The organism is Chelativorans intermedius (assembly GCF_025398255.1).
GTDB lineage: Bacteria > Pseudomonadota > Alphaproteobacteria > Rhizobiales > Rhizobiaceae > Chelativorans > Chelativorans intermedius.
Genome location: NZ_JAODNW010000014.1, coordinates 1 through 55,866, shown reverse-complemented (window position 1 = coordinate 55,866; position 55,866 = coordinate 1). Strand labels below are relative to the sequence as shown.

Annotated in this window: 55 protein-coding genes and 1 tRNA gene (1 of these 56 only partly in view); 24 read left to right on the top strand and 32 right to left on the bottom strand. The window is 65.2% G+C overall.

All coding sequences use genetic code 11. The annotated features are described in order from the left end of the window. The 7 genes from rplI to purF form a co-directional block, all read left to right on the top strand. A protein-coding gene (rplI, locus tag NYR58_RS11235) for a 50S ribosomal protein L9 (protein ID WP_261520788.1) crosses the window boundary here: on the top strand, positions 1-177 show its final stretch. It extends 447 nt beyond the left edge of the window; the window shows 177 of its 624 coding nt (coding positions 448-624); the start codon falls outside the window, past its left edge; it ends in the stop codon at positions 175-177. Positions 178-430: 253 nt separating this feature from the next. After that, the gene (locus tag NYR58_RS11230; RefSeq protein WP_261520787.1) at positions 431-1,684 is read left to right on the top strand and encodes an SAM-dependent methyltransferase; all 1,254 of its coding nucleotides are present in this window, start codon (positions 431-433) and stop codon (positions 1,682-1,684) included. 211 nt (positions 1,685-1,895) lie between these two features. Continuing rightward, the gene (locus tag NYR58_RS11225) at positions 1,896-3,386 is read left to right on the top strand and encodes a replicative DNA helicase (RefSeq protein ID WP_261520784.1); all 1,491 of its coding nucleotides are present in this window, start codon (positions 1,896-1,898) and stop codon (positions 3,384-3,386) included. A gap of 20 nt (positions 3,387-3,406) precedes the next feature. Then, positions 3,407-4,558: an alanine racemase gene (gene alr, locus NYR58_RS11220; RefSeq protein ID WP_261520954.1), complete on the top strand. Its 1,152-nt coding sequence runs from the start codon at positions 3,407-3,409 to the stop codon at positions 4,556-4,558. Positions 4,559-4,611: 53 nt separating this feature from the next. After that, complete coding sequence (radA, locus tag NYR58_RS11215) at positions 4,612-6,003, top strand: DNA repair protein RadA (protein WP_261520783.1); 1,392 nt, start codon at positions 4,612-4,614, stop codon at positions 6,001-6,003. Between the two features lie 90 nt (positions 6,004-6,093). Beyond that, positions 6,094-6,639 carry a CvpA family protein gene (locus NYR58_RS11210; protein WP_261520781.1) on the top strand — a complete coding sequence of 182 codons (546 nt, stop codon included), beginning with the start codon at positions 6,094-6,096 and terminating at the stop codon, positions 6,637-6,639. 52 nt (positions 6,640-6,691) lie between these two features. After that, positions 6,692-8,164 (top strand): amidophosphoribosyltransferase, encoded by a 1,473-nt coding sequence (gene purF, locus NYR58_RS11205; protein WP_261520780.1) that lies wholly within the window; start codon positions 6,692-6,694, stop codon positions 8,162-8,164. Between the two features lie 8 nt (positions 8,165-8,172). Here purF and NYR58_RS11200 read toward each other — a convergent pair whose 3' ends face one another. Further along, on the bottom strand, positions 8,173-8,490 hold the full coding sequence (locus tag NYR58_RS11200) for a DMT family transporter (RefSeq protein ID WP_261520779.1): 318 nt from the start codon (positions 8,488-8,490) through the stop codon (positions 8,173-8,175). Positions 8,491-8,670: 180 nt separating this feature from the next. On the opposite strand from NYR58_RS11200, the gene NYR58_RS11195 reads away from it, so the two are divergent. Then, positions 8,671-9,417 (top strand): SDR family NAD(P)-dependent oxidoreductase, encoded by a 747-nt coding sequence (locus tag NYR58_RS11195; RefSeq protein ID WP_261520777.1) that lies wholly within the window; start codon positions 8,671-8,673, stop codon positions 9,415-9,417. 206 nt (positions 9,418-9,623) lie between these two features. Beyond that, positions 9,624-10,346: a 2-acyl-glycerophospho-ethanolamine acyltransferase gene (locus tag NYR58_RS11190; protein WP_261520776.1), complete on the top strand. Its 723-nt coding sequence runs from the start codon at positions 9,624-9,626 to the stop codon at positions 10,344-10,346. A gap of 11 nt (positions 10,347-10,357) precedes the next feature. Here NYR58_RS11190 and pssA read toward each other — a convergent pair whose 3' ends face one another. From pssA to cysS, 8 genes are all read right to left on the bottom strand, one after another. After that, complete coding sequence (gene pssA / locus NYR58_RS11185) at positions 10,358-11,167, bottom strand: CDP-diacylglycerol--serine O-phosphatidyltransferase (protein WP_261520775.1); 810 nt, start codon at positions 11,165-11,167, stop codon at positions 10,358-10,360. After that, entirely contained in the window at positions 11,167-11,886 is a 720-nt protein-coding gene (locus tag NYR58_RS11180) for a phosphatidylserine decarboxylase (RefSeq protein ID WP_261520953.1), read from the bottom strand. The genes pssA and NYR58_RS11180 overlap by 1 nt, the downstream gene beginning before the upstream one ends. 102 nt (positions 11,887-11,988) lie before the next feature. Continuing rightward, positions 11,989-13,869 carry an ABCB family ABC transporter ATP-binding protein/permease gene (locus NYR58_RS11175; protein ID WP_261520773.1) on the bottom strand — a complete coding sequence of 627 codons (1,881 nt, stop codon included), beginning with the start codon at positions 13,867-13,869 and terminating at the stop codon, positions 11,989-11,991. Next, on the bottom strand, positions 13,866-14,243 hold the full coding sequence (locus NYR58_RS11170; protein WP_261520772.1) for an ArsR/SmtB family transcription factor: 378 nt from the start codon (positions 14,241-14,243) through the stop codon (positions 13,866-13,868). The genes NYR58_RS11175 and NYR58_RS11170 overlap by 4 nt, the downstream gene beginning before the upstream one ends. Positions 14,244-14,346: 103 nt before the next feature. Beyond that, positions 14,347-16,128 (bottom strand): LysM peptidoglycan-binding domain-containing protein, encoded by a 1,782-nt coding sequence (locus NYR58_RS11165; RefSeq protein ID WP_261520767.1) that lies wholly within the window; start codon positions 16,126-16,128, stop codon positions 14,347-14,349. A 163-nt stretch (positions 16,129-16,291) separates the two neighbouring features. Further along, complete coding sequence (rarD, locus tag NYR58_RS11160) at positions 16,292-17,239, bottom strand: EamA family transporter RarD (RefSeq protein WP_261520766.1); 948 nt, start codon at positions 17,237-17,239, stop codon at positions 16,292-16,294. Between the two features lie 9 nt (positions 17,240-17,248). Continuing rightward, the gene (cimA, locus tag NYR58_RS11155) at positions 17,249-18,862 is read right to left on the bottom strand and encodes a citramalate synthase (RefSeq protein ID WP_261520765.1); all 1,614 of its coding nucleotides are present in this window, start codon (positions 18,860-18,862) and stop codon (positions 17,249-17,251) included. Between the two features lie 34 nt (positions 18,863-18,896). Continuing rightward, positions 18,897-20,390: a cysteine--tRNA ligase gene (gene cysS, locus NYR58_RS11150; protein WP_261520764.1), complete on the bottom strand. Its 1,494-nt coding sequence runs from the start codon at positions 20,388-20,390 to the stop codon at positions 18,897-18,899. A 380-nt stretch (positions 20,391-20,770) separates the two neighbouring features. Here cysS and NYR58_RS11145 point away from each other — a divergent pair, with 380 nt between their 5' ends. After that, positions 20,771-20,956 (top strand): hypothetical protein, encoded by a 186-nt coding sequence (locus NYR58_RS11145; RefSeq protein ID WP_261520763.1) that lies wholly within the window; start codon positions 20,771-20,773, stop codon positions 20,954-20,956. Positions 20,957-21,056: 100 nt separating this feature from the next. Here NYR58_RS11145 and NYR58_RS11140 read toward each other — a convergent pair whose 3' ends face one another. After that, the gene (locus NYR58_RS11140; protein WP_261520762.1) at positions 21,057-21,791 is read right to left on the bottom strand and encodes an SOS response-associated peptidase; all 735 of its coding nucleotides are present in this window, start codon (positions 21,789-21,791) and stop codon (positions 21,057-21,059) included. 83 nt (positions 21,792-21,874) lie between these two features. Here NYR58_RS11140 and NYR58_RS11135 point away from each other — a divergent pair, with 83 nt between their 5' ends. Further along, on the top strand, positions 21,875-22,279 hold the full coding sequence (locus NYR58_RS11135) for an NUDIX hydrolase (protein ID WP_261520761.1): 405 nt from the start codon (positions 21,875-21,877) through the stop codon (positions 22,277-22,279). 46 nt (positions 22,280-22,325) lie between these two features. After that, positions 22,326-22,697: a TIGR02301 family protein gene (locus NYR58_RS11130; protein ID WP_261520760.1), complete on the top strand. Its 372-nt coding sequence runs from the start codon at positions 22,326-22,328 to the stop codon at positions 22,695-22,697. A 129-nt stretch (positions 22,698-22,826) separates the two neighbouring features. Here the strand turns inward: NYR58_RS11130 and NYR58_RS11125 are convergent, their stop codons facing one another. Beyond that, a complete protein-coding gene (locus tag NYR58_RS11125; protein ID WP_261520756.1) occupies positions 22,827-23,255 on the bottom strand; it encodes a YybH family protein in 429 nt (142 codons plus the stop codon). Between the two features lie 188 nt (positions 23,256-23,443). On the opposite strand from NYR58_RS11125, the gene NYR58_RS11120 reads away from it, so the two are divergent. The 5 genes from NYR58_RS11120 to NYR58_RS11100 all read left to right on the top strand — a co-directional run bounded on the left by NYR58_RS11120 (position 23,444) and on the right by NYR58_RS11100 (position 26,461). Continuing rightward, a complete protein-coding gene (locus NYR58_RS11120) occupies positions 23,444-23,701 on the top strand; it encodes a hypothetical protein (RefSeq protein ID WP_261520754.1) in 258 nt (85 codons plus the stop codon). Between the two features lie 121 nt (positions 23,702-23,822). Continuing rightward, on the top strand, positions 23,823-24,473 hold the full coding sequence (locus NYR58_RS11115) for a hypothetical protein (protein WP_261520751.1): 651 nt from the start codon (positions 23,823-23,825) through the stop codon (positions 24,471-24,473). 14 nt (positions 24,474-24,487) lie between these two features. Beyond that, positions 24,488-24,925: a hypothetical protein gene (locus tag NYR58_RS11110; protein WP_261520749.1), complete on the top strand. Its 438-nt coding sequence runs from the start codon at positions 24,488-24,490 to the stop codon at positions 24,923-24,925. 61 nt (positions 24,926-24,986) lie between these two features. Further along, on the top strand, positions 24,987-25,850 hold the full coding sequence (gene ygfZ / locus NYR58_RS11105; protein ID WP_261520748.1) for a CAF17-like 4Fe-4S cluster assembly/insertion protein YgfZ: 864 nt from the start codon (positions 24,987-24,989) through the stop codon (positions 25,848-25,850). Beyond that, positions 25,850-26,461, top strand: a complete 612-nt coding sequence (locus tag NYR58_RS11100; RefSeq protein ID WP_261520747.1) for an HD family hydrolase — start codon at positions 25,850-25,852, stop codon at positions 26,459-26,461. Before ygfZ ends, NYR58_RS11100 begins: the two co-directional genes overlap by 1 nt. 9 nt (positions 26,462-26,470) lie before the next feature. Here NYR58_RS11100 and NYR58_RS11095 read toward each other — a convergent pair whose 3' ends face one another. After that, complete coding sequence (locus NYR58_RS11095; protein ID WP_261520746.1) at positions 26,471-27,931, bottom strand: RimK family protein; 1,461 nt, start codon at positions 27,929-27,931, stop codon at positions 26,471-26,473. After that, positions 27,928-28,395 (bottom strand): GNAT family N-acetyltransferase, encoded by a 468-nt coding sequence (locus NYR58_RS11090; protein WP_261520744.1) that lies wholly within the window; start codon positions 28,393-28,395, stop codon positions 27,928-27,930. Before NYR58_RS11090 ends, NYR58_RS11095 begins: the two co-directional genes overlap by 4 nt. A 283-nt stretch (positions 28,396-28,678) precedes the next feature. Here NYR58_RS11090 and NYR58_RS11085 point away from each other — a divergent pair, with 283 nt between their 5' ends. Both NYR58_RS11085 and NYR58_RS11080 read left to right on the top strand, forming a co-directional pair. Next, positions 28,679-29,539: a mechanosensitive ion channel family protein gene (locus NYR58_RS11085; protein ID WP_261520742.1), complete on the top strand. Its 861-nt coding sequence runs from the start codon at positions 28,679-28,681 to the stop codon at positions 29,537-29,539. 196 nt (positions 29,540-29,735) lie between these two features. Further along, positions 29,736-30,974 (top strand): MFS transporter, encoded by a 1,239-nt coding sequence (locus NYR58_RS11080; RefSeq protein WP_261520739.1) that lies wholly within the window; start codon positions 29,736-29,738, stop codon positions 30,972-30,974. Between the two features lie 5 nt (positions 30,975-30,979). Here NYR58_RS11080 and recO read toward each other — a convergent pair whose 3' ends face one another. From recO to rpoZ, 8 genes are all read right to left on the bottom strand, one after another. Then, entirely contained in the window at positions 30,980-31,720 is a 741-nt protein-coding gene (gene recO, locus NYR58_RS11075) for a DNA repair protein RecO (RefSeq protein ID WP_261520738.1), read from the bottom strand. A 116-nt stretch (positions 31,721-31,836) separates the two neighbouring features. Further along, on the bottom strand, positions 31,837-32,757 hold the full coding sequence (gene era / locus NYR58_RS11070) for a GTPase Era (protein WP_261520737.1): 921 nt from the start codon (positions 32,755-32,757) through the stop codon (positions 31,837-31,839). Continuing rightward, the gene (gene rnc / locus NYR58_RS11065; protein WP_261520735.1) at positions 32,754-33,467 is read right to left on the bottom strand and encodes a ribonuclease III; all 714 of its coding nucleotides are present in this window, start codon (positions 33,465-33,467) and stop codon (positions 32,754-32,756) included. Before rnc ends, era begins: the two co-directional genes overlap by 4 nt. 9 nt (positions 33,468-33,476) lie before the next feature. Next, positions 33,477-34,226 carry a signal peptidase I gene (lepB, locus tag NYR58_RS11060; protein WP_261520733.1) on the bottom strand — a complete coding sequence of 250 codons (750 nt, stop codon included), beginning with the start codon at positions 34,224-34,226 and terminating at the stop codon, positions 33,477-33,479. Between the two features lie 117 nt (positions 34,227-34,343). Continuing rightward, positions 34,344-34,745 carry a holo-ACP synthase gene (gene acpS / locus NYR58_RS11055; protein WP_261520732.1) on the bottom strand — a complete coding sequence of 134 codons (402 nt, stop codon included), beginning with the start codon at positions 34,743-34,745 and terminating at the stop codon, positions 34,344-34,346. A gap of 6 nt (positions 34,746-34,751) precedes the next feature. Further along, positions 34,752-35,342 carry a DUF2062 domain-containing protein gene (locus NYR58_RS11050; protein ID WP_261520730.1) on the bottom strand — a complete coding sequence of 197 codons (591 nt, stop codon included), beginning with the start codon at positions 35,340-35,342 and terminating at the stop codon, positions 34,752-34,754. A gap of 157 nt (positions 35,343-35,499) precedes the next feature. Beyond that, positions 35,500-37,743: a RelA/SpoT family protein gene (locus NYR58_RS11045; protein ID WP_261520728.1), complete on the bottom strand. Its 2,244-nt coding sequence runs from the start codon at positions 37,741-37,743 to the stop codon at positions 35,500-35,502. Positions 37,744-37,864: 121 nt separating this feature from the next. After that, positions 37,865-38,260, bottom strand: coding sequence for a DNA-directed RNA polymerase subunit omega (gene rpoZ, locus NYR58_RS11040; protein WP_261520726.1), 396 nt, complete (start codon positions 38,258-38,260; stop codon positions 37,865-37,867). Positions 38,261-38,563: 303 nt separating this feature from the next. On the opposite strand from rpoZ, the gene NYR58_RS11035 reads away from it, so the two are divergent. Beyond that, positions 38,564-39,148, top strand: a complete 585-nt coding sequence (locus tag NYR58_RS11035; protein WP_261520725.1) for a LabA-like NYN domain-containing protein — start codon at positions 38,564-38,566, stop codon at positions 39,146-39,148. Continuing rightward, entirely contained in the window at positions 39,145-39,801 is a 657-nt protein-coding gene (locus NYR58_RS11030) for a uracil-DNA glycosylase (protein WP_261520724.1), read from the top strand. The genes NYR58_RS11035 and NYR58_RS11030 overlap by 4 nt, the downstream gene beginning before the upstream one ends. Positions 39,802-39,864: 63 nt before the next feature. Here NYR58_RS11030 and smpB read toward each other — a convergent pair whose 3' ends face one another. Then, the gene (gene smpB, locus NYR58_RS11025) at positions 39,865-40,338 is read right to left on the bottom strand and encodes an SsrA-binding protein SmpB (protein ID WP_261520723.1); all 474 of its coding nucleotides are present in this window, start codon (positions 40,336-40,338) and stop codon (positions 39,865-39,867) included. 20 nt (positions 40,339-40,358) lie between these two features. Beyond that, on the bottom strand, positions 40,359-41,240 hold the full coding sequence (gene dapA / locus NYR58_RS11020; protein WP_261520722.1) for a 4-hydroxy-tetrahydrodipicolinate synthase: 882 nt from the start codon (positions 41,238-41,240) through the stop codon (positions 40,359-40,361). Positions 41,241-41,393: 153 nt separating this feature from the next. Between dapA and NYR58_RS11015 the strand changes: the two genes are divergently transcribed. Further along, complete coding sequence (locus tag NYR58_RS11015; RefSeq protein ID WP_261520721.1) at positions 41,394-43,460, top strand: lytic transglycosylase domain-containing protein; 2,067 nt, start codon at positions 41,394-41,396, stop codon at positions 43,458-43,460. Positions 43,461-43,486: 26 nt separating this feature from the next. Then, a complete protein-coding gene (locus NYR58_RS11010; protein ID WP_261520719.1) occupies positions 43,487-44,374 on the top strand; it encodes an alpha/beta fold hydrolase in 888 nt (295 codons plus the stop codon). Between the two features lie 112 nt (positions 44,375-44,486). Here NYR58_RS11010 and NYR58_RS11005 read toward each other — a convergent pair whose 3' ends face one another. Then, a complete protein-coding gene (locus NYR58_RS11005) occupies positions 44,487-45,635 on the bottom strand; it encodes a porin (RefSeq protein WP_261520718.1) in 1,149 nt (382 codons plus the stop codon). A 483-nt stretch (positions 45,636-46,118) separates the two neighbouring features. On the opposite strand from NYR58_RS11005, the gene NYR58_RS11000 reads away from it, so the two are divergent. Next, positions 46,119-46,209 (top strand) — tRNA-Ser (locus NYR58_RS11000). Between the two features lie 359 nt (positions 46,210-46,568). On the opposite strand, the gene NYR58_RS10995 is transcribed toward NYR58_RS11000, so the two are convergent. From NYR58_RS10995 to NYR58_RS10960, 8 genes are all read right to left on the bottom strand, one after another. Next, complete coding sequence (locus NYR58_RS10995) at positions 46,569-49,688, bottom strand: type I restriction endonuclease subunit R (RefSeq protein WP_261520717.1); 3,120 nt, start codon at positions 49,686-49,688, stop codon at positions 46,569-46,571. Between the two features lie 64 nt (positions 49,689-49,752). Next, positions 49,753-50,379: an NYN domain-containing protein gene (locus NYR58_RS10990; RefSeq protein WP_092501331.1), complete on the bottom strand. Its 627-nt coding sequence runs from the start codon at positions 50,377-50,379 to the stop codon at positions 49,753-49,755. 157 nt (positions 50,380-50,536) lie between these two features. After that, a complete protein-coding gene (locus NYR58_RS10985) occupies positions 50,537-51,742 on the bottom strand; it encodes a restriction endonuclease subunit S (RefSeq protein ID WP_261520716.1) in 1,206 nt (401 codons plus the stop codon). Then, entirely contained in the window at positions 51,735-53,276 is a 1,542-nt protein-coding gene (locus NYR58_RS10980; protein WP_261520715.1) for a class I SAM-dependent DNA methyltransferase, read from the bottom strand. The genes NYR58_RS10985 and NYR58_RS10980 overlap by 8 nt, the downstream gene beginning before the upstream one ends. Continuing rightward, positions 53,276-53,458 carry a type II toxin-antitoxin system Phd/YefM family antitoxin gene (locus NYR58_RS10975; RefSeq protein WP_072746518.1) on the bottom strand — a complete coding sequence of 61 codons (183 nt, stop codon included), beginning with the start codon at positions 53,456-53,458 and terminating at the stop codon, positions 53,276-53,278. The genes NYR58_RS10980 and NYR58_RS10975 overlap by 1 nt, the downstream gene beginning before the upstream one ends. 150 nt (positions 53,459-53,608) lie before the next feature. After that, a complete protein-coding gene (locus NYR58_RS10970; protein WP_261520714.1) occupies positions 53,609-53,992 on the bottom strand; it encodes a hypothetical protein in 384 nt (127 codons plus the stop codon). After that, positions 53,989-55,299, bottom strand: coding sequence for a recombinase family protein (locus NYR58_RS10965; RefSeq protein WP_261520713.1), 1,311 nt, complete (start codon positions 55,297-55,299; stop codon positions 53,989-53,991). Before NYR58_RS10965 ends, NYR58_RS10970 begins: the two co-directional genes overlap by 4 nt. Beyond that, positions 55,296-55,748, bottom strand: coding sequence for a DUF2924 domain-containing protein (locus tag NYR58_RS10960; protein WP_050473148.1), 453 nt, complete (start codon positions 55,746-55,748; stop codon positions 55,296-55,298). The genes NYR58_RS10965 and NYR58_RS10960 overlap by 4 nt, the downstream gene beginning before the upstream one ends. Positions 55,749-55,866: the final 118 nt, after the last annotated feature.

Below are 55,866 nucleotides of genomic sequence, written 5' to 3'. Positions count from 1 at the left end.
GAGGCCGAGCGCCAGGCGCGCGGCGAAACCCTCGACTCCGCCGAGGCCATCTACGGCGAGGACGTCCACGAGAGCGCCCGCCCGGAGGACTTCTTCGACCCGGAGGCCGAGTACGAGACCGCCGAGGAGAGCGAGGAAAGCCCTGCCGAGGCCGCGGAGGGCGAGGAGAAGGCCTGAAGTCTTCCGCCAACCTGACATCTGCAACCTTCATGGCGAAGGCCGGGCAGCGATGCCCGGCCTTCACTTGTTCTGTGCGCTAATATTTCGCCGCAGGTGTCCCAATGCGCGGCCCGAGCGCCCTTCCCTCCGCGACGGCTGGAATACGGCGATTTTCCGCAACGCCGCGGCTGGCAGCAGCCAGACGGGGCGCCCCTTTTCAAGTGCGAGGCATTTGATACATAATCCCGTTTCAAGGCCAGCGGGGTGAGCGATGAATCGTTTGCTTGCAAAACTTGCTTCCCGTCTCGTGCGGACCGGCTCTCTGACGATCACGGACGCAGACGGCAGGGAGCACCGCTTCGGCGACGGTTCCGGCGAGCCGGTGCACGTGGTCATTCACTCACGGCGCGCCGAGCGGGCCATCGCACTCGACCCCATGCTGGCGGTGCCGGAAGCCTATATGGACGGCGAGCTCGACTTCAGGCAGGGAGACGTGCTCGCGCTTCTGAAGTTGACCTACCAGAATCTGGAGGATGCGGGCGCCGAGGCACTGGTCATCAAGCTGGGAGAAGGGCTGCGCTATCTCTTCCGCCGGCTGCACCAGTTCAATCCCGCCGGCCGATCAAGGCGCAACGTGCAGCGCCACTACGACCTGTCGGGAGATCTCTACCGGCTCTTCCTCGACGAGGATATGCAATATTCCTGCGCCTATTTCCCGCAGCCCGACATCTCCCTTGAGGAGGCGCAGCGCGCCAAGAAACGCCACATCGCCGCCAAGCTGGCCCTGGCGCCAGGCCACAAGGTGCTCGACATCGGTTCGGGTTGGGGTGGGCTCGGGCTTTATATCGCCCGCCAGTTCGGCGCCGAGGTTCTGGGCGTCACCCTTTCGCAGGAGCAGCACGCGGTGTCGTGCCAGCGCGCGCAGAAGGAGAAACTGGCGGACAAGGCGCGCTTCGAGATTGCCGACTACAGGGCGCTTTCGGGACCGTTCGACCGTATCGTCTCGGTCGGCATGTTCGAGCATGTAGGCGTCAATCATTACCGCACCTTCTTCGACAAGTGCGCGCAGCTTCTCAAGGATGACGGGGTGATGCTGCTGCACACCATCGGCCGCACCTCCGGGCCGACGGTGACCAATGCCTTCATCCGCAAGTACATCTTCCCGGGCGGATACATCCCCTCGCTGTCGGAGGTGATGCCGGCGATCGAGAGGTCTGGCCTTCTCGTCACGGATATCGAGATCCTGCGGCTTCACTATGCGGAGACGCTGAGGAACTGGCGCGAACGCTTCATGGCCAACCGCGACAAGGTGCTCGAAATCTACGACGAGCGCTTTGCGCGCATGTGGGAGTTCTATCTCGCCGGCTCGGAAGCCTCCTTCCGCTGGCAGGATCTGGTGGTTTTCCAGATCCAGCTTGCCAAGAAGCGCGAAACATTACCCTTGACCCGCGACTATATCGCCGAGACGGAGAAGCGGCTTGCCGCCGCGGAGGGGCAGAAGGCGTTTACCGACGCGGCGGAATAGGAATATAATCCAAAAACCTTGCTGATTCGCTGTCAAGCGCGGAACGCGCCGAAAGGCGTTTTTCGTTGCGCCCGGTGTTTTGGCGTGTGGATAGCGGGCTCTTCGGCCGGGGCCGGCTTACATGACGGCGCGCAAAGGTCTAGGAGGAAAACAATTCTGAGGCGCCGGATATGCCCGCTGTTTCCGGCAGCCATAGCGACAACGGAACATCATGGCCGACGCAGCCCGCAAGCTTGAAACGGCGCAAACGCCTCTTTATCGCGAGGCGCCCAACAACATCGAGGCCGAGCAGGCCCTGCTGGGCGCCATTCTCGTCAACAACGACGCCTTCTACCGGGTTTCCGATTTCCTCAAGCCCAGCCATTTCTTCGACCCGCTGCATCGCAAGATCTACGAGGTGGCGGGCGAGCTTATCCGCATGGGCAAGACCGCCAATCCGGTGACCATCAAGACCTTCCTGCCCGCCGAAGAGAAGGTGGGCGAGATGACGGTTCAGCAATATACCGCCAGGCTGGCGGCAGAAGCAGTCACCATCATCAACGCGGCCGACTATGGCCGCGCCATCTACGATCTGGCGATCCGGCGCGCGCTGATCACGGTCGGCGAGGACATGGTCAATCTCGCCTATGATGCGCCTGTGGACATGTCGCCCGCCGCGCAGATCGAGGATGCGGAGCGGCGGCTGTTCGAGCTGGCGGAAACCGGGCGCTACGACGGCGGTTTCGAGAGCTTCGGCGATGCCACCAAGACCGCCATCGACATGGCGAATGCCGCCTTCATGCGCGATGGCCACCTGTCGGGCATCGCCACGGGACTGCGCGACCTCGACAGGCGCATGGGCGGGCTTCAGCCTTCCGACCTCATCATCCTGGCCGGCCGCCCCGGCATGGGCAAGACCTCGCTTGCCACCAACATCGCCTTCAACATCGCCGCGGCCTACGAGCCTGTGCAGCAGGCCGACGGGACGTTTTCCGCGGCCAATGGCGGTGTCGTCGGCTTCTTCTCGCTGGAAATGTCGTCGGAGCAGCTTGCCACCCGCATCATCTCCGAACAGACGGAGATTCCCTCCTCCAAGATCCGGCGCGGCGAGATCACCGAGGCCGACTTCGAGAAGCTGGTGGGCTGCGCGCAGATGATGCAGAAGATTCCGCTCTTCATCGACCAGACGGGCGGCATTTCCATCGCTCAGCTTGCGGCGCGCGCGCGCCGGCTCAAGCGACAGCGCGGCCTCGACGTTCTGGTCATCGACTATGTGCAGCTCATGCAGGGCACCACGGCGCGCGCCCAGCAGAACCGTGTGCAGGAGATCACGGAGATCACGACGGGGCTGAAGGCGCTGGCCAAGGAGCTCGGCATTCCCATCATCGCCCTCTCCCAGCTCTCGCGTCAGGTGGAAAACCGCGACGACAAGCGTCCGCAGCTTGCCGACCTGCGCGAGTCGGGCTCCATCGAGCAGGATGCCGACGTGGTTCTCTTCGTCTATCGCGAGGAGTACTATCTGGCCAATCGCGAGCCGAAGCCCGGCACGGAAGAACACATCAAATGGGAGGCGGAGATGAACGAAGCGCGCGGCAAGGCGGAAGTCATCATCGCCAAGCAAAGGCACGGCCCCACCGGAACCGTCAGTCTCGGCTTTCAGGGCGAGTTCACGCGCTTCTTCGATCTGGCCGATGAATCCCACCTGCCGGAGCGGTTCGACTAGCCGTGACCGCGACGCCCGACATGGCCGCCGGCGGGCCCGGGCCGCACCTGGCCGGGGGACGATTGACCATCGACCTCGCCGCGCTGGCCTGGAACTATCGCTTTCTCGCGCAGCGCTCGGCCCCCGCGCAGGCCGCCGCCGTGGTGAAGGCCGACGCCTATGGGCTGGGGCTTGCGCCGGCGGCGCGCACGCTGTGGCAGGCGGGATGCCGACGCTTCTTCGTGGCGCTTCCGCATGAGGGGCTGGCGCTGCGGGCAGTGCTGCCGGAGGCGGAAATCTTCGTGTTCAACGGGCTTTTCGGCGCGGAAGCGGCGGCGGCCTATCGCCGGGGGCGCCTGATCCCGGTGCTCAACGGGCAAAGCGATCTCTCCGTCTGGGAAGCCCACGGCTGGGATGCCCCGGACAGGCCACGCCCATGCGCGCTGCATGTGGAAACGGGAATGAACCGGCTGGGGATGACAGGAGAGGAGCTGCGCGCGCTCGCCACGGAAAATGCCCTGACGCAGGCGCTGAGCCCCCTGCTGATCCTCAGCCATCTTGCCTGTGCCGACACGCCGGACCACCCGATGAACCGCCGGCAATGTGAATCCTTTCAAGCGCTTCGGGCGGTTTTCCCGGAAATTGAATCAAGTCTTGCCAACTCCGCCGGGATTTTCCTGGGCGGCGACTTCCTGTGCGATCTGACGCGGCCGGGCATTGCGCTTTTCGGCGCAATGCCGGTCGGCGGCATGGAAAACCCGCTGCGCCCGGTGGTGACGGCGGAAGCCCGCATTTCCCAGATCAAGCGGCTGCGCGCCGGCGAGACGGCGAGCTATGGCGCCGCACCGCTTGCCCGCGACACGATCGTCGCCGTCGCTGCCGTTGGCTATGCCGACGGCTATCTGCGCGCTGCCTCGGGAAGCGGCGTGCCGCTGCGCAAGGTGGTGCCGGGCGCTGCCGGCTTCATTCACGGGAAGGAGGCTCCGGTGATCGGCCGGGTGACGATGGACCTTACCCTGTTCGACGTGACGGCCCTGGGCCCCGATGCGGTGGCGGTGGGCGACCACATCGAGCTGTTCGGCCCCAACATGCCCATCGAGCGCGTGGCCGAGGCCACCGGCACCATCGCCTACGAGCTGCTCACCGCAATCGGCCATCGGTATCACCGGGAATATCTGGGAGACGGGCTGTGAGCGTAGACCGGCATCGGCGCCGAGATGCTGTCCATGCGGCGGGGTGATCGCTGATGGCCAGGTCGCGCGTCCAGTTTGTCTGCCAGAACTGCGGCACCGTGCATGCCCGCTGGGCGGGCAAGTGCGACGGCTGCGGCGCCTGGAACACGCTCGTCGAGGAAGGCACGGTCGGCGGCATCGGCAGCGGGCCGCAATCGGCGCGCAAGGCACGGCCGGGGCGCGCCGTGGCACTGACGACGCTTGCCGGCGACATCGAGGATGCGCCGCGCATCGCGTCCGGCATCGGCGAGCTCGATCGCGCGACGGGCGGCGGATTCGTGCGCGGCTCGGCGCTGCTCATCGGCGGCGATCCGGGCATCGGCAAATCGACGCTGCTCACCCAGGCAGCGGCCGCCCTGGCCGCCCAGGGGCACCGCATCGTCTATGTCTCCGGCGAGGAAGCCGTGGCGCAGATACGCCTGCGCGCACAGCGGCTGGGCGTGGCCGATACGACGGTGGAGCTTGCCGCAGAGACCAATGTCGAGGACATTCTGGCGACCATCGGCGATGGCCGGCGGCCCGACCTTGTGATTCTGGATTCCATCCAGACCCTTTGGACGGACCTTGCCGAATCGGCTCCCGGCACGGTGACACAGGTGCGCGCCGCCGCGCAGGCGATGATCCGCTATGCCAAGTCGACGGGAGCGGCGGTGGTGCTGGTGGGCCACGTTACCAAGGAGGGCCAGATCGCCGGCCCGCGCGTCGTCGAGCACATGGTGGACGGGGTGCTCTATTTCGAGGGCGAAGGCGGCCATCACTATCGCATTCTGCGCACGGTGAAGAACCGTTTCGGCCCGACCGACGAGATCGGCGTCTTCGAGATGGGAGACAAGGGCCTGCGCGAAGTACCCAACCCCTCGGAGCTATTCCTCGGGGAGCGCAGCGCCAAGGCGCCCGGGGCCGCGGTCTTTGCCGGCATGGAGGGCACGCGGCCGGTTCTGGTGGAGATTCAGGCGCTCGTCGCCCCCTCCCCCCTCGGCACGCCGCGGCGCGCCGTGGTGGGGTGGGATTCGGCCAGGCTGTCCATGGTGCTGGCCGTGCTGGAGGCGCATTGCGGCGTGCGCCTTTCCACGCACGACGTCTATCTGAATGTCGCAGGCGGTTACCGGATCTCGGAACCGGCGGCAGATCTTGCGGTGGCGGCTGCCCTGGTCTCCTCGCTCACCGGGCTTGCCCTGCCCGCCGATTGCGTCTATTTCGGCGAAATCAGCCTTTCGGGCGCCATCCGCCCCGTCGCGCATGCGGCAAGCCGGCTCAAGGAAGCCGAAAAGCTCGGCTTCTCGCGTGCCGTCATGCCACCAGGCAATGAGGAGCTGACGGGCACAGCCGCGGCACAGACGTGGCGGCCCGAAGGGCTGGCGGATCTCGTTGCCCGCATCGCCGGGTCGCGAGGTATGGAAACGTGACATTCGCGGGTTGGCTGACGGGAACGTTGGACGGAACAACGTCGGAAATGACGGTGCGGGGCGTGCCGCCCGAAACGGAGTTGAGTAACGATGCCAATCACGCTGCTTGACGGCATTCTCGTCGGCTTTACGCTGGTCTCGGCGATGCTGGCCATGGTGCGCGGCTTTTCGCGGGAGATTCTCTCCATCGCCTCCTGGGCGATTGCTGCCGTTGCGGCCTATCTTCTGTATCCCTTGGTCCTGCCCTATGTGACGCCCTATATCAGCAGTGCGATGGTGGCGCTGGCGGTGGCAGCGGCCGCGGTGTTTTTCGTCACGCTGATCATCGTGACGATCATCACCATGAAGATCGCCGACTTCATCATCGATTCGAGGATCGGCGCGCTCGACCGCACGCTGGGCTTCCTGTACGGTGCGGTTCGCGGCATATTGGTGGTGGCGGTGGCGCTTCTGTTCCTCAACTGGCTGTTGGGGGCAAATCCGCCGCGATGGGTCGCGGAGGCCAAGTCGCGGCCACTTCTGGAAGGGGTGGGCACGTGGCTGCAGGATCTCTTGCCGGAGGATCCGGAGACGTCGATACTCGACCGTCTCTCGCCCGGCGCGGACACGGCCGAGGAAGCGGAGATCAACAACTGACGGCCGCAGGGGCCGCCAGAAACGCAAGCAACAGGGCACGAGGCGGCCAGCAATGGCGGGAGACAGCAATTTGCCTTTGATGGGCGAAGCCGACGATCATTTCCACGATGAATGCGGCGTGTTCGGCATTTTCGGGCGGCAGGATGCCGCTGCCATCGTCACGCTGGGCCTGCATGCGCTGCAGCACCGCGGCCAAGAGGCGGCCGGAATCGTCTCCTTCGACGGCAGCCAGTTCCATGTCGAACGCCATATCGGCCTGATCGGCGACACCTTCACCAAGCCTGCCGTGATCGAGCGCTTGAAGGGCGCGCGCGCCATCGGCCACACGCGCTACTCGACCACCGGCGGCTCGGGCCTGCGCAACGTGCAGCCCTTCTTCGCCGAGCTTGCCGAGGGTGGCCTGGCGGTCGCGCATAACGGCAACATCACCAATGCGATGACGGTGCAACGGCGGCTGCAGAAGCAGGGCGCCATCTTCTCCTCCACCTCCGACACCGAAACCATCATGCACCTGGTGGCCATCAGCAAGGAGCACAACACCAACGCGCGTTTCATCGACGCGGTGCGTCAGCTCGAAGGCGCCTTCTCGGTGGTGGCGCTGACCTCGAAGAAGATGATCGGCTGCCGCGATCCGCTGGGCATCCGCCCGCTGGTGCTCGGGGAGCTCGACGGCGCCACGATCCTGGCCTCGGAGACCTGCGCTCTCGACATCATCGGCGCGCGCTTCGTGCGGGACGTGGAAGCTGGCGAAATGATCGTCGTCACCGAGGAGGGAGTCGAGAGCTTTTTCCCCTTCGCGCGGCAGCCGCAGCGCTTCTGCATCTTCGAATATGTCTATTTTGCCCGGCCCGATTCCTCTGTCGAGGGGCGCAACGTCTACGACGTGCGCAAGCAGATCGGTGCACAGCTTGCGCGCGAGAACCCGGTGGAGGCCGACATCGTGGTGCCGGTTCCCGATTCGGGCACACCGGCGGCCATCGGTTTCGCCCAGGAAGCCGGGCTGCCTTTCGAGCTCGGCATCATCCGCAATCACTATGTGGGACGCACCTTCATCCAGCCAACCGATGCCATCCGCCACATGGGCGTGAAGCTGAAGCACAATGCCAACCGCCGGCTGATCGAGGGCAAGCGGGTCGTGCTGGTGGATGATTCCATCGTGCGCGGCACCACCAGCCAGAAGATCGTGCAGATGGTGCGCGATGCGGGCGCGACGGAGGTGCACATGCGCATCGCCTCACCGCCCACGCGCGCCTCCTGCTTCTATGGCGTGGACACGCCGCACACGGCCAAGCTGCTTGCCTCGCGCATGACGGTGCAGGAGATGGCGGCGTTCATCCGTGTCGATTCCCTCGGCTTCCTGTCCATAGACGGGCTTTATCGCGCCGTCGGGGAGGCGGCGCGCAACAATGCCCAGCCGCAGTTCTGCGATGCCTGCTTCACCACCGAATATCCGACCGCGCTGACGGACCATGAACACGCCGACAATGTGCGCCAGCTATCGCTGCTGGCGGCCGGCGGGCAATAGACGTTCGATCAGGGCGTGACGAGCTTCAGGCCGACGATTCCGGCTACGATCAGCCCGATGCATGCCAGCCGCACCGCATCGGCCGGTTCACCGAACAGGGCGATGCCGAGCAGGGCCGTACCGATCGTGCCGATGCCTGTCCAAACGGCATAGGCCGTGCCGAGCGGCAAGGTGCGCAGCGCGGCGCCGAGAAGGCCGAAACTGACGATCATGCACGCAAGGGTTGCCGCCGTCGGCCAAAACCTCGTGAACCCTTCCGAATAGCGCAGCCCGAGGGCCCAGCCGATCTCGAACACGCCCGCTCCAAACAACAAGAGCCAAGCCATTGCATTCCTCATCACATGGCGATGAGGCCGTCCCCATCCGGTTTTCGGGCAATGGCGGGGTCGTCCCCGCTTGGATGGATATAGGCCGGGCGAACGAGTGCGGCAATATGGCGAACGGGGTTTCTCCGGCGCAAGATTCGTACTATCACCCCCGCAAATCCACGCAACGGGAACATCCGAATGCCCAGTTCGACCGATCTTGCGGGCCGTCTCGCCCTTGTCACCGGCGCTTCGCGCGGAATTGGCTATTTCCTTGCCAAGGAGCTGGCCGCCGCCGGCGCCCATGTGATCGCCGTGGCGCGGACCGTGGGCGGGCTTGAGGAACTGGACGACGAGATCAAGGCGCTGGGAGGCGAGGCGACCCTGGTGCCGCTCGACCTCACGGACATGGCCGGGATCGACCGCATGGGCGGGGCCATACACGAGCGCTGGGGCAAGCTCGACATTCTGGTGGCCAATGCCGGCATTCTGGGCGTCATCTCGCCCATCGGCCATGTGGAGGCGAAAACCTTCGAGAAGGTCATGGCTATCAACGTGACGGCCACCTGGCGGCTCATCCGTTCCGTCGATCCGCTGCTGAGGGCCTCCGATGCCGGGCGCGCCATCATCATGTCGTCGGGCGCGGCACACTCGGCGCGCGCCTTCTGGGGCCCTTATGCCGCCTCCAAGGCAGCGGTCGAGGCATTGGCCCGCTCCTGGGCGGACGAGACCAAGAACATGGCGCTCAGGGTCAACGCCGTCAATCCGGGGGCCACACGCACCGCCATGCGCGCCCAGGCCATGCCGGGAGAAGACCCCGAGACGCTGCCCCACCCTTCCGAGGTGGCGGCAAGGATCGTGCCGCTGGCAAGCCCGGCGCTCAAGGAGACCGGGCTCATCTTCGACGTGCGAGAGAACCGCTTCATGCAATACCGGATGCCCGAGTAGCGGCGGCCCGCGACCCTGCGCACCAGATCGTGATTGACCTTGCCCGCCCTTCGGCTACCCTGCCACGCGCAGCGGCCGGTAGAAGCCGTGACGCGGCAGAGCTCGCCGCGGTTTCTTGCGGCACATCGACCTTCGGCGCCAATGCCTTGTCTATTCAGGAATTTGGCCGCCAAGCAACGCCGGACCGTGGCTCGGAGGTGCGGAACATGATAACGGCCATCGCGCTCGCGGGCGCCATCCTGGCTTTGTGGCTTGCCGCGGCGGCCTATCTGTGCCTGCGGCGCGGGCTGAACCTTCACCAGGCGGTTCTCTATGCGCCGCTCAAGGTTCTCTTCCGCATCCGCGACAACGCCATTGCCGAGGCGCATGGGGCGGAGCCGCCGGTCATCTATGCGGTGTGGCACCGCTCGCGGCTGGAGCCTGCCCTGATGCTGGCGCTTCTGCCTGCGGATACGCTCCACATCCTGGACGAAGGCTCGGCCGGCGCCTGGTGGCTCGACCCGTACCGGGCTCTCGCCCGCACCATCGTCTTCAATGCCCGGCACATCTTCGTCAGCCGGCGGCTGGTGCGCCGGCTGAGGGGAAAGGGCCGGCTGGCGGTCTACCTGCCGGACGACGAATCGCCCGACCAGAAGACCTTTCGCCTGTTCCGCGCCATTGCGCGCATCGCGTCCAAGGCGGAGGCGCGGGTGGTGCCCATCCACGTGGAAGGCACGGTGCGCAGCCTGTTCTCGCTCCGGCCGCAGGGTGGACGCGCCCTCGCGCCGAATTTCAGGGTGACCACGCTGGAGCCCCTGACCATCGCGCAGATGGTGGCGCTTGCAGACGGCGAGGAAAGGCCGATGGCTGCCGATGCGCTGTTTGAACGTATGATCGCCGTGCGCCGGCCCGAGGGCGGGGAAATGCAGGAAGACCGGCTGGCCGCATAGGGCTCGGCGCCCTATGCCTTCTCTTCCGTCTCTGCCGCCTCGCGCGCGGCGCGGCGCGAGTAGGCTCGCACACTGAAGATCAGGAAGATCAGATAGGCAATCGCCGAGACAGCCAGGGTCTGCCACGTGTAGCTTGCCAACAGCAGCGCATACAAGACCACCACGAGCATCAGGGGCATCACCAATTCGCGCCGCACGCGGCTGCCGGAACTCTTGCCCGAGTAGACGGGCAGACGGCTGATGAGAAGCACCGCCACGACCAGCGTATAGGCGCAAGCCGCAAGGGCCACCGTGCGATCGGGCGTCAATCCCAGAAAGCCCAGATAAACCGGCAGCATGACAAGCGCGGCACCGGCCGGCGCCGGCACGCCGACGAAATAATCCGCCTGCCAGGCCGGCCTTTCCGCATCCTCCAGCATCACGTTGAAGCGCGCGAGACGAAGACCGCAGGCAATGGCGAAGAGAAGTGCCGCGATCCAGCCGATGGCCCCTGCCCTGTCGAGCAGATAGGCATAGAGCACGAGCGCCGGCGCGACACCGAAATTGACAATGTCGGCCAGCGAATCCATCTGCGCGCCGAACTTCGATGAAGCCTTCAGCATGCGCGCCACGCGCCCGTCCACAGCATCGAGAAAGGCGGCGAGAAGCACCATGAGCACCGCCGTCTCCATGCGCCCCTCGAAGGCCAGGCGAATGCCCGAAAGGCCGGCGCAGATGGCAAGCACGGTGATCAGATTGGGCACCATCAGGCGCAGTGGAATCTCGCGGATGCGGGGTCCGCCTCCGCCGTGGGGCTCGAAGGGGGGGAAAGGCCCTGTCATTACGACACGCGCACCAGCGGCGGCGGATCCTGGTTGCCGAACTCGGCGATCACCGTCTCGCCGCCCACCGCCGTCTGCCCCACGGCCACGCGCGGACGCGCACCTGCGGGCAGGTAGACATCGACGCGCGAACCGAAGCGGATGAGACCGATGCGCTCGCCCACGGCGATCTCGCCCGGTGCCTCCGCCCAGCAGACGATGCGGCGTGCCACCAGGCCGGCGATCTGCACCACCGGCACCGGCCCATGCGGGCTTTCGATGACGAGGCTGTTGCGCTCGTTCTCCTGACTCGCCTTGTCGAGATCGGCATTGAGGAACCGGCCCGCACGATGCTCGATCAGCGAGATGCGCCCGCGCACCGGTGCCCGATTGATGTGGCAGGAGAACACGTTCATGAAGATGGAGATGCGCGTCATCTCCTCGCCGCCGAGGCCCAGCTCCGCCGGCGGGGCGGCGGGGCCGACGGAGGAGACCACACCATCGGCCGGCGCGATCACCAGCCGGTCGTCAACCGGGGTGACGCGCGGCGGGTCGCGGAAGAAATAGGCGCACCAGGCTGTCAGCAGAAGGCCGATCCAGAACAGCGGCTCCCAGATCAAGCCAAGGACCAGCGAGGCGACGGCAAAGCCGGCGATGAAGGGATAACCCTCGCGATGAATGGGCACGAGCGTGCTTCGGATGGTGTCGGCCAGGCTCATTGCTCCTCCACGGCGCGGCAGATTCGGCTGCCGATGTCCTATCGGAAAGGCGCTCGGGCTGCAATGAGATGGCCTGCCCGTTTCTGCCTCCGGGCCGAAACGGGCGTGGAAGATCGAGGGCTTCTAATAGCTCGGCACCTTGCGCACCACCACGCCCATCTCGTCCTGCTCGCGGGCGCGGCGCAGCCGTTCTTCCGCCTCGGTCGCCTCGCGCTGGCGGTTCCACATGTCGGCATAAAGGCCACCAGCGGCGAGAAGCGCGCCATGCGTGCCGCGCTCTGCGATGCGACCGTCGCGCAGAACGATGATTTCGTCGGCACCGATCACGGTGGAAAGCCGGTGGGCGATGACCAGGGTCGTGCGCCCGCGGCTCACCTGGTCGAGCGCGGCCTGGATTTCCTGCTCGGTGTGCGTGTCGAGCGCGGAGGTTGCCTCGTCGAGGATGAGGATGGGCGGCGCTTTCAGAATGGTGCGGGCGATCGCCACTCGCTGCTTCTCGCCGCCGGAAAGTTTCAGGCCGCGCTCTCCCACCACCGTGTCGTAGCCCTGCGGCAGGCTTTCGATGAAATCGGCAATCTGCGCGAGTTCGGCGGCACGGCGCACGTCCTCCTGCGAGGCATCGGGGCGGCCATAGCGGATGTTGTAGGCGATGGTGTCGTTGAACAGCACCGTATCCTGCGGCACCATGCCGATCGCCGCGCGCAGGCTCTCCTGCGTCACGTCGCGCACATCCTGACCATCAATCAGAATGGCGCCCTCCCGCACATCATAAAAGCGGAACAGAAGGCGCGAGATGGTGGATTTCCCCGCGCCCGAAGGGCCGACCACGGCTACCGTCCGGCCGGCAGGGATGTCGAAGGTGACGCCCTTGAGGATCGGGCGGTCCGTCTCATAGGCAAAGACCACGTTGTCGAAGCGCACATGACCCTGGGTCACCTTCAGGGGCTTCGCTCCCGGCCGATCCGTTACCTCCGGCGCCACATCGAGCAGATCGAACATCTGCTCGATGTCGGTGATGGCCTGGCGGATCTCGCGATAGACGAAGCCGATGAAGTTGAGCGGGATCGAGAGCTGCATCAGCATGGCGTTGATGAAAACGAAATCGCCCACCGTCTGGGTGCCGCGCATCACCTCCCATGCAGAAAGCCCCATGGCCGCCGTCATGCCGAGACCGAAGATGACCCCCTGACCGAAATTGAGCCAGCCCAGCGAGGTCCAGGTGCGGGTGGCGGCGTCCTCGTAGCGGGCCATCGAACGGTCGAAGCGGGCGGCCTCCATCGCCTCGTTGTTGAAATATTTCACCGTCTCGAAATTGAGCAGCGAATCGATGGCCTTGGTGTTGGCGTCGGTGTCCGAGTCGTTCATCTGCCGGCGGATGGCGATGCGCCAGTCGCTCGCCTTGACCGTGAACCAGGTGTAGAGCCAGACGGTGACGGCGAGGATGGCCACATATGCCCAGCCATAGGCGACGGCGAAGATGACCGCGGAAAGCGCAAATTCCAGGAGGGTGGGCACCGTGTTCAGGATGGTGAAACGCACGATGGTGTCGATGCCCTTGGTGCCGCGCTCGATGATGCGCGACAGCCCGCCGGTGCGCCGCTCCAGATGGAACCGCAGGGAAAGGGAATGCATGTGCACGAAGGTGCGGCGGGCGAGCTCGCGCACCGCGTGCTGGCCGACACTGGCAAACAGCGCGTCGCGAAGCTGGTTGAAGCCGAGTTGGACGATGCGCACCAGATTGTAGGCCACCACCAGCATCAGGGGGCCGGCGAGAATGGCCGGAACATAGGCAGGAGGCGCGCCCTCGCCCGAAAGCACATCCGTCGCCCATTTGTAGAAGTAGGGCACGAGGACGAGAACGATCTTCGCCGCCACCAGAAAGGCCGTGGCCATGGCCACACGCAGTTTCAGGTCCGGCCGCGCGGAGGGCCACATATAGGGCCACAGATTGACGAGCGTGCGCAGCGTGGCGCCGGACTCGGTGGAAACGGTCTTGCGGGTCAATGGTCGCCTCGGCACATTTCACGCCCCTGCTCATCCGCGCGGACGGCGCACTCGGTGGCCAGGGCGCCGACGGCCTCGCAGAGCGTACGCAGGGCGGCGACGTCCACCGCATAGCGGGAGCGCTGGCCTTGCGGACTCATGCGCACAAGGCCAGCGTCCAGAAGGACCTTCAGATGCTGCGAGACGGTGGACTGGGCAAGATTGAGCCGCTGGACGACATCCTTGCAGCAGCAATAGTCGACGCCGGCCAGATAACGCAGGATCTCCACGCGGGCGGGATGCGCCAAGGCGGCAAGACCACGGGAAAACGCATCCGGGGCACCACAGGACGGTGCGGAAGCATGTGGAGCGGCGCTGGCGGACAGGGATTTCATCGTTCATCGCCGATAGACGATGAACGATGAAATTGCAAATGGAAAAACCTTCCGGCAGATACTCCTCAAGGGCCGACGACCGGCCTTCTCTCCTCCGGCGGGATTACTCTGCGCCGCGCGTCACGGCTTCCGGCGGCACGACCCTTTCTCCAAGCGCGCCGAAATCGGCTCTCTCTCCTTCCCGGGTCTCGCCCGGCAGCGTGAAGATCTGGCCGGGCCAGATGAGATCGGGATCGCGGATCTGATCCTGATTCGCGAGATAGATGGTGGTGTAGCGGATGCCGCGCCCATAGACACGGCGGGAAATGTGCCAAAGCGTATCGCCGCGGCGGATGATGACCGCGCCCTGCGCTGTTTCGAGGGCCGGCGCAAGCGCCGTGTCGCCCAGATCCGGCAGGGTGATGTCGCCAGACGCCGCCGCATTCCCGTCCTCACGCGCCGCGGCGGTACCTTCCGCCACACCGCCGTCTTCCCCCGAGGGCTGGCGCTCGCCGTCTTCCTGTCGTGCATCGGTGGGCACGGACTGCGCACGGGCATTGTCCACGGATGACGCTTCGCCGCGCTGATCGGGCGCCACGGCAGCCACCTGCTCGCCGGCCGGACGCTGGAAGGGGACGGCGGCGCGAGCGATCACCTTGCCGGAGCGGTCCAGAACATCGGCGCGGATGATGTAGTCGCCCACCGGCAGATCGCGCTCGGTTTCGACCAGAAAGCGGCCCTGCGAACTTACCGTGGCCTGGCCAAGCAGGATGTCGTTGGCGTAGACGCGCACGCGCCGGCCGGGCTCTGCCCTGCCCGCCACGAACACCTCGCGCCCGTCGATCTCAACCGCCTCGATGAAGGGCGAAGCAGCGTTTCCGGGTACTCGGCCGGCATCGCGGGTCCGCCGCTCCTCGGAAGCCACGGATGGCGGCTGCCCGCCGGCTGCGCCGGCACCCTCGGACCGGGCGGCGGCCGGCTCGTCCCGTGCTTCGGCCATGGCGCCTGCCGTGCCAGACGCATCGCTCGTGGGCGATGCATCGTCCTGCGCGTTTTCTTCGCCGGTCCCGCCGGCACCGGCCTGCTGCCGGGGAGCGGCGGGCGCACTTTCCCCGGCCGCCTGTTTCCCGGAACCGTCGGCATGGCCGCGGCCGGCATCCTCACCGGCCATTGTGTCCGATTCGCCTTGCGGGAGAGCCTCTTGCGTACCGCGCGCCCCTTGGCCTGCATCCGCCGCCGGCGGCTTGCGGCTGGCGTCGCCGCCCTGCGGCTGCCGGGCGGGCGGCACGGTGATGAGGCGGCTCGGCTCGCCCGGCTGCTGAACGAGCGCCACGACGTCGCCGCTCTTACCGGAGGGGATCGACACGATCGCCGTCTCTACCGAGGTGGCAGCCAGATTTTCCTGATTGGTGGAGCGCAACACGATGTTGTGCTCGCCAGGCTTCAACGCGCGGTCGAGCACGGCGGCAAAATCGCCATGCGGCCCTGCCTGGGTGGTGGCAAGAACCGACGAACCGCGCAGGATTTCCACCTGCGCGCCCGGTGCGGCCCTGCCGGCGACGACCATGGAACCGTCCGGCTCGACACGCAGAAGATCGAAGGCGGGCACAACCACTTCGGGCTGCGTCCCGGCACCTTGCGCTTCCTCCACGGTTTCCTGCGCTTCGCTCGAAGCGGTCTCCGCTTCCTCTCCCGCGGGCTGCGCATCGCCGGATTCGGCCAGCGGCCTGGCGGTCTTTGCCGTGCTTTCCGCCGGGGCTGCCGGCGCGGCTTCATGCCGTGCTGCCGCCTCTTCAGGCTGCCGCTCGACCGCCGGATCGAATACGCCGGCAAAATATGCCGCCCCGAGGCCGAAAATCACCATTCCGGCGAGGAAGAGCAATATCTTACGGGCAGTATTCGCCATCAATTCAGATCCCTAAGCCCAGTTAATGCGGTCTATCCTGTTTTCACGGGGGCGACAAGAAAAAGCCCATCGTCATCAACCGCGCGAAAGCCTTCGGCAGCCTTTTTGCGGGCTGGCGTCCGTTTCCTTCCAATATGGGGCCGCAGCGCGCGAAAAGTATCCCCTATTCGCCCGGAGAAGCGGCCGGCGCCCCGCGCCTCTGGCGCAACTGCCCCCTGATCATCGGCCAGGTGTATATGACGAGCGCGGTCCAGATGAGCACGAAGGCAAGGGCGCGCACGCCGCCGAAGGGCTCCTTGAAGGCAAAGACCGCAATGAGAAAGATCATGGTCGGCGCGATATACTGCATGATGCCAATGGTGGAATAGCGCAGGAGCTTGGCACCGAAGGCATAAAACAGCAGCGGCACCGCCGTGACCGGCCCGCAGGCCAGAAGCAGCCACAGATCCGCCGGGCGGGACGGCAGGAAATGGCCCTGCCCGGTCCACTGCAGCCAGGCGATATAGAGGGCGGCGGGAATGCTGAGGATCAGCACCTCCAGGAAAAAGCCCTGGCTGGGGCCGATGGGCAGCGTCTTGCGCAGGAAGCCGTAGGTGGCGAAGGAGAACGCAAGCACCAGCGACACCCAGGGCAGCCCGCCCGCATTGACCGTGAGGATGACGACGGCGAGAGCGGCAAGCCCCACCGCCACCACCTGCAACACCCCCAGCTTCTCGCGCAAGAGAACCGCGGCCATGGCGATGGAGACCAGAGGATTGATGTAGTAGCCGAGCGCCGTCTCCACGGCGCGGCCCGCCGCGATGGCCCACACATAGACGCCCCAGTTGACCGTGATGCAGGCCGCCGTCAACGCGGCCATGGCCAGCATGCGCGGCGTGCGCAGCGCCAGCCGGAAGTCGGCGGTGCGGCGCAGCACGAGCAGAACCGCACCGGCGATCGGCACCGACCAGACGACACGATGCGCCACCACCTCCGCGGAAGGGATGTGCGCCACCGCCTTCATGAAAATGGGCAACAGGCCCCACAGAAGATAGGCGGTCAGGGCAAAGAGGAAGCCGCGCGTCGACTCGTCGTCGCCTGCTGCCGGCGTCTGCGTGACAGGGTCTGCCATGGGAGTATCCTACTCGGCCGCCAGGCCAGCCCCCTCGCGGTTTCTCACCAGCTTGAAGACAATGGAATCCATCAGCGCCTGGAAGGAGGCATCTATGATATTGTCCGAAACGCCGACCGTCCACCAGCGCTGGCCCGTCGAATCCTGCGATTCGATGAGCACGCGCGTCACCGCCTCCGTGCCGCCGTTCAGAATGCGCACCTTGTAGTCGGCGAGCGACAGGTCGGCAATCTCTTCCTGGTACTTGCCTAGATCCTTTCTCAAGGCGATGTCGAGGGCGTTCACAGGACCGTGCCCTTCGGCCACCGACAGGCGGGTCTCGCCGTCGATGGTCACGCGCACGACGGCCTCCGAAACGGTCTTCAGCCTTCCCCTGGCATCGAAGCGGCGCTCGACCATGCAGCGGAAGCTGTCTACCTTGAAGAACTCGGGCACGCGGCCAAGGGTGCGGCGCGCCAACAGCTCGAAGCTCGCGTCCGCGCCTTCATAGGCATAGCCCTGTGCCTCGCGCTCCTTCACCAGCGCAATGAGCGTGTCGAGGCGCGGATCGGCCTTGTCCACCGCGATACCGCGCCGCCTCAGCTCGGCAATGAAGTTCGACCTGCCGCCCTGGTCCGACACCATGACGCGGCGCGCATTGCCGACGGCCTCCGGCGGCACATGCTCATAGGTCTCCGGTGCCTTCAGGATGGCCGATGCGTGAATGCCCGCCTTGGTGGCGAAGGCAGAGGCGCCGACATAGGGCGCCTGAGGATCGGGAGCGCGGTTCAGGAGCTCGTCGAAGGCGTGGGAGAGGCGGGTGATGTCCTGCAGCGCCTGGCGCGAGATGCCGGTCTCGAAGCGCCGGGCGTAGAAGGGCTTGAGCATCAGGGTAGGAATGAGCGTGACGAGATTGGCGTTGCCGCAGCGCTCACCGATGCCGTTCAGCGTGCCCTGCACCTGACGCGCGCCGGCCTCCACCGCCGCCAGCGTGTTGGCCACTGCCTGGCCGGTGTCGTCATGGGCGTGAATGCCCAGGCGGTCGCCGGGAATGCCGGCGTCGATCACCTCGGAGACGATCCTGCGGACCTCGTCGGGCTGCGAGCCGCCATTCGTGTCGCACAGCACGACCCAGCGGCTTCCCGCCTCGAACGCGGTTCTGGCGCACGCCAGCGCATAGGCCGGATTGGCCTTGTAACCGTCGAAGAAATGCTCGCAATCGACCATGGCCTCCTTGCCGGCAGCGCGGGCCGCCTCGACCGAGGCACGGATCGACTCCAGGTTCTCTTCGTTGGAGCAACCCAGCGCCAGGCGCACGTGGAAATCCCAGCTCTTGGCGACAAAGCAGACGGCGTCGCCCGCGGCCTGCAGAAGTGCGGCAAGGCCGGGATCGTTGGACACGGACACGCCCGCCCGCTTGGTCATGCCGAAAGCGACGAAGGCGGATTGCCGCGTGCGCTTCTCGGCGAAGAAGGCCGTATCGGTGGGATTGGCGCCCGGATAGCCACCCTCCACGTAGTCCATGCCGAACGCATCCAGCATGGACGCGATGGCGATCTTGTCCTCAAGCGAGAAGTCGATGCCCGGCGTCTGCTGCCCGTCGCGCAGCGTGGTGTCGAACAGATAGATGCGTTCCCTTTTCATGCCAGCACCGCCAAAGCCTGCGCCCTTCCCCCGGTCACGGCCTCGTCTCCCACCGTGTCCTGCGCTCTCCCGTCTCCGGGTCCTTGTAGTCCATGAGCTGGATGCCCTTGTCGAGAAGCTCGGCGCGGATGCGATCGGCCTGCGCGAAATTCTTCTCGCGGATAAAGGCAAGGCGCGCGGCGATCTTTTCTTCCACCGCCGCGGCATCGACATCGGCACGTGCCGCCTTGGCGGAAAACCATTCCCCGGCCGTCCGCCCCAGAAGCCCCATGAGGGCGGCGCTTGCCTTGAGGCTCGCCCTCGCCCCCTCGCTGCCCTTCGCGGCCTGGGCGCGCAGCTCGTGCAGGGCGGCAATGGCGCCGGTGGTGTTGAGGTCGTCGAGAAGCGCGCCCCTTGTGTCGGCGCAGATCATGCCCGCTTCGGAGACATCGCCCACCGCGCGATACCAGCCGTCGAGCACGGCCTCCGCCTCCTCCAGCTTGCGCTGGGAGAAGTCGATGGGTTCGCGATAATGGGTCATCAGCATGGCAAGCCGCAAAACCTCGCCCGGCCATTGGCGGCCGCCGAAGGTGTCGGTGTGCAGGAGGTCGTGAATCGTGACGAAATTGCCCTCCGACTTCGCCATCTTGCGGCCTTCCACCTGCAGGAAGCCGTTGTGCATCCAGTAATTGGCCATGGCCTGCGTGCCATGGGCACAGCGCGACTGGGCAATCTCGTTCTCGTGATGCGGAAAGATGAGGTCGAGCCCGCCGCCGTGAATGTCGAAGGTCTCTCCCAGAAAGGCCGCCGACATGGCCGAGCATTCGATATGCCAGCCGGGACGGCCGCGGATCGTCATCGGCCGGCCGTCGATGGTGAAGGTCGCCTGCCAGCCGGGCTCCCGATCAGACGACTCCTTCCACAGGACGAAGTCCGCCGGGTTCTTCTTGTGGGCCTCGACGGCCACGCGGGCGCCGGCCTTCAGATCCTCCGGGCGACGGCGCGAAAGGCTGCCATAATCGGACATGGAGGCGGTGTCGAACAGGATTTCGCCTTTTGCCGCATAGGCATGGCCGCGATCGATGAGGCGCTGAATCAGCTTCACCATATCGGTACGCCCGTCGGGCCTCGGCAGCACGAACTCCGTCGCCCGCGGCTCCACCGTGGGCGGAAGGCAGCCGAGCGCGGCCACGTCGGCGTGGAACTGGCGGGCCGTCCTCTCCGTGACGCGGCGGATCGCCTCGTTCAAGGTGAGCGCGCCGGCCTCGATCTGCGCACCGAAGTCGCGCAGGGCGCGGGCGTTGATCTTGTCGTCGACGTCGGTGATGTTGCGCACATAGGTGACGTGATCCTCGCCATAGAGATGGCGCAGCAGACGGAACAACACGTCGAAGACGATCACCGGTCGCGCGTTGCCGATATGGGCGAAATCGTAGACGGTGGGGCCGCACACATAGACGCGCACATTCGTCGCGTCGATGGGAACGAAGTCCTCCTTCTTCCGCGTCAGCGTGTTGTAGACCCGCAGTCCCTTGAACCCGTCAGACATCCTTCGTCCCGTCTCCCGAACACACAAACAGGCCTGCCGCTGTGGCACGCCGGTCGCCTCGGCCGGCTGGCCAGGGCGTTTTTCGTTGGAAGAAGAGAGGGCGAAAACGACCGGACCAGCGAGAGGCGCTAGCCGATAATGCAAATGCCGATAATGGCGAACCGCGTTTTCATGGGCGTCCTTATCGCCCCGACGCGCGCCCGCGTCAAGCACCCAGAATCGACCGGCCGCGAGACGTGAAGGAAGCGTTAAGCCTGATGGTGCAATTTTATGGAGCGGCCACATGCGTTAGGGTGTCCGGGGAAACCAGGACATGAATTTGTCGGAATCGGCACCCAGATGCTCGACCGGGAAGGAACAGCATAATCCAGGCAAGAACCATGGCCCTACACGACGCCAGGCAAGACAAGGCCCAGCCCCGGCAACAGCCCGGCAAGAAGGCGCAGCTCGTCGACGAATACCGCAAGGTCGGCCCCGCTGCGATCAACGCCGCGCTGCTGTGCAAGGGCAAGGCAAAGCGCAAGGACGAGCCCAAGCGCCCGTATCAGGTGCGCGAAGAGATCTAGCCTCGGGACGGCCCGGACCCGGAGCCGCGGAGGTGACTTTGCACTCGCGACCCGTGGCTGGTGCCCGTGGAGCAGAAGGCATGCCGGCAACGAAGGCCCGTCACAGGAGCCGGAGCTGCCCTGTTGCGTTCTCCCTCGGGGCCTGAGTGGCAGGCTCCTGCAGTTCGGGCCCGGCATTGGCCACCTTGTTGACCCTGTCGGAGACCGGAACGGCCTCGAAAAATCCCTCTTCCACCGGCGCGAGCAGATCGGCCACATCGCGCGGTTCGAAGCGCACGCAATCGAGCCAGCGGGAATAATGCTCGCTGCGAATCACCACCGGCATGCGGTGGTGGATGTCGGCAAGGTCGGGGCTGGCGGCGGTGGTGAGGATAGCGCCCGTATCGATCTCGCTGCCCTCGGGCTGCGAATAGGTTTCCATGAGGCCGGCAAAGGCGATCGGTCCGCCTTGGCGCGGGCGCACCCAGAAAGGCTGGGAGCGGCCGGCGCTGCCGCGCCGCCACTCATAGAAACCGCTGGCCGGCACGAGGGTGCGGCGGTGGCGCATCGCCGCGCGGAAGGTGGCCTTCTGTGCCGCGGTCTCCGACCTGGCGTTGATCAGCAGCGGCATATCCCTGGGATCCTTCGCCCAGGAGGGAATGAAGCCCCAGCGCACCAGCGTCGCCCGGGCCGCGGGCCGGTTGGAGCCAGGCGAGCGGGGCACGTCGCCCACGACCATCAGGATGGGCTGGGTGGGCGCGATATTGTAGCGCGGCGGAAAATCCTCGATCTCCGCAAGACCCAGTTCCGCTGCCACATCGGCGGGGCCGGCCGTCAGCGCGAAACGTCCACACATTCCTTCGTCTTCCCCCATGCAGCGGCGACGTTGCCACGCCGCGAACCACGGCTAAGGTAAAGGGACACGCAGGGGATGCAACGATGGACGAGCAGCCTATCCACGCTGTTTCCGTGGCGGCCATGCAGGAGGAGCGCTTTCTGCTGATCCGGCGCGCGCGGGCGCCGGCGCGCGGGCAGTTCGCCTTCCCCGGCGGGCGGGTGGAGAGGGGCGAAAGCGACGAGGCGGCCGCCCTGCGCGAGCTGCGCGAGGAGACGGGCCTTGCCGCCGAGGAGATCATCCCCCTCTGCGAGATGACCGTCGAGGGGGACAACGGGCGCTGCTACCGCTTGAAGGTCTATCGGGCGCATCGCGTTCACGGCCGGGCGGTGGCCGCCGACGACGCCGACCATGCCGGCTGGTACACGATCGAGGAGATGCGCGCCCTGCCCGTCACCGCAAGCACCCTCGCGGTTGCCGAGAAAATGGCAGCCCGCCTCCGCAAATAGCAATTCCCGACTTGCATCGGCGCCGTTTCGCGGCGAGAAATGAGGCATGAGGCCCTTGTTCCGCCTGCTTGTCGCTGCCACCCTCCTGCTGGCCGCCAGCACCACGGGGCGGGCCGTCGATGCACCCTATGACGCGCAGCTCATGCGGCTGGCGGAAATTCTGGGCTCGCTCCACTATCTGCGCCACCTGTGCGGGGAGGAGGACGGTGGCTGGCGCGCACAGATGGAAGCCCTGCTGGAAGCGGAAACGCCCTCCGAGGAGCGACGGGAGAAGCTGGTGGCAAGCTTCAACCGCGGCTATCGCTCGTTCGCCGCCGTTTATGAGGACTGCACCGACTCGGCGCGGCAATCCATCGAGCGCTACATGAGGGAAGGCGAAGCGCTGACGCGCGATATCGTTCTGCGCTACGGCGGCTAGCGCATTTTGCAGCCAGTTGGAATCATCTGGCGTCGTACAAATGCGGCAAAACAACAAAGAGATGAACCGGTCTGGTGGTCCGACCGAAACAGATGGTACCCATCTGCCGGTATCGCACCACCAGCCCCGTCATTGCGGGTGGATGTGGGTGGTCTCGCGGCGGGCATCCATGTAGATTTCGGAGGCGATCTTCCAGCTTCCGTCGTCCTGGCGCACGATCACCTTGAGAGAGTGGTTGTGGCGTACCGGAAGCGTGCCGCCGTCAACCGTGCGCTGACCTTCGATCCGCGTGTGTATCTTTGCCGTCACCACATTCTCTGCCACGGGCCGCACCGCGACCTGCGGCTCGCCGACCAGCTCGCCATCGGAGAAATTCCGGTCCGCGAACAGCTCCTCCAGATACGCGACGATGCTGTCCCTGCCCTTCAGCATGCGGCCGAAGGCATTGGTCCAGTCCGCATCCCGCGTGTAGACGTCGCGCATCGCCTGCGCGTCACGCATGGCAAAGGCTTTCAATTGCGTTCTCAAAAGGGTCTCGATGGCCTTTTCGTCGCTCATGTCGTCCTTCCAGATCCGAACGGGCCTGCAGATGCCTAACACGGAGAACACGAAGGATGCAAAACCGCCTTTGTTTACCGGGTGTTAACCTCGATCGACGGTGTCCCCGCCCCGCCACATTCGCCATGCTATTGCTGTGCCAGGGACAATGCGCACGGCCGTGCCGGCGCAAGGGGTATGAGGTTGCCATGCATATGAGTGTTGCCGATATCGAGGCACAGATCGAGGAAGAGAAGCGCTCAACCAGCGCGGAATGCCACAGCGCGGCCTGGGCCGAGGGCCTGTGGGTCGGCATCGAGCCGCAGATCATCGCCGAGGCGGCGCTCGCCACGGCCCTGCGCGAACTCGGCAAGAAGGAGGACGAGACGACGCTTCTGGCGCTTCTGGAAGAGATGCACGCCCGCGTGCTGGCGGGAGAATTCCTTCCCGACCGCACGCGCCATTGAGATCGAGCCTGTCTTTGGGTATCCCTTCAGTGAGCCGGGTTTCAACGGCCGCTCATCCTCTCCGACGGGACAGACGCGCGAAGGTGGCCCGATGCGGATGTTATTGCGATCCACTCGCCATATGGCGGCAGCCGTCGCGGCGCTGGCCCTTGGCGGCCTGGCGACACAGGCGCTGGCCCTGAGCGATGCGCGCCCCGCATCGCCTCTTCCCATGGAGGCAGAGGTCGATGCCGCCCCGGCACCAGCACCCGAGGGCACGCCGGCGGGAGATGCCGCAAGGCCCGAGACCCGCCTCGACCAGCCGCTGCCCGAAGTGATCTACGACCTCGACCGCCTGCCCGAACCCGTGCGGCGCATGCACGGGCTCATCCTCGAAGCGGCGCGCAGCGGCGACCTGGAACGGCTGAGGCCGCTTCTGGGCACCGGGCAGCAGGCGACACAGATCACTCTCGGCGCGCTGCAGGGCGACCCGATCGACTTTCTGCGCGAGATCTCCGGCGATGCGGAGGGGCACGAAATCCTGGCCATCCTGCTCGAGGTCATGGAGGCGGGCTTCGTGCGCCTCGATCCCGACACATCGCGGGAGCGCTATGTCTGGCCCTATTTCTTCGCGCTGCCGCTGGAGGCGCTCACGCCGAGCCAGCGGGTCGAGCTTTTCACGCTCATCACCGCCGGCGACTATGAAGACATGAGAGACTTCGGTGCCTATATCTTCTATCGTGCGGCAATCACGCCGGAGGGGCACTGGCTGTTCTTTCTTGCCGGCGACTAGGAAGGAGAGGCAACATGCGCGATGCAACCATCCTCGCCCGTCCAGCAGGCATGCGCGAACATTCCGAGGCGCGTCAGGGCGGGCGGGCGCGGCTTCTGCGCCGTGTCGTCCTCTTCCAGGTAAAGCTCTTCGCCGACGGGATACGCGACGTGGTAATGAGCCCGCTCTCCCTGGTGGCCGGTGTGCTCGGTCTTTTTGCCAGCCGCAACCCAGAGGGCGCCTTCGAGCGGCTGATGCTGTTCGGCCGGCAGACGGACCGCTGGATCAACCTCTTCGACATCTACGGGACCGAGGAAGCCAGGCAACAGCCGACGCTCGACAAGGTCGCCGAGGATATCGAGGCCGCCATCCGGCGCGACTATGCCAATGGCGGGATGAGCGCCAGGAGCGCACAGACCATCTTGGCCCTCGCGCGGCAGTTGCGGGCACGGCGGGGGCGGCCTTGCCCATAGCCGCGGCGCCGCCTAACTAGACGGAAAGCCGAACCTCACCGGATTTGGGACCGCATCGTTCATGCCGACCGTTCAGATCGACGACCGCGCCGCCCTGCTGCTGAGCGGGCCGGACGCGGAATCGCTGCTGCAAAACGTGATCACCCCCGATCTCTCCGCCCTCGGCGAGGGGGAGGCGCGACCGGGAGCGCTGCTTTCTCCGCAAGGCAAGATCCTTTTCGATTTCCTTCTCATGCGCACGGGAGAGGGCGGCTTCCGCCTCGATTGCCGTGCCGGTGAAGCCCGGGACTTCCACAAGCGGATGATGCTCTACCGGCTGCGGGCGAAAGTGGATATTTCTCTTGAAGAACAATGTGTTGTCCATGCTTCATGGCAAAGCGATTCATCGGGTTCACAAACTGATTCAAGTGGCTTCGCCGATCGCCGTTTCCCTGCCGCGCTCGACGTGCGGCGCCATTACGGCGCTGCGCTGCGCGCCGATGCCGAAGTCCGGCAATGGCATTGCCTGCGGGTGGAGCACGGCGTGGCCGAGAGCGGCGACGACTATGCGCCGGGCGATGCCTTCCCCCACGACATCCTGTTTGACCAGAATGGCGGTGTGGGTCTGAGAAAGGGGTGCTTCGTGGGCCAGGAGGTGGTCTCGCGCATGCACCATCGCGGCACCGCGCGGCGGCGGCTCCTGATCGTGCGTGGCGAGGCTGCGCTGCCGGCCTCCGGCACACCGCTTTCCGCGGGCGGGCGGCCCCTCGGCACGCTCGGCACCGTGTGCGGCACGGCGGGCCTTGCCATCGTGCGCGTCGACCGGGCGGGCGAGGCATTGGCGGCGGGAGAGCCGGTGCTCGCCGGTACGGTGCCGGTAATGCTTTCCGTGCCCGCCTATGCCGGCTTCACGCTGCAAGGCGGCGGCGCGGCGGAGACGGCCTGATGGCGAAAGCCACGGCGCCGCGCGCCTGGCAGCGCATGCTTTCGGGCCGACGCCTCGACCTGCTGGACCCCTCCCCCCTCGACATCGAGATCACGGACATCGCCCACGGGCTGGCCCGCGTGGCACGCTGGAACGGGCAGACGGCCGGGGACCACGCCTTCTCCGTAGCCCAGCACTCGCTTCTGGTGGAGGAGATCTTCGGCCGGCTCGGCGGCCGGGTGTCGCCCGACCAGGCGATGACGGCCCTTCTGCACGATGCGCCGGAATATGTGATCGGCGACATGATCTCTCCCTTCAAGGCGGCGCTCGGCGATGGCTACAAGTCCGTGGAGAAGCGCCTGCAGCGCGCCATCCACCTGCGCTTTGCCCTGCCGCCGGAAGCGCCGGCCGCCCTTGTCAGGCAGATCAAGCGCGCCGACCGCATCGCCGCCTTCTTCGAGGCGACACGGCTTGCGGGCTTCGCCGAGACGGAGGCGGCGCGCTTCTTCGGCCGACCGCGCGGCTTCAACGCCGAGGCGCTGGATCTCGCCCCGCTTCCTGCGCGCCGGGCGCAGGAAGCCTTTCTCGCCCGGTATCGCGCCATCGAGGCGATGCGAGCCGGCGGCGGCTGAAAGGCGCCACTACCGCCCCTGACGCTCCAGCCGGTCGATGAACCATTGGGTCAGGCGCACCCACACCTCATCCTTCTCGCCCGCATCCTCGCAGCCATGGTCGAGATTGGGGTTGTCGTTGACCTCGATGACGTGAATGCCGTCGGGGGCCTCCTTTATGTCCACGCCATAAAGGCCGTTTCCGATACAGCGGGCGGCGCGCACGGCAATGTCCACCACCTCCGCCGGTGTCTGCTTCAATGTGAAGGAGCGGAAGCCGCCTTCGTCCGGCCTGCCGCGGCGCTCGTGATTGACGATCTGCCAGTGCTTCTTGGCCATCAGATACTGAACGGAGAAGAGCGGCTCGCCGCCGAGCACGCCGATCCGCCAGTCGAAGGCTGTGGGAAGGAACTTCTGGGCGATGAGAAGATCGGATTCCTCCAGCCAGCGCGTGGCCAGCGCCTTCAGCTCCGCCATGTTTTCTGCCTTCTTCACGCCGCGCGAAAAGGCGCTGTCCGGGATTTTCAGGACCACGGGAAAGCCCAGCCTGTCGGCGGCCGCCTCGAGATCCCCGGGGCCGGTAATCATCACCGTCGGGGGCACGGGCACGCCGTTGTGCAGCATCAACTCGTTGAGATAGACCTTGTTGGTGCAGCGGATCATCGACAACGGATCGTCGATCACCGGCATGCCCTCCTGCTGGGCGCGGCGGGCGAAGCGGTAGGTATGGTTGGAGATCGCCGTCGTCTCGCGAATGAAAAGCGCATCGTAGTTTGCCAGCTTGGCCAGGTCCCGGCGGGTGATCGGCTCCACCTCCACCCCCATCCTGCCGGCAACCCGTGCCCAATGCCGCAACGAGCCGACGGTCGAGGGCGGCAGCTCCTCTTGCGGGTCGATGAGCGTGGCAAAGCTGTAGCGCGCCGGCGCACGCGCCTTTGTGTCGCGCCATTGGCGGCTGGTATAGGTGTCGAGGCAGGCCACGAAACGGGCCTTCTGCTCCGCCTTCATGCGGGCAAGCGGCAGGAAGCCGATGCGGCGAATCTGCGCCCATTCCCCATCCTTGATCGCCACCTCCAGCGCCGGGGCGCGGAACCAGTCGAACAGCAGCCGGGCGAAACGGTCCCACGCCTGCGAGGGGCCGATGCCGAAAAAGACCGACACGGAGGCCGGCAGCGCGCCGCCCAGCGTCCTGCGGCACCGATTAAGCGCCTGTTCGAGCTCCGGCAGCGCGTTTTCGTAGAGCTTGCGGCCCGAAAGGTCGATCATGGTCTCCACGCTGGGGATGACGCGGTGTCCGCGCGAACTGGCGAGCAGCGAGGCATAGTAACCGCGGCTCTGATAGGCATAGCTGTTGGACAGGTTGATGATCTTCGGCCGTTGCCCGCGAAACAGCGCTGGATGGGCGAGGTAATCGCGGCTGGTGATGATCTTGTGCGGCGTTGCCGTCTGGTCAAGGTCGTTCTGTCTGCCCGTGAGAATGACCCAGGTCATGATTCCTTCCGCGTTTTCAGATGTTTCTCGAAGCGCAGCGCTGCCGCACCATCCGCATAGTAGCCGTTCCTGCGACCGATGGGCCGGAAACCGCAGCGTTCGTAAAGCGCGACGGCACGGGCGTTCTCCTCCCGCACTTCAAGGCGCAGAACGCGGCATCCGCGTGCCTCGGCCGTGGCTTCGGCCGCTGCGAGAAGGTGTCGGCCCAGGCCCTTGCCGGCCCGGCCGGGCGCAATGGCGATGGAATAAAGCCGCGCCACCCCGCTGCCCCTGCGGAACAGCGTGAGGGCATAGCCCCACACCGCCCCGTCCTCTCCCGCTGCCACGAGCAGACTTGCCCGGGATCCGTCGAGAAAGCGACGGAAGGAGCGGCGGGAAATGCGATCGGTCTCGAAAACCGTGTTCTCGATGAGAAGCAGCGCGTCGATGTCGCGCGGGTGCGCCGGACGAATGTCGGCAGGCATGGGCGTTTCGGTATATCCCCTAAGACAGTTTGCCCACTCATAGCATGGGTGCCGCCACCCGCCAGGGGGAAAAGCATGACCGGCCGTGCGCGCAATCTTTTGTTCACCAGTTTCGCCTAGCCCGGCCACAGGCCGAAATGCGACCGCACAGGGGATCGACACCGCGAACCGATGCCGCGCAGGCCCCGGGAAGGCATCGGAAACCACGTTCGCCCGGTTTGCTCGACCGGACATGTGCGGCCATGATCGACTTGTGTGCCATGGTTGAACGGAGATTTCTCACATGCCTCAGGAAACCACGCTCGTCCATTTGAGCGAGCTTGCCATCGACTACACGCTGTCGGTAGCGGGCGCGATCGTTCTCATTCTGGTTGGCCTTTTCGCCGCCGGCCTGCTGCAGCGATGGGTGGGCAATGCGCTGCGCCGCCTGCCCAATTTCGACGAGACGCTGGTGCGCTTTCTGTCCGGCTCTGTCCGCTATGCCGTGCTCGCCGTCGTGCTGGTGGCGGTGCTTGCCCAGTTCGGGGTGCAGACGGCCAGCATCGTCGCGGCATTGGGCGCGGTGGGCCTCGCCATCGGCCTGGCGCTCCAGGGAACGCTGCAGAACATCGCCGCGGGCATCATGCTCCTGGCGCTCAGGCCCTTCCGCGTCGGCGAATATATCGATGCCGGCGGCATTGCCGGCACCATCGAGGAGGTCGGCCTTTTCGCAACCGAGCTGAAGACCGCCGATGGCGTCTACATTCTGGCTCCCAACAGCGAATTGTGGAATCGTGCGATCACCAACTATTCGCGCAATGCGCTGCGGCGCAACGACCTGGCCATCGGCATCGGCTACAGTGACGACATCGCAATGGCGCGCAAGACCCTCCTGGATCTGGCACAGGCCGACGCGCGTGTGGTCTCCGTCCCGGAGCCCGTCACCTTCGTCGACCAGCTCGGCGACAGCGCGGTGGTTGTGACGCTGCGCTACTGGTCGGCCACCAACGATTTCTGGCAGACGCGCTTCGACTTGACCGAGGCCGCCAAGCGCGCCTTCGACGAGAAGGGCATCTCCATCCCCTTCCCGCAGCGCGACGTCCACTTCGTTCCCCAGGAAGCGCCGAAGACGCCGGCGAAAGCCTCGCGCCGTCGCGCGGCCTGACACGCGGCACCATTGACGGGCGGATGTCATGCACCCGCCCGTCATTACATCAAGATTGTTGAACAAAGTACCCCGATCTATTTGTTTGAATTATCCCGATAGCGGAGTCATCCTTCGTGCGACGGATCGTCGCCATTCCTGGCACGTTCCGGCACCGTGCAGCCCTGCTGTTTCTTCGCCACAGCGAGTGTTCACCATGGCCGAAACCACCCCTTCCCGCTCCGCCTCCCCCGCCTTTCCCTGGCTCATCATCATTTGCGGCTGCATCATCGCGGCGATGACCTTCGGCCCACGATCGGCCATGGGCTTCTTCCAGCTTCCGATGCTCGAGGAGAAGGGCTGGGACCGCACCACCTTCGGGCTGGCCATGGCCATTCAAAACCTTCTGTGGGGTGTGGGCCAGCCGGTGTTCGGGGCCATAGCGGACCGTTTCGGCACATGGCGCGTGCTGGCGCTGTCGGGGCTGCTCTATGCGGCGGGCCTCCTCCTCATGGCCACGGCCGACACGCCCTTCATGCTCCATGTCGGCGGCGGTGTGCTGGTGGGGCTCGGCGTGGCGGCGGGCTCCTTCTCCATCGTGCTGGCGGCGTTCGCCCGCAACGTGCCCGCAGAGAATCGCAGCCTCGTTTTCGGCATCGGCACGGCGGCCGGTTCGGCCGGCATGTTCCTCTTCGCGCCCATCAGCCAGGGACTGATCGACGCTTTCGGCTGGTCGGACACGCTGATCTACATGAGCGCCGCCATGCTCATCATTCCGGTTCTCGCCATTCCGCTGACCGGCAATGCCAGCAGCGCGAGGATAAGGCAGGTCGAGTTCGAGCAGTCGTTCGCAGCCGCCCTGCGCGAGGCGTTCGGCCATCGCAGCTTCGTGCTGCTCGTCTCCGGCTTTTTCGTCTGCGGCTTTCAGGTGGCCTTCATCACCGCGCATTTCCCAGCCTATATCGGCGATATCGGCATCGACGCGCGCTATGCGGTGATCGCGCTGGCGCTGATCGGCTTCTGCAACATCATCGGCTCGCTGGCTTCCGGCTTCATCGGCCAGCGCTATCCCAAGCAGATCTTTCTGGCGCTGATCTATATCGGGCGCTCCGTTGCCGTGACGGCCTTTCTGCTGCTGCCGCAGACGCCAACCAGCGTTGTCGTCTTCGCCATCGTGATGGGCCTGTTGTGGCTGTCGACGGTGCCGCCCACCAATGCGCTGGTCGCCGTCATGTTCGGGACGCGCTATCTGGGGATGCTGGGCGGCATCGTCTTCTTCTCCCACCAGGTGGGCTCCTTCCTGGGCGTGTGGCTCGGCGGCTATCTCTACGACCAGTTCGGCTCCTACGATCCGGTGTGGTGGCTGGGTGTGGCGCTCGGCATCTTCGCCGCCATCGTGCATTGGCCGATTGAGGAAAAGCCGGTCGACAGGCCGGCCATTGCGGCGGCGGAGTAGAAAGCCTACGGCGCAGCCTCCCCCAGGCCGCGGCTCAGCGCCGCGATGAAGCCCGATCGCGCCTCGGGTTCGGCGAGTCCGCGCGGCTCGTAGACGTGGCGGTGCAGGAAGAAGCCCGTAAGCGCGAAAGCCTGCTTAAGCGCTGCGGCATCGCACAGCGCTTCGGAGGGTGCGGTCAGGAAGGAAGGCAGCGGCAGAAGCCTGTCCTGCCAGGCGTCTCCTGCATCGCGGGTCACGGCCCGGCCCGTCTTGGGCGAGACATAGGCAAGCCCTTCGCGCCTTCCCGTCAGCGCGCAATGCGAAAGGTCGAGGCCGAAGCCCAGCTCTTCCAGGATGGCGAGCTCGAAACGGACCATCAGGCGCCCTGCGACCTCGGGCTCTTCGAGATGGGCAGACACGACGCCCAGCGTCTCGAAGAGACCCGGATGCGGGTCGCGCTCGGGCAGAAGCCGCAGGTGGGCAGCCAGCGTCTGGATGCCATAGACGGCAAGCGCGGAACCGAGCAGACGCGCGGCATTGAGCTCCAGCGGCTCCACCTGAAAGGTGCCGAGGTGCTCGTCGAGCCGTGCGCGCCAGACGAGCGCCACCCTGTTTCCCGCCTGAAGCACGGGTTGCAGGCGCCGCGAACGCCCGCCGCGCACCAGCCCCAGATGCCGCCCGTGGGCGGCCGTCATCGCTTCCAGTATGACGCTGGTCTCGCCGTGGCGGCGGCTGCCCAGGATGATCCCTTCGTCATGCCATTCCATGGGCGGCTTTTCTCCCTAGACCGGTTCATCGTTTCAATGAAACGCTGATCCGGTCTATCTATTTGTTTTGCCGCATTTGTGCGACGCCAGATGACTCCATCTGGCTGCAAAATGCCTTAGCCGGGAAATTCCAGCCCCATTTCCCGATAGCGCTCGGGGTCGTCCCCCCATTTCTCGCGCACCTTCACGAAAAGGAACAGGTGCACCTTCTTCTCCAGGATGGCTGCTAGCTCCTCGCGCGCAGCCTGGCCGATGGCGCGGATGGCGGCACCCTTGTGGCCGAGCACGATCTTCTTCTGGCTGTCGCGCTCGACAAAGATGACCTGTTCGATGCGCACCGAGCCGTCCTTGCGCTCCTCCCATTTCTCCGTCTCCACATGGGCGGCATAGGGCAGTTCCTGATGCAGACGCAGATAGAGCTTCTCGCGGGTGATCTCGGCAGCGAGCTGGCGCATGGGCAGATCCGAGATCTGATCCTCCGGGTAGTACCACGGCCCCTCGGGCAGGCGCGCGGCCAGATAATCCAGAATGTCCGCGCAGCCATCGCCATTGAGGGCGGAGACCATGAAGATGCGCTCGAAATCGGCGCGCCTGTTGGCCTCGTCCGCCAGCACGAGAAGCGCTTCCCGCTTCACGCGGTCGATCTTGTTGAGAATCAGAATCCGCGGCTGGCGCACCTCGGCCAGCTTGTCGAGGATCGCCTCCGGCTCGCCGCTGAAGCCGCGCTCGGCATCGACGATGAGGGCAACGATATCGGCATCGCGTGCTCCGCCCCAGGCGCTCGTCACCATCGCCCGGTCGAGGCGGCGGCGCGGGCGGAAGATGCCCGGCGTGTCGATGAAGACGATCTGCGTGCGGCCATGCATGGCGATGCCGCGCACCAGGCTGCGCGTCGTCTGCACCTTGTGGGTGACGATCGAGACCTTGGCGCCGACGAGCTGGTTGACCAGGGTCGACTTGCCTGCATTGGTGGCGCCGATCAGGGCCACGAAGCCAGAGCGGGTGGGCTCTTCGGGGGGCGGGGCAGACGTGTTCATGGGGCATTCTCCAACGCTTCCCATTGGCCCTCGCGCACCAGCACCTGCGTGGCGGCGGCCTGCTCGGCCTCGCGCTTGGAGCGGCCCGAGCCGCGGCCTTCCGCAAAGCCTGGAATGTGAACCGTCACGGTAAAGACGGGGGCATGGTCGGGGCCTTCACGCCCTTCGATCCGGTAGGCCGGGGTGGCGCCGCAGACCCGATGCGCCCATTCCTGAAGCGCCGTTTTGGGGTCGCTGCGCGCCGCCTCCGCCGCCCTGGCGCGCTCGCCCCAATGGGCGCGCACGAAGCGGCGGACGGTCGGCAAGCCGCCTTCGAGATAGAGGACGGCGATCAGTGCCTCCAAGACATCGGCGCGCATGTTGACCTGCTTGCGCGCGGCACGCGCGCGCTGGTCGCTGCCGGTGCGGATAAGCTCCGCCAGACCCAGCTCCTCGGTGATTGCGGCCAGCGTCTCGGCATTCACCAGCCCGTTGAGACGCACGGAAAGTTCGCCCTCCGGCGCATCGGGAAAGGTCTCGTAGAGCATCTCCGCAACCGCCAGCCCCAGCACCCGGTCACCCAGAAATTCCAGCCGTTGATAGTCGGCGCCGGTGCGCGCGCTCGAATGGGTGAACGCCTCATCCAGAAGTGCGGCATCGCGCAGGGCGATGCCGATCTTGCCTTCCACCGCCTCGGCCAGCCGCTCTCCCGTGGGGCGTTTCGGAGCCATGGCGCCTCTTCAGTCCACCCAGGTGAAGAGTCGCGAAAGACGAATCTCGCTGGGCCACTGCCAGATTTCCAGCGGACTGTGCCCGCCAGCTATGGAGAAGAAGATGATGTTGGCCCGGCCGACGAGGTTTTCCTCCGGCACGAAGCCCACGGTGAAGCGGCTGTCGGTGGAGTTGTCGCGGTTGTCGCCCATCATGAAATAGTGCCCCTCCGGCACGACGAACTCGCGCGTGTTGTCCCCCACCGAGTTGGACGACAGGTCCAGCGTCTCGTAGGAAACCCCGTTGGGCAGCGTCTCGCGATAGACGTCGACGGGCCGCGACATCTCCGTGATGTCAGGATCGTCGATCTGGCCGATCAGCTCGCGCCGAACAGGCGCGCCATTGATGTGGAGAACGCCGTCGCGCATCTGGATGCGGTCGCCCGGCAACCCCACCACCCGCTTGATGTAGTCAAGAGACGGATTGGGCGGAAACTTGAAGACCACCACATCGCCGCGCTCGGGCTGTCCGGCCCAGATGCGCCCCGAAAACAGCGGCGGCGAGAGGGGGAAGGAGTAGCGCGAATAGCCGTAGGCCCATTTGGTGACGAACAGATAGTCGCCCTCCAGAAGCGTCGGGCGCATTGAACCGGAAGGAATCGAGAAAGGCTGGAAAAAGAAGGTGCGGATGACGAGGGCAAGCAGCAGCGCCTGCACGATGACGCTGACGGTCTCTCCAAGCCCGCCTGATTTTTTCCTGGATCTGTCGGCCACGCTCATGTCGTCCTCGGTTTGCGCCGGGCCGAGGCTCGTGCCCGGCCCTTGTCGGCGCCTCGTCTTATCGGCTGGCGGCGCTCACGGCAATGCGCTTGCGCTTCAGTTTCATGTTGCCCGTTGTCACACATCCGGCACGGCCTCGATGATGACGAAAGCCTGGGCCAGGGGAAAGTCGTCGGTGATGGTGAGGTGGACGAGCGCCCGGTGGCCGGCCGGCACCATGGCCCGCAGCCGCGCCGCCGCGCCGCCGGTCAGCTCCATGGTCGGTTTGCCGCCCGGCAGGTTCACCACCCCCATGTCGCGCCAGAAGACACCGCGCGAAAGGCCGGTGCCGAGCGCCTTGGCGCACGCCTCCTTGGCGGCGAATCGCTTGGCATAGGAAGCCGCGCGTTCGCGCCTGCGGTCGGACTTGGCGCGTTCCACCTCGGTGAAGACGCGGCGCGTGAAGCGCTCGCCGTGCCGCTCCAGAGTCCTTTCGATGCGGCGGATGTCGATGAGGTCACTGCCGAGCCCGATAATCATGCTGCCCTATCCTGCCATGGCCTTGGCGCCGGACTGCGCCAGCGCCCGCCGGCGCGCCCGCTCCGCAAGGCGCCTGCGCCGCTGTTCCTGAAAGGCTGCCACCGTCCAGCGCGTGAGAACGTAGAAGATGAGCCCGGCGGCAATGCCGAGCGGCAGGGACCCGACGACCATGGGCTTGATGAAGGGTTCCCACAGCTTCGAGAACTCGAGCTTCCAGAGCAGATGGCCGATGTCCATCGGCCCGATGCTGCTTGGATGGCGGCCATAGAGGATGAGCTTGCCAAGCTCAAGGGTGGCGCCCCAGATGAAGGGAAAGGTGAGCGGATTGCCCACCGCGGTGCCGATGGCAGAGGCCACCAGATTGCCGCCGATCACCCAGGCGACCGCCGCCGCGATCACGAAGTGAAAGCCCAGAAAGGGCGTGAAGGAGGCGAAGGCGCCGGCGGCAATGCCCGCCGCGATGGCGTGCGGCGTGGCGCGCAGCCGCAGTGCCCGCTTCGCGAAATAGCGTGCCGAGCGCCAAAAGGAGCGCCGCGGCCACACCAGTGTCCTCACGCGCTCCCAGAAATCGGCGTTCTTTCTTCGTCTGAACAGCATTTCCCAATACCATCGGGCCCAAACGCCATGCCACCCGGACGCGAGCATAGCTGCTTCGCGTTAACGGGCGCTTCCGCGAGCCGGCAACCATCTCGGGTTCTATGTAATATCGCGCGCGGCAGGGCAACAGACGACGTGTCGCCCTTGATGCCTATCCCTATCCGTTGACACGGTGCACATCGCTCACGCAGGCCATCTCCTTGAGCTGGGAGATGAGGCGGTTGAGATGCTTCAGGTCCCACACTTCGAGATCGAAGATCATCTCGGTGAAGTCGGGTGCCGTGCGCGCCATGGAAAGCATATGAATGTTGGCATCGTTGGAGGCGATCACCTGGGCGATCTCGGCCAGCGAGCCGGGCTCGTTGATGGCGGTGACGGAAAGGCGGGCGGGGAAGCGCTCCTTCATGTTCTCGTCGATGTCCCAGCGCACGTCGATCCAGCGCTCGGGCTGATCGTCGAAGGCCGTCAGCGACGGTGACTGGATGGGATAGATCGTGATGCCAGAACCGGGCTGCAGGATGCCGACGATGCGGTCTCCGGGCACCGCGCCCTCCGGGGCGAAGCGCACCGGCAGATCGCCGGAAACGCCGCGGATGGGAAGCGCCGCATTGTCGCCGGCCTGCTCCTTGCCCTTGTCCTTGCGCCCCCTGCGCCCGGCACGCCCCGGGATCTGAAACAGCATGCCCGCGGCGTTGCGCAGGTTGAACCAGCCCTCCTCCCGCGCCGGCGGGTTCTGGGTCACGCGCTCGTCCTTGTAATCGGGGAAGACGGCGTGGACGACATCCTGGCTGGAAAGCTCGCCGCGGCCGACGGCTGCCAGCACGTCTTCCACGTCCTTGCGTGCCAGCCTGTGCAGGACGGGCTTGAGCATGTCACGGCTGAAGGTCTTGCCTGCCCTCTCGAAGGCGCGCTCCAGTATGCGGCTGCCAAGCCCAGAATATTGCTTGCGGATGGCATTTCGGGTGGCGCGGCGGATGGCCGAGCGCGCCTTGCCCGTCACCACCACCGATTCCCAGGCGGCCGGCGGCACCTGCGCCTTGGAGCGGATGATCTCCACCTCGTCGCCATTCTTGAGCTCGGTCATGAGGGGCATGATGCGACCATTGATCTTCGCACCCACGCAGGTATCGCCCACATCGGTATGGACGGCATAGGCGAAGTCGATCGGCGTTGCGCCGCGCGGCAGCGCGATCAGCCGCCCCTTGGGCGTGAAACAGAAGACCTGGTCCTGAAACAGCTCCAGCTTGGTGTTCTCGAGGAAGTCCTCGGGATTGTCGCCCTCCGACAACGCCTCGATTGTGTGGCGCAGCCACGCATAGGCTTTCGTGTCCTTGGAGATGCGGTGGGCGGGACCGTTGGGCTTGGAGCCGAAGTCCTTGTAGAGGGAATGGGCGGCCACGCCATACTCGGCCACGCGGTCCATCTCATTGGTGCGGATCTGCAGTTCGACGCGCTGGCGCGACGGCCCGACGATGGTGGTGTGGATGGAACGGTAGTCGTTCTGCTTTGGGGTCGAGATATAGTCCTTGAAGCGGCCGGGCACCATCGACCACGTGGTGTGGATGGCGCCCAGGGCCCGGTAGCAGTCCTCCACCGTGTCCACGATGACGCGAAAGCCGAAAATGTCGGAAAGCTGCTCGAAGGAGACCCCCTTCGTCTCCATCTTGCGGAAGACGGACCAGGGTTTCTTCTGCCGGCTCTTCACCGTGGCCCTGATCTCGTATTTCTCGAACAGATGCGCCAGCGCCTCCTCGATCTCCGAGATGACGCCGCGGTTGCGTTCCAGAAGGTCGGCAAGCCGCTCCGTGACGGTGTGGAAGGCTTCCGGGTTGATATAGCGGAAGGCGAGTTCCTCCAACTCCTCGCGCATGTCCTGCATGCCCATGCGCCCGGCCAGCGGCGCATAGATTTCCATCGTCTCTTCGGCGATCCGCAGCCGCTTGTGCGGCGGCACGTGGTCGAGCGTGCGCATGTTGTGCAGCCGGTCGGCCAGCTTGACCAGCAGGACGCGCACATCCTCCGAGATGGCCAGCAGCAGCTTGCGCAGATTTTCCGCCTGGGCGGCCTTTGTGGAGACCAGATCGAGCTTCTTGAGCTTGGTCAGCCCTTCGACCAGCCGGCCAATGTCCGGGCCGAACAGCTCGTCGATCTCGGCGCGCGTGGCCGTGGTGTCCTCGATCGTGTCGTGGAGGAGAGCGACCACGATGGTCGACTCGTCGAGATGCATGTCGGTGAGGATGGCCGCCACCTCCAGCGGATGCGAGAAGTACGGGTCGCCCGAGGCACGCTTCTGGTGGCCATGCTTCTGCATGGCATAGACATAGGCCTTGTTCAGAAGCGCCTCGTTGACGTCAGGCTTGTAGCGCTGCACGCGCTCCACAAGCTCGTACTGACGCATCATCGGGGCTTCTCCTCACACGCAAAAGATGCGCCGTGTGGGCCACACGGCGCATGTTGACAGGGACCGGCAGGATAGGCCCTCGCGAGCCGACGCAAAAGGGTGCGCGGCGCGCCGTGTGCGATCAGAAATCGTCGCTCTTCTCCGGCGGAACCAGCCCCTCGATGCCGGCAAGCAGCTCCTCCTCGCTCATGCGGTCGAAGGAGACCGAAGCCTCGTCCGGCGCATCGGCTTCCGGGGAATCGCCCGACTGGTCGGCGATGACGGGCAGGTCGGGCTCCGGTTCGTCCACTTCCACATGCTTCTGAAGCGAGTGGATGAGCGCTTCCTTCAGGTCGCCGGGCGACAGCGTCTCATCGGCGATCTCACGCAGAGCCACGACGGGATTCTTGTCGTTGTCGCGGTCGACGGTGATGGGCTCGCCTTGAGAAATCTGACGCGCCCGATGACCGGCCAGGAGCACGAGCTCGAAGCGATTCTCGACCTTGTCGATGCAGTCTTCAACGGTGACGCGGGCCATTGTCTGCCCCTTTCATGCACAAAACTTGTGGGAAAACCTGCGCGGTCCTTATCCATTCCAGAGAAAAAAGACAAGGGTTCGCCGCAATCATGCGCCGCGCCGCCGCCCCCCTTCCGCACGAAAGGGCGACCATCGCTCCGCGCAGCACCCGATGGATTTTCCATTTCCCTTAAATTAATTTGCATTGGCATTAATACAAGACCGCACTATGTCAGTTGGTATGTTGGACGGTTAGGCGCCGGCTGTGTAGATGGCGCCACAAGCTATTCCGCGCAGCCGATTGCCACGAAGGATATTTGCACCATGTTCGACCCCCGCGAAAAGATCGCGATGTTCATCGATGGCGCGAATCTTTACGCCACATCCCGCGCGCTCGGATTCGACATCGACTACCGCAAACTGCTCGCCAGCTTCCAGAAGAGAGCCTATCTGCTGCGCGCCTATTATTACACGGCGCTGGTGGAAGATCAGGAATATTCCTCCATCCGGCCGCTCATCGACTGGCTCGACTATAACGGCTACAAGGTGGTCACAAAGCCCGCCAAGGAGTTCACCGACTCCAGCGGACGGCGCAAGATCAAGGGCAACATGGACATCGAGCTGACCATCGACGCCCTTGAGCTGGTGGATGTGGTCGACCACTACGTGCTGTTCTCCGGCGACGGGGACTTCCGCACGCTGGTCGAGGCGCTGCAGCGCAAGGGGCGCAAGGTAAGCATCGTTTCCACCATCCAATCGCAGCCGCCGATGATCTCCGACGAGCTGCGCCGGCAGGCGGACAGCTTCATCGACCTTGCCTCCCTGCAGCAGGAGATCGGCCGCGATCCCTCCGAGCGCACGATGCGCCGTCACGATCACGACGACTTCGAATCCAACGAGGCAGGATGAACCTGCCGGCGGAACCGCCTCGGGACTGTCCGCATTGCCCGCGCCTCGCCGCCTTCATTGCCGGCTGGCGGGCGCGCGAGCCGGAATGGTTCAACGCGCCGGTGCCCACCTTCGTGCCGCCACAGGGAGACGCGGCGGTTCGGCTGCTCGTTGTTGGCCTGGCGCCGGGCCTGCGCGGCGCCAACCGCACGGGCCGTCCGTTTACCGGGGATTTCGCCGGCACACTGCTCTACAACACCCTGATTCGCTTCGGCTTTGCGCGCGGCGCCTTCGACGCGCGGCCTGACGACGGGCTGCAGCTTGTCGATGCGGCCATCACCAACGCGGTGCGCTGCGTACCGCCGGAGAACAGGCCCACGGGAAGCGAGGTGGCCACCTGCCGCAGGCACTACCTCACGCCCACCCTGGCGCGCTTCCCCAATCTCAAGGCGGTGGTGACACTGGGCACCATCGCCCACCAGGCGACGGTGCGCGCCCTCGATTGCCGCGCGCGCGAACTTCCCTTCTCCCACGGCGCAGCCCAGACCGCAGGCTCCTTGCGAATCTTCTCCAGCTATCACTGCTCGCGATACAACACGAATACGGGCCGGCTGACGGAAACGATGTTCGCAGAAGTGTTCCGCCGGGCGAGAGAGTTTTTGGGAAGCGAATAGCGAATAGGGAGGGAAAGCTGGCTCCGAGGGCCTTTGCACCTCCCTACTCGTGCTATTTTGCGCTCAGCCTCTCTCCTTCAGCAGCCGCGCCTTCTCGCGGCTCCAGTCCCGCTTCTTCACGGTTTCGCGCTTGTCGTGCAGCTTCTTGCCGCGGGCAAGCGCAATCTGAAGCTTGGCAATGCCACGCTCGTTGAAATAGAGCCGCAAGGGCACGATGGTCATGCCCTCGCGCTCCACCGCCTGGGCCAGACGGGCAAGCTCCCTGCGCGAGACGAGCAGCTTGCGGCGGCGGCGCGGCTCGTGGTTGAAGCGGTTGCCGGCAGAATATTCGGGGACATAGGAGTTGATGAGCCACAGCTCGCCGCCCTCGACGGAGGCGTAGGATTCCTGGATGTTGGCCTGACCCTCGCGCAGCGATTTCACCTCCGTGCCCGTCAGCGCAAGGCCGGCCTCCAGCGTGTCCTGAACCTCATAGGCAAAGCGCGCCTTGCGGTTCTCGGCAACCGTGCGGATGTTCGGGTTTTTCTGCTTGGCCATGGATCAGGCGTTCGCGACCTTCAGTTCAGCAGCCCGGCGTGCTTCATTGCCGCGTCGATCTTCTCCGCCGTCGCCGCTTCCACCGGCACGAGCGGCAGGCGAACGACATTCTCGACCTTGCCGAGACGCGACAGAGCGTATTTGGTGCCGCAAAGGCCCGGCTCGATGAACAGCGCCTTGTGCAGCGGCATCAAACGGTCCTGCAGCTCCAGCGCCTTTTCCCTGTCGCCCGAGAGTGTGGCCGCCTGGAAGGCGGCGCACAGGCGCGGCGCCACATTCGCGGTCACCGAGATGCAACCCACGCCGCCGTGGGCATTGAAGCCCAGCGCCGAGGCGTCTTCCCCGGAAAGCTGGATGAAGTCCTTCCCGCAGGTCATGCGCTGCTCCGACACCCTGTCGACCTTGGCGGTGGCGTCCTTGACGCCGACGATGTTCTTGAAATCGCGCACCAGGCGGCCCATCGTCTCCGGCGTCATGTCGATCACCGAGCGGGGCGGAATGTTGTAGATGATGATCGGCAGGCTGGTGGCGCGCGCCACGGCCGCGAAATGCTCGTAGAGTCCCTGCTGATTAGGCTTGTTGTAGTATGGCGTGACCACGAGAACCGCATCGGCACCCACCTTTTCCGCATGCTCGACAAAGCCGATCGCCTCGCGCGTCGAATTCGAGCCGGCCCCCGCGATGACGGGCACGCGCCCGGCCGCCGCTTCCACGCACAGCCGCACCACCTCGCGGTGCTCCTCATGGGTCAGGGTCGGGGATTCGCCGGTCGTGCCAACGGGGACCAGGCCGTTGGAGCCCTCTTCGATCTGCCAGTCCACAAGCGCGCGGAAAGCGTCTTTGTCCAGGCTTCCATCCTTGCGAAACGGCGTCACGAGCGCTGTGATGGAACCCCTGAACATTTCCCGAAACTCCTCGCATGACTTGCCCGGCCCGAACCCTTTCGGACCGCTGACGGGCGCTTCTACCCGATCATGAAGCGCGGCACCATAGTGTTGCCATGCTGCGCCCGCAAGAACCTCGAAAGGAAGGTTCTTGGCACAGGATTGCGGGCAATGAAGGCCGTGCGAATTGCGGCTGCGGCGATGGGCAGAACCGGGCTTGCGGCACTCATGCTGGGGGTTGCCGCCGCGGCTGCCTCAGCGCAAGGCGTGGAGCTTCCGCAGAACCCTCCACTGCCCTATGCACCGCCGCAGCGGGCGGGGACAATACCCCCCTTCGCGCCGGAAATGCTGCGTTCGAAGGGGCGCCTTGCGGTGCTTCAGGAGGGACTTTCGGCCCTTTCGCGGGGGGATTTGGCAGGCGCAAGGGGGGTGCGCGCGGCCCTCAAGCGGGGATCCGTCGAGCGAGATATCCTGGGCTGGGCGATCGCCCTTTCCGGCCACGCCGGGGTCGGCAGCGAGGAAATCGCGCAGATCGCGCGCACGCTTGCAGGTTGGCCCGGCATGGCGCGGCTTGCCCTTCAGCGCGAGCGGGCGCTTGCCCGCGAGAACCCGCCGGCAGAGGCGCTTGCCGATGCGTTCGCCGGCCGGCAGCCCGTCACCTTCGAGGCCACGGTCGCGCTGGCGCGCGCGCATCTGGCGCTGGGCGACCGAGAGGCCGCGCGTGCCGTTCTTTCTCCCTTCTGGCGCGAGAAGACGCTGAATGCGCGGCAGGAACTCGCCATCGTCGCGGAATTCGGCGACCTGATTCCGGCGGCGGACCATCGATACCGCATGGAGCGTATGCTCTACGAGGAACGCGTGCGCTCGGCCGAGCGGATGGCCGGTCTGGTCGGCGGTCAGGCGCTCGTGCGCGCCTGGGCGGCGGTGATCCGCAACCGACCGGAGGCGGGCGCACTCCTCGAAGCGGTGCCGGAAAGCGAACGCTCGACCGGCTACCTCTTCGCGAAGGTGCGCCAACTGCGCCGCAGCGGGCAGTTTCTCGAGGCCGCGGAGGCGATGCTCTCCGCTCCCGTGGAGCCGGACGCGCTCATCGACCCGGACGCGTGGTGGTTCGAGCGGCGGGTGCTTTCGCGCGAGCTTCTGGACATCGGGGAGGCGAGGATGGCCTATCGCGTCGCCGCCGCGCATGCGGGCGGCAGCCCCGCCAGCCAGGCGGATGCGGCCTTTCACGCCGGGTGGTATGCGCTGCGCAGCCTCGGTGATGCGAACGCCGCGGCGCACCACTTTTCCCGTATCGCGCAGATTGCCGAAGGGCCGATCTCGCGTGCCCGCGCCTTCTACTGGCTGGGGCGGGCGGTGGAAGCGGATGGGCCCGGCAAGGCGGACGCCTATTACCGCAAGGCCGCCGTCCATGGCACAACCTTCTACGGCCAGCTCGCCGCCGCGCGGCTCGGCCTGTCCTCCCTCGATACGTCCAGGCCGCAACCCTCGGAGGAGGAACGCCGGCGCTTCGGCGCGCGCAAGGCCGTGCAGGCGATCGGAAAGCTGGAGGCCATCGGCGAAAACCGCCTTGCCGCCCTCCTCTACCGGGATCTGGCGCAGGCGCTGCCGAGCGCCGGGGAACTGGCGCTTCTGGCGGGCATGGCCGAGGCACGCGGCGACCACCATCTGGCGCTGCGCATCGCCAAGACGGCCAGCGCGCGCGGACTTGAGACGGGAATGCTGACCCATCCCCTGGGCGCGATACCGGAAAGCGCCGTGCTTTCGGGCAGCGGCGAGGCTCTGGCCTACGCCATCGCCCGCCAGGAAAGCGAGTTCAATGCCGGCGCAGTCTCCGGCGCCGGTGCCCGCGGGCTTCTGCAGCTCATGCCGGCGACCGCCAGGGCCATGGCGGCAAAGACCGGCCTTGCCTATGCGCCGCCACGGCTGACGGCAGACGCCGGCTACAACGCGACGCTCGGCGCGGCCTATCTCGGCGAGCAGCTCGACCGTTTTGACGGCTCTTACATTCTCACCTTCGTCGGCTACAATGCCGGTCCGCGCCGCGCCGAGGCGTGGATCGCCCGCTATGGCGACCCGCGCGGCAGGCCGGTGGAGGAGGTGGTGGACTGGATCGAACGCATCCCCTTTACCGAGACCCGCAACTATGTGCAGCGCGTGATGGAGAGCTATCAGGTCTACAAGGCGCAGCTCGGCGCCCCCTTCGACATCGAACACGACCTGGTGATGGGGCGCTGAGGACGGTCGAAAGCAAGGGAGCGGGTTTGGGGGAAGGGTTCAACGATTTCTTCTACACATCGAGCGACGGGTTGAGGCTGCACGCACGCCTCTATGGCAGGCGCGTGGAGGGTCGGCTGCCGGTGGTCTGCCTGCCGGGGCTGACCCGCAATGTGCGCGATTTCCATGCTCTCGCCCTGGCCCTTGCGGGCAACGAGAAACGCCCGCGCCAGGTGATCGCCTTCGACTATCGCGGGCGTGGCGGCAGCGATCCCGACCCGCAGTGGCGCAACTATACGGTGGCGAGAGAGGCCGCCGACATCCGCGATGGGCTCACCGTGCTCGGAATTCCCCATGCCGCCTTCATCGGCACCTCGCGCGGCGGGCTCGTCATCATGGCGCTGACGGCGCTGCGGCCGGCGGCGCTGAAGGCGGTCGTGCTCAACGACATCGGTCCGGTGATCGAGGGCGCCGGGCTGGCGCACATCCGCAGCTATCTGGAAAATGCACCGAAACCGCAGGACTTGGCCGATGCCATCCGGGTGCTGAAGGCGGTGCACGGCGAGGCTTTCAGCGCGCTTGCCGATGCCGACTGGGAGCGACAGACACGGGCGCTTTACCGCTTCGAGGACGGGCGCCCCGTGGCCGATTTCGACCGCCGGCTTCTCAAGACGCTGAGAGGGGTCGATCTGAGCCGGCCGCTGCCGGCGCTGTGGCCGCAATTCGAGGGGCTGAAGGCAATCCCCGTGCTGGCGATCCGCGGCGCCAACTCCACCCTGCTGTCCGTGGACACACTCTCGGAAATGGCCCGGCGGCACCCGGAGATGGAGACCCTCACCGTAGAGGGCCAGGGCCATGCGCCGCTTCTGGAGACCGGCGACCTGCCCCGGCGCATCGATGCCTTCTTCACCCGCGCCGAGCGGCGGACGCTGTGATAGCCGTTCGGGAAGGCGCCGTTCGCATCACCCAACCTGCCAAGGACGAGCAAGGAAAACCCGGCGGGGGTCGCCCGCCGGGTTTCCAAGTTCTTCGGACCGTCTTCTCTTTTTAGAAGTTGCGGTCGAAGCGCAGGAAGCCGTGCCACTGATCCGGGTCGCGGCCGTCCGGCGTGTCGAACTTGGTGTAGTTGACCGCAAGCTTCGTGTTGAAGTTCTCGACGATCTCGTAGTCGAAGGTCGCACCGGCGCGGATGGCGTTCACATCGCCACCGAAGAGGGTGGTGCCGACATCGTGGCCAACCTTGCTGAAGTACTGAGCGCCGATCGACGCCTTGAAGCGCGGGTTGACCTGATAGCCGACAAGACCACCGGCACTCCACTCGGCACCGACGCGCGGATCAACCGGGTCGAGCGAGGCCAGACCAGTGCCCAGGCCGCCAAACGGGTCGACCGAGTAGAAGTTGATGCCGCTTTCGTAGGTACCGATCGCCTCGAACCAGAGCTGCTCGGTGGCGTTGACCTTCGCGATCGCCTTGGCGGCCCATTCCTCGGCCGTGGCGTCGTAGGCACCCCACACGTTGATGCTGCCCCAGCCCTGAACCACACCGATGTTGCCGACCACGTTCGGCGCGTAGTCGTAGTCTTCGTCCGCCTCTTCGAGCGCAAGAGAGACGAAGAAGCCGTTGGCCGCATCGTATGTGTAGCGGATGAAGTGGACGCGGTCGCCGCCGCCCTGGTCGAACTCGCCCGACAGGCCGGCGTCATACAGCGTGTCGCTGAGACCCATGGAAAGGCCGCCCAGCGAGATGATCGCCTGCTGCACGCGCGCGCCGGAATCGATCCCCTGCGAAAGGGCGTTGCCCTCGTTCACATTGTAGGGGAAGTCGGTATTCGGGAACTTCGTTACGGTACCACCCGTGGAATCGGCGCGGATCTCGATGAAGCCGCCGAGCGTGCCGTACTCGGTCTCCGAGCGGGCGTCGACCGTCAGCGTGGCGCGAGCCAGCTTGGCCCAGCCGCCATCGTCGAGCAGGCCGTCGAAATCGCCGCGCGCACCGATCTCGTAGCGGACATAGCCGCCGATCTTGAGGCAGGTTTCGGTGCCCGGGATGTAGAAGAAGCCGGCGCCATAGACGTCGCAGACGCGGACATATTCCATCGGCTCCGGTTCCGGAACGAAGATGGGGTCGGCCGCCTGGGCGCCCGTCGCAGCGACGGTTGCCGCCGCCGAGCCGATGAGAAGGCTCTTGATGTTCATTTTCTGACCTCCAGTCAAAAGTTCTAAATATGGGTCTGGGTATATTTGCTGAAGGACAGCGTTCCCTGCCCATCCCCACAGGTATGAAAAAGTTGCGCCCCCGGCGCTCCTTCTTCCGCAGCCGACATTACTCACGCCGCGCCGGTGATCAACCACGATTGCCCCTCTCACGGGTCGCGGCAAGCTCTATCGGCACAACCTGTTGCACAAAAGCCACGTTTGCGCAGGCTGCGGAAAGGAAACGTCAACGATTGGGGCGTGCGTCGCGAGTGGAAAACGCCGGAGAAGGCGGGTTTCCCGCGCCGGCACCCGCCAGACGGCGCGAATCGCCGCCCTCCAGCTGCCTGTGGATACCTGCATGGCAAGCAGCGACTCGCGGCGCGCCGCGGCATCCGGGTGACGCCGCGCCAGGCGAATGTGAGAAGCGTGCAACTCGTTGTTGATTGTGCCGCTGCTTTTCTTTATCCAGCACCCAGCCTTGAAGGAGAGGTGGCCGAGTGGTCGAAGGCGCTCCCCTGCTAAGGGAGTAGGCCCCAAAAGGGCCTCGTGGGTTCGAATCCCATCCTCTCCGCCACTTGCCCCCGCGAAAGCGTTCTCCCCATCCGGCTGCGGCCGGATTTTTCCGTTGTTTTCGAGGGTTATGCGGGAGAGGCTGAGCACTGGCCTCTGGGCCAAGAGGTCAGAAAGCGCTCTCTCAGGGCCGATACTCTCTGAACCTGTTGACTGCGCAGATTTGGTGAATTTTTCGCAAGGCTCTGGAAACACGTCATTATTTTGTAACGAAACCTGAACACTTTGATGTGGGTGGCATTCTCGCAGAAATGACCGGGATCGGACGTTCGCCAGCGTCCCGACGGGTGTGGAGCGCGCTGCCAGCGGTGCCGCGCCTCGCGGTGGGTTCAAATCAACATTGTTTTCTCGAACCAACGGCACTCAATTGGCCCATTGCGAAGACAGCGCTTCCGCCTGTTGCAGAACGGTCCTGATCGCAGCGTCCTGCAGGTCTGGAGGATACCCGTACTTACGCAAGATGCGTTTCACCAGAACCCGCATGCGTGCCCTTGCGGACTCGCGATGGGACCAGTCCACAGTCACGTTCGACTTGAGGCTCTCCAGAAGCTCGTGCGCGATCAGCTTGAGTGAATCGTTCCCAAGGACCTCGATCGCGCTTTCATTGGTGGCGAGAGCGTCGTAGAAGGCGATCTCTTCCTCGGTCAGGCCTTCTTCCTCGCCCCTCTTCCTGGCCTCTCGAATGTCATGCGCCAGTTCGATCAGCTCTTGGAGCACTTCGACAGTGCTGATCGCATTCGTGTGGTACCGCGCAACGGCCTGCTCCAACCGCTCAGAAAACTTCTTGCTCTCGACGACGTTTGACCGGGCGCGAGCACTGATCTCGTCGTTGAGCAGCTTCTTGAGCGCCTCAAGCGCGAGGTTCTTCTGCTCCATCTGCCGGACTTCCGCCAGAAATTCATCCGAAAGTATCGAGATATCTGGCGACTTGAGGCCGGCCGCCGAGAGGATATCGACGATCTCTGTTGAAACCACGGACCTATCGATGATCTGCTGAACGGCAAGGCGCTTGTCGGCCGCCGAGCCACCTGTCCCTTGCGTCGCCTTTACAAGCGCCGCCCGAACGGCCTGGAAGAAACCGACTTCATCACGAATGGTCTGGGCCTCTTCGCTGGCCGCTGCCAAGGCGAACGCTTTCGATAGCGCAAGGACGTCGTCTTGGTACCGCCGAAGAGCCTTCTTTCTTGCTTCTTCGTCTGCCTCCTTGGCGGCTGCCGCGTGCTGGCGCTCCAGGATCCAGTTCATTGCTGCGGCGAGCGTCCGGAGGCGATCTGACGGTTCCCCCTTCAAGGCTTGGCTGTAGTCGAATCCATGGAAGTGATCCCGAACGACCTCGTAACGCTTCAGCATTTCCGCCACCGCCTCGGCCTCATCGATGCCGGCCTGGCGCCGGTCGCTCTCGGAATACTGGCCCAGCGCGTTCTTCAGGCTTTGCGCGATCCCGATGTAATCCACCACGAGACCAGCGGGTTTGTCCCGGAAGACGCGGTTCACTCGAGCGATGGCCTGCATCAGCCCGTGACCCTGCATCGGCTTGTCGATGTACATTGTGTGCATCGACGGGGCGTCGAAGCCGGTCAGCCACATGTCGCGAACGATCACGAGTTTCAGCGGATCGTCCGGATCCTTGGCGCGCTTCGCGATCAGATCCCTGCGCGCCTTGTTGCCGACGTGTGGTTGCCAATCCGCCGGATCCGATGCCGACCCTGTCATCACGATCTTAATGACGCCGGCATTGTCATCGTCGGAATGCCACTCGGGACGAAGCGCAATGATCTCGTTGTAAAGCGCGACGCAGATGCGCCGGCTCATGCAGACGATCATGCCCTTGCCATCGAGCGCGGCGAGCCGCCGCTCGAAATGCTCGACGATGTCGGCCGCGACCATCTTCAGGCGCTTCTCGGCTCCAACCAGCGCCTCGACGTTTGACCATTTCTGCTTGAGCTTCTCCTGCTCAGTCAGGGCTTCGTCTTCGGTCAGCGCCTCGATCTCGGCATCGATCCTCGGCTTCTCCTCCTCGGGTAGCTCGATGCGAGCCAGGCGGCTCTCGTAGTAGATTGGCACCGTCGCGCCATCCTCGACCGCGCGGGTGATGTCGTAGATGTCGATGTAGTCGCCAAAGACGGCGGGGGTGTTCACATCGTCCTTTTCGATCGGCGTTCCGGTGAAGCCGATGAAAGACGCATTGGGCAGCGCATCTCGGAGGAGTTTCGCGAAACCATAGGTGCGCTTGCCGGTCTTCGGGTCGATCTTTGCCCGGAATCCATAATGGCTCCGGTGGGCTTCGTCGGCGATGACGATCACGTTGCGCCGGTCGGTCATCTTGCCTTCCGACAGTTTCTGCAGGGTCGTGAAGATGATCCCACCAGAGACACGGTCCAGCACCTGTTGCAGATGCTCACGGCTTTCCGCCTGTTCGGGCGTCTGGCGGATAAGGTCGCGGCACATGGAAAAGGTCTGGAACAGCTGATCGTCAAGATCGTTGCGGTCGGTCAGCACGACAATGGTCGGGTTCTCCATCTGCGGCTGCCGCACCAGCTGGCCTGCAAAGAACGCCATGAGCAGGCTCTTTCCCGAACCTTGCGTGTGCCAGATCACCCCGGCCTTGCGGTCGCCGTCGATGGCGGTTGCGCGCAGCGTGCTTTGAACCGCCTTCTTGACCGCGTGGAACTGGTGGTAGCCGGCGATGATCTTGACGATGCCCGAGCCGGTGTCGCCGAACACCGTAAAGTCGCGGATGAGCTCCAGGAAGCGCCGCTTCTCGAAGACACCCTCGATCAGCACGTCCATCTCGGGGCTGCCCTTCGGCGCCACCTCGCGCCCGTCGGTAGTGCGCCACGGCATGAAGCGCTCCTCGTTGGCTGTGAGCGACCCGACCCGCGCCAGCGTGCCGTCGGACGTCACCAACACTGCGTTGGTCCGAAAGAGCGAAGGAATCTCGGCCTTGTAGGTCTGAAGCTGATTGTAGGCGGTGGTGAGCGTTGCCGTCTCGGCGCCCGGGTTCTTGAGCTCGACCACGGCAAGCGGCAGGCCATTCACGAAGACCACCACGTCGGGCCGGCGGTTGCGGCCGCTCTCGATCACGACCATCTGGTCGACGACCAGCCAGTCGTTGGCGTCCGGCTCGTCGAAATCAACGAGGCGCACCTTGTCGCCGCGTATGGTGCCGTCCTCGGCGTGGAACTCCACGTCCATACCCTCGACAATCAGCCGGTGAAGCCTGCGGTTTTCCTCGACCAGCGAAGCGCTTTCCGACCCCAGAACCTGCTTGATGGCCTCCTCGCGCGCCTCTGGCGGAATGTGGGGGTTCAGCCGTTCGACCGCCGCTTCCAGACGTCCACGCAGGATGACATCATCATAGGCCGCTCGCTCGGGCGCCGTTCCGTCCGGGCCAATGATGGCATCGGGCGCGTTCGCATACCCAAGCTCGCCGAACCTGGCGATCAGGGCCTTTTCGATGTCGTCTTCGGTGAGGAAAGTCATGAATATTTCCGGCCTCAAATCTTAAACTTCTACTTTTCAGCGCCTCCGTATCTGGGACGGCCTCCTACCAGCGCGTCGGCTTGTGGAACTGTCCCTTCGCATCCTGCATCGTGTTGGGGAACTGTGAGTTCTTGAGGACGCCGGGTCTGATCTGCTTGATGAAATGCGCGTATGGCTTCAACGCCCGGCTCACACGCTTCTGGGGGTTGAGGATCCCGATTGTCTTTCCGAACCGGTTCCGAACAACCGAGATCGGCTCCTTCAGGTCGCTGTCGTTGCTGACGATCACCGCCACGTCGAAGGCATCGTCAAACGCGTCGACCAGCAGGTAAGTTGCGAGGTTGACGTCAGAGCCCTTTTCCTCGGTCTTCATGACCTGACGCCCGGTGTAGCGCCCGTTTTTCCAGTCGGCGGCGTCGGGCATGGTCACTTCATGGGTCAGGAAATGGCCAAGATGGATGCTGACCTGCGGAAGCGTTCGCAGGGCGCGGAAATACGTCTGCTGGCGGGTGGGCTGATCGGGGTCATGCGGCGTGCCGCTGACCTGCGCAGTGAAGTAGCGGATCGCCCGGATGTCGTTCTGCGGCAGGAGCGCGCAGCAAAGCGCATGGATATTCAACCACTTGTAGGGCGTGCGCTTGAGGCAGCCATAATAGAGGTTGTAGCCGTCGATATAGACATGGGTTCTCATGCGAACCCCCGAAAAAGCAGCAGCGGCCACTGGGGCCGCCGCGCGCCCCGGCACCGAAGCGCCGAGGGTGATATCTCCTCATATGTGGTCGATTTGACGATCCTGTCAAGTGTCATGGTGTGTAGACTGCGACGAACGCTGCCTCGTGTGTTTGTCATCACAGCGCCTCCTCCACAATCTTCTCGGCCTCGGCCACGCGGATTTCGCCGGACATAAGCCTGGGCAGAAGCAGATCGCGGGTCTGGGCGAGAGTGCGGGATTCATGGATGTTGGCGATGATACTTTCGATCATCGGCGCGACGAGGTGATTGAACGCGGCGGCAACCTCCTCTGTGCCAAGGCAGGTTTCGTAGGTGGACATCGCGTTCCAGCTCGTGCGCGGCATCTTCGTGCCTGTTGAGGCGGCATTCGTGAACTCGACGAAATCGTCGGAGGAGATGCAGGCGAGCGTGTAAGCCAACCACTCCTTCCGCTTTGGGCGAACTACCACAATGTCGGTGGAGCATATGCCATCGACTGGGGCTACGCCGACCTTGTGAAAATACGGACGGAGCTTGCCGAACAGGAACTCGCCTTTGCGGAAGGCCGACTTGTTGCTCGTCACCTTTCCGGCGCCTTCCCACTCCGAAAGGGCGATGGAGCGGCGGGGCATGTGCTCCAGCCCGATGTATGGTGTGTCTTCTGGTATTTCGCTCGGCTTGACGCCACGACGGGGCGACTCTGCCACATCCCCCAGCGTGCCCATCTCCCACCCCTCGGGCTTCCCTTCATTGTCGAGCCGGTCGGGGAAGAGGGACCAGATTTCGGGGGCGAGGTAGGGGGGGCGGCCTTGCATTTTGGCGCGGGTCGGGCCGAAATCCACGAACCAGTCGCGAAACAGCGCCCGCGCCATGGCCTCGAGCGTGGCGTTCATCTTCCGGTTCAGCTCGATCTTGTCGTCGAGGGCGGAGAGTACACCGGCAATGGCGCGCTGTTCAGGGAGGGGTGGAATGGAAAGTTTGCAGGGGTAAACGGCAGCTCGGGTTGTAGATGGAATTGGTGATCCGTCGTCGATTTCACCCAAGCGATAATGGATCATTGCGTAGTAGACCCATCGCATGTCGAGATCGCCAGACTTCAGCTTAACGTAATACGCTGTGTCGATAACGAAAAATGGATGCTTCGAATAATGAATGCCTCGGTATGCGCCCTTGCGCCCGAGAATAACCCCGGGTCCCGATGCGAGCGGTTCGTCTGTCCATCCAACAGGCCCGTTCGTGCCAAAAACCCGGTAGGGACCGGATGCCTCCTGATAGCCCCTGATTGCCTTGCCGTATTCAAGGGATATCTCGTCGCCCCACGTCGATTGTCGCCACTCACCCATGGACCACCACCCCCGCCAGCCGCTCGCGAATCCGCGCCGTCAACGCCTCGGCCTCGGCGAACTGTGCATCCAGCTGCTCCTGCAAGGACGCGAAGCGCTCGGCAAAGGGCGTCTCGTCCTCCTCGGCCGCCTCGATCCCCACATAGCGGCCGGGGGTCAGCACGTATCCGTGCTGGCGCACCTCCTCGAGGGTGGCCGCCTTGCAGAAGCCCGGCACGTCGGCATAGCCTTCGCCCTCGCGCCAGGCATGATAGGTGTCGGCGATCTTCGCGATGTCCGCGTCGGAAAACTCGCGCCGCGTGCGGTCCACCATGTGGCCCAACTTGCGCGCGTCGATGAACAGGATCTCGCCGCGCCGGTCGCGCAGCTTGCGGTCGCGCGCGATGCCGTTCGACTTGTCGCGCGCCAGGAACCACAGGCAGACCGGGATCTGGGTTGAATAGAACAGCTGCCCCGGCAGGGCGATCATGCAGTCGACGACTTCGCCCTCGATCATCGCCTTGCGGATCTCGCCCTCGCCCGACTGGGTGGAGGACATCGAGCCGTTGGCCAGCACCACGCCCGCCGTGCCGGTGGGCGAGAGGTGGTGCAGGATGTGCTGGAGCCAGGCGAAGTTGGCGTTGCCCCTGGGCGGCACGCCATATTTCCAGCGCGGATCGTCGCGCAGGCGCTCGCCGCCCCAGTCGGAGACGTTGAAGGGCGGGTTGGCGAGGATGAAGTCGGCCTTGAGGCTGGGGAACTCGTCCTTGTGGAAGGAGCCCTCGGCGTTCCAGCGGATGTCGGCGTCGATCCCGCGCACGGCAAGGTTCATCCGGCACAGCCGCCAGGTGGTGTGGTTGCTCTCCTGTCCGTAGATGGCGATGTCGCCGATGCGGCCGCCATGGGCCTCGACGAAGCGTTCGGACTGCACGAACATGCCGCCCGAGCCGCAGCAGGGGTCATAGACGCGGCCCTTGTAGGGCTGGAGCATCTCGACCATCGTTTTCACGACCGAGCGGGGGGTGTAGAACTCGCCCCCGCGCTTGCCTTCGGAGCCGGCGAACTCCTTGAGGAAGTATTCGTAGACGCGGCCGAAGAGGTCGCGCTCCTGCCCTTTCTCGGTGCGGGTGGAGATGTTGGCGATGAGGTCGATCAGCTCGCCCAGCATGATTGCCGAGAGCGCGGGGCGGGCATAGTCCTTGGGCAGCACGCCCTTGAGCGAGGGGTTGTCCTTTTCGATCGCCAGCATGGCGTCGTCGATGAGCTTGCCGATGGTGGGCTGTTTGGCGTTGGCCTGCAGGTGGGACCAGCGGGCCTCCTTCGGCACCCAGAAGATGTTGTCGGCGAGGTATTCGTCGCGGTCCTCGGCGCCCTCGGGGTATTCCGCCATCAGCTCGGCGTGCTTGGCCTCGAAGCTTTCCGAGATGTGGCGCAGGAAGATCAGGCCGAGGACGACGTGCTTGTAGTCCGATGGCTCCATGTTGCCGCGCAGCTTGTCGGCGGCCTTGAACAGCTCTGCCTCGATGCCCAAGGGGGCGTTGTTGTTCGTTGCCATCACTCCTCGCCTTCCAGTCGGGATGGGGCGACCTTGTTGCCGGTCAGCCTTTCGTATTCTTCGACGGACAGGACCACCACGACCGGGCGCCCGTGTTTCTCGACCACCACCGGCTCGGCGCGGGCGAGGTCGATCAGACGGCCGAAGTTGTACTTGGCGTCGCGGGCGGAAAGTGCGGTCATGGGTGGTCCTCCCGGCCCAAGAAGTGGCCGAAATGGCCATTGGAATCAATCGGAAATTGAAAGTTGCCGCGCTGTCGGACGTCCAGGAGAGCGGGCAAGCAGGATGGCGTTTATGGATGGACGCGTGCGAAGCTGTTTGCAAAAGGCCTGCTATTCGACCTTGTGAAAAGATGGTTGCTGTGCCTCCCACTCCACCGGAAACCCCTTCAGCAGCCGCCCCAGCGTCACTTCCGGTCCCTGTCGGCCATCCAGGATCGCCTCGACGATGACGGGGGCGAGAAGGGTGAGGCGCAGGACGCGGGTCATGTAGGACGGCGCAATGCCCTCGCGCTCGGCCAACTCATTGATGGTGTTGAACTCGCCGGATTCCAGCAGCCGCTTCCAGCGGAAGGCGCGGGCCAGCGCCTTGACCAGGGTGTTGTCGGTTCGGCGTTGCACCGGCGCGCCGTCGGGCAACTGCACCTCCTTGCGCCCGCCGCGCTTTGCGATGCGGAAAGGGACGTGCAGGGTGATGGTCTCGGGCGCGGGTTTCATGCTGCCGCTCCCGTTTCACCGGCCAGCATCTCGCGCGCGAGGCCGCTCAGCCCATCGACGCGCAGCCGGATCTCGAGCCCTTCGGCGCCGATGTCGATCCGCTCCACGAGCAGCGCCACGATGCGTGCCTGCTCGGCAGGGAAAAGCTCGTCCCATAGCGGGTCCAGCTGCTGCAGGGCCGCGCGGGCATCGGCCTCCGTGATGCCGCCCTGCTGCGCCTTCGCCGCTTTCCACGTCCCGGCCACGATCTCGGGCTGGCGGAACACCGTGCGCAGCCGGTCGATGACGGCGGCCTCGATCTCGCCGGCGGGCACGCGACCGATCGGACAGGCACCGGCGCCATGCTTCAGCACCGTCTGGCTGACATAGTAGCGGTAGAGCCGGTCGCCCTTTCGGGTGTGGGTCGGGGAGAAGGCCGCGCCGTCGGGGCCAAACAACAGCCCCTTCAGCAACGCCGGTGTTTCCGCCCGCGTGCGGGCAGCGCGCTTGCGCGGGCTTTCCTGCAAGATGGCGTGCACACGGTCCCAGGTCTCGCGGTCGATGATCGCGTCATGCTCGCCCGGATAGCTTTTGCCCTTGTGGACCGCCTCGCCGATATAGGCGCGGTTGTTCAGCATCCGGTAGAGATACTTCTTGTCGATCCGGTTGCCGCGCGGCGTGCGGATGCCGCGTTTTGCGACCTCCCGCGCCAGTTCGGTCCCCGAGCCGATCTCGAGGAAGCGAGCGAAGATCCAGCGTACGTGCTCGGCGCTCTCGTCGTCGACGACCAGCTTCCGGTTCTCAACGCGATATCCGTAGGGCGGCACCCCGCCCATCCACATCCCCTTCTTCCGGCTTGCAGCGACCTTGTCGCGGATGCGCTCGGCGGTGACCTCCCTCTCGAACTGGGCGAACGACAGCAGGATGTTCAGCGTCAGGCGGCCCATCGAGGTCGTGGTGTTGAACGACTGCGTCACCGAGACGAAGGTCACGCCGTTCCGGTCGAACACCTCGACCAGCTTGGCGAAGTCGGCGAGCGACCGGCTGAGTCGATCGATCTTGTAGACCACCACCACGTCGACGAGCCCGTCCTCGATATCCTCCAGCAGCCGCTGCAGCCCGGGGCGTTCAAGCGTGCCGCCCGAGATCCCGCCGTCATCATACTGATCGCGGACGGGCACCCAGCCCTCGGAGCGCTGGCTGGCGATGTATGCCTCGCAGGCCTCGCGTTGGGCGTGGAGGCTGTTGAACTCCTGCTCGAGTCCTTCTTCAGAGGATTTCCGGGTGTAGATCGCGCAGCGCTGTTTGCGGACGATCGGCTTGGTCATGTCCGCGCCCTCCGGTTCTTGAGCCCGAAGAAGACCCAGCCGTTCCAGCGCGTCCCGGTGATCGCCCGCGCGATGGCCGAAAGCGACTTGTACGGGCGGCCCTGCCATTCGAAGCCGTCCGCGGTGACGGTGACGACGTGCTCGACGCCCTGCCACTCACGGATCAGCCGGGTGCCGGCGATGGGCATGGCATCGGCGCGGACGCGACTCTTCTTGCGGTCGCCACCATCCAGTTCCTCGCCCAGCCGCTCCAGCCGACGGATTGTCTCGGGCTTCAGGCCACCATAGGCCAGCTCCTGGATCCGATAGGCCAGCCGGCTCTCCAGGTAGCGTCGGTTGAACGGCGGCGGCTCGCTGTCGAACAAGTCGCGCCACTGCGCCTTCAGTTCCAGCGTCGTAGCGGTCTTCAGCGCAGCCAGGCGCGCGGGGATGGGATCGTGGGTCGTCATGCGGTTCTCCGGTGAGTTGGAGTTGCATGACGGCATCGGTCGGCCGGAGAGTGTAGGCGAATTTCTCCAGTATCGTCAGAAGCTTCGTCATGTTCGCGCAGCCTCAGCCGGACCAGCC

Coding starts and splice junctions, on each gene's coding strand:
- NYR58_RS11230 (WP_261520787.1), top strand. CDS start 431: ATGAATCGTTTGCTTGCAAAACTTGCTTCCCGTCTCGTGCGGACCGGC.
- NYR58_RS11225 (WP_261520784.1), top strand. CDS start 1,896: ATGGCCGACGCAGCCCGCAAGCTTGAAACGGCGCAAACGCCTCTTTAT.
- alr (WP_261520954.1), top strand. CDS start 3,407: ATGGCCGCCGGCGGGCCCGGGCCGCACCTGGCCGGGGGACGATTGACC.
- radA (WP_261520783.1), top strand. CDS start 4,612: ATGGCCAGGTCGCGCGTCCAGTTTGTCTGCCAGAACTGCGGCACCGTG.
- NYR58_RS11210 (WP_261520781.1), top strand. CDS start 6,094: ATGCCAATCACGCTGCTTGACGGCATTCTCGTCGGCTTTACGCTGGTC.
- purF (WP_261520780.1), top strand. CDS start 6,692: ATGGCGGGAGACAGCAATTTGCCTTTGATGGGCGAAGCCGACGATCAT.
- NYR58_RS11200 (WP_261520779.1), bottom strand. CDS start 8,490: ATGGCTTGGCTCTTGTTGTTTGGAGCGGGCGTGTTCGAGATCGGCTGG.
- NYR58_RS11195 (WP_261520777.1), top strand. CDS start 8,671: ATGCCCAGTTCGACCGATCTTGCGGGCCGTCTCGCCCTTGTCACCGGC.
- NYR58_RS11190 (WP_261520776.1), top strand. CDS start 9,624: ATGATAACGGCCATCGCGCTCGCGGGCGCCATCCTGGCTTTGTGGCTT.
- pssA (WP_261520775.1), bottom strand. CDS start 11,167: ATGACAGGGCCTTTCCCCCCCTTCGAGCCCCACGGCGGAGGCGGACCC.
- NYR58_RS11170 (WP_261520772.1), bottom strand. CDS start 14,243: ATGAAATCCCTGTCCGCCAGCGCCGCTCCACATGCTTCCGCACCGTCC.
- NYR58_RS11165 (WP_261520767.1), bottom strand. CDS start 16,128: ATGGCGAATACTGCCCGTAAGATATTGCTCTTCCTCGCCGGAATGGTG.
- rarD (WP_261520766.1), bottom strand. CDS start 17,239: ATGGCAGACCCTGTCACGCAGACGCCGGCAGCAGGCGACGACGAGTCG.
- cimA (WP_261520765.1), bottom strand. CDS start 18,862: ATGAAAAGGGAACGCATCTATCTGTTCGACACCACGCTGCGCGACGGG.
- cysS (WP_261520764.1), bottom strand. CDS start 20,390: ATGTCTGACGGGTTCAAGGGACTGCGGGTCTACAACACGCTGACGCGG.
- NYR58_RS11145 (WP_261520763.1), top strand. CDS start 20,771: ATGGCCCTACACGACGCCAGGCAAGACAAGGCCCAGCCCCGGCAACAG.
- NYR58_RS11140 (WP_261520762.1), bottom strand. CDS start 21,791: ATGTGTGGACGTTTCGCGCTGACGGCCGGCCCCGCCGATGTGGCAGCG.
- NYR58_RS11135 (WP_261520761.1), top strand. CDS start 21,875: ATGGACGAGCAGCCTATCCACGCTGTTTCCGTGGCGGCCATGCAGGAG.
- NYR58_RS11130 (WP_261520760.1), top strand. CDS start 22,326: ATGAGGCCCTTGTTCCGCCTGCTTGTCGCTGCCACCCTCCTGCTGGCC.
- NYR58_RS11125 (WP_261520756.1), bottom strand. CDS start 23,255: ATGAGCGACGAAAAGGCCATCGAGACCCTTTTGAGAACGCAATTGAAA.
- NYR58_RS11120 (WP_261520754.1), top strand. CDS start 23,444: ATGCATATGAGTGTTGCCGATATCGAGGCACAGATCGAGGAAGAGAAG.
- NYR58_RS11115 (WP_261520751.1), top strand. CDS start 23,823: ATGGCGGCAGCCGTCGCGGCGCTGGCCCTTGGCGGCCTGGCGACACAG.
- NYR58_RS11110 (WP_261520749.1), top strand. CDS start 24,488: ATGCGCGATGCAACCATCCTCGCCCGTCCAGCAGGCATGCGCGAACAT.
- ygfZ (WP_261520748.1), top strand. CDS start 24,987: ATGCCGACCGTTCAGATCGACGACCGCGCCGCCCTGCTGCTGAGCGGG.
- NYR58_RS11100 (WP_261520747.1), top strand. CDS start 25,850: ATGGCGAAAGCCACGGCGCCGCGCGCCTGGCAGCGCATGCTTTCGGGC.
- NYR58_RS11095 (WP_261520746.1), bottom strand. CDS start 27,931: ATGACCTGGGTCATTCTCACGGGCAGACAGAACGACCTTGACCAGACG.
- NYR58_RS11090 (WP_261520744.1), bottom strand. CDS start 28,395: ATGCCTGCCGACATTCGTCCGGCGCACCCGCGCGACATCGACGCGCTG.
- NYR58_RS11085 (WP_261520742.1), top strand. CDS start 28,679: ATGCCTCAGGAAACCACGCTCGTCCATTTGAGCGAGCTTGCCATCGAC.
- NYR58_RS11080 (WP_261520739.1), top strand. CDS start 29,736: ATGGCCGAAACCACCCCTTCCCGCTCCGCCTCCCCCGCCTTTCCCTGG.
- recO (WP_261520738.1), bottom strand. CDS start 31,720: ATGGAATGGCATGACGAAGGGATCATCCTGGGCAGCCGCCGCCACGGC.
- era (WP_261520737.1), bottom strand. CDS start 32,757: ATGAACACGTCTGCCCCGCCCCCCGAAGAGCCCACCCGCTCTGGCTTC.
- rnc (WP_261520735.1), bottom strand. CDS start 33,467: ATGGCTCCGAAACGCCCCACGGGAGAGCGGCTGGCCGAGGCGGTGGAA.
- lepB (WP_261520733.1), bottom strand. CDS start 34,226: ATGAGCGTGGCCGACAGATCCAGGAAAAAATCAGGCGGGCTTGGAGAG.
- acpS (WP_261520732.1), bottom strand. CDS start 34,745: ATGATTATCGGGCTCGGCAGTGACCTCATCGACATCCGCCGCATCGAA.
- NYR58_RS11050 (WP_261520730.1), bottom strand. CDS start 35,342: ATGCTGTTCAGACGAAGAAAGAACGCCGATTTCTGGGAGCGCGTGAGG.
- NYR58_RS11045 (WP_261520728.1), bottom strand. CDS start 37,743: ATGATGCGTCAGTACGAGCTTGTGGAGCGCGTGCAGCGCTACAAGCCT.
- rpoZ (WP_261520726.1), bottom strand. CDS start 38,260: ATGGCCCGCGTCACCGTTGAAGACTGCATCGACAAGGTCGAGAATCGC.
- NYR58_RS11035 (WP_261520725.1), top strand. CDS start 38,564: ATGTTCGACCCCCGCGAAAAGATCGCGATGTTCATCGATGGCGCGAAT.
- NYR58_RS11030 (WP_261520724.1), top strand. CDS start 39,145: ATGAACCTGCCGGCGGAACCGCCTCGGGACTGTCCGCATTGCCCGCGC.
- smpB (WP_261520723.1), bottom strand. CDS start 40,338: ATGGCCAAGCAGAAAAACCCGAACATCCGCACGGTTGCCGAGAACCGC.
- dapA (WP_261520722.1), bottom strand. CDS start 41,240: ATGTTCAGGGGTTCCATCACAGCGCTCGTGACGCCGTTTCGCAAGGAT.
- NYR58_RS11015 (WP_261520721.1), top strand. CDS start 41,394: ATGAAGGCCGTGCGAATTGCGGCTGCGGCGATGGGCAGAACCGGGCTT.
- NYR58_RS11005 (WP_261520718.1), bottom strand. CDS start 45,635: ATGAACATCAAGAGCCTTCTCATCGGCTCGGCGGCGGCAACCGTCGCT.
- NYR58_RS10995 (WP_261520717.1), bottom strand. CDS start 49,688: ATGACTTTCCTCACCGAAGACGACATCGAAAAGGCCCTGATCGCCAGG.
- NYR58_RS10990 (WP_092501331.1), bottom strand. CDS start 50,379: ATGAGAACCCATGTCTATATCGACGGCTACAACCTCTATTATGGCTGC.
- NYR58_RS10985 (WP_261520716.1), bottom strand. CDS start 51,742: ATGGGTGAGTGGCGACAATCGACGTGGGGCGACGAGATATCCCTTGAA.
- NYR58_RS10980 (WP_261520715.1), bottom strand. CDS start 53,276: ATGGCAACGAACAACAACGCCCCCTTGGGCATCGAGGCAGAGCTGTTC.
- NYR58_RS10975 (WP_072746518.1), bottom strand. CDS start 53,458: ATGACCGCACTTTCCGCCCGCGACGCCAAGTACAACTTCGGCCGTCTG.
- NYR58_RS10970 (WP_261520714.1), bottom strand. CDS start 53,992: ATGAAACCCGCGCCCGAGACCATCACCCTGCACGTCCCTTTCCGCATC.
- NYR58_RS10965 (WP_261520713.1), bottom strand. CDS start 55,299: ATGACCAAGCCGATCGTCCGCAAACAGCGCTGCGCGATCTACACCCGG.
- NYR58_RS10960 (WP_050473148.1), bottom strand. CDS start 55,748: ATGACGACCCACGATCCCATCCCCGCGCGCCTGGCTGCGCTGAAGACC.